We start from the raw sequence: 54,559 nt of genomic DNA, 5'->3' as shown, positions 1-54,559 counted from the left end.
GCCGGCGGCATCGTTCAGCCACAGACGGGTGCGGTGCAGATCTTCGACCGGCTCGTCTCCGAGCGGGATCACGCGGCAGTTGTCGTACCAGCGGTGGTAGGCGGCGGCGAGCTCTTCGAGGTAGCGGGCGACGCGATGCGGTTCGCGCAGCTCCGCGGCACCGGCGACGATGCCCGGGTACTGCTGCAGCTTGCCGAGCAGGTCGGTCTCGGTCGCGTGCGTCAGGAGCTCCGGCGCGAAGGCGCTCCGGTCGATGCCCGCCGCTTCGGCGTTGCGATCGACGGCGCACGTGCGCGCATGGGCGTACTGCACGTAGAACACGGGGTTGTCGTTCGTGCGGCTCCGCACCTTCTCGCCGTCGAGCGACAGTGGCGAATCAGCCGGGTATCGCGCGAGCCAGTAGCGCAGGGCGTCGGAGCCGAGCCACTCGAGCAGGTCGTCGAGCTCGATGATGTTGCCGGCTCGCTTCGAGAGCCGGGCTCCGTCGAGGTTGACCAGCTGGCCGATGAGCACCGAGATGTCGGTCTCGATGTTGTCGCCCGCCGCACCCGCGATCGCGGTCAAGCGACCGATGTACCCGTGGTGATCTGCGCCGAGCAGATAGATCTTCTCGCCGAACCCGCGGTCCATCTTCGACAGGTAGTAGGCGGCGTCGGCGGCGAAGTACGTGTAGATCCCGTTGCCGCGCGTGAAGACTCGGTCCTTGTCATCGCCGAAGGCGGTCGTGCGCACCCAGATCGCATCGTCTTCCTCGAAGACGTACCCCTGCTCGCGCAGCCGGTCGACGGCGGAGGAGATCGGGCTCGGCGATCCGTCAGGCCCGTCCTCGTGCAGCGACCGCTCCGAGAAGAAGACGTCGAAGTGCACGTTGAAGCGCTCGAGCGAATCCTTGATCTCCGTGAGCTGGATCTGGTAGGCGGCCTCCTGCACCTCCTCGAGAGCGCGCGCGCGATCGCTCGTGGCGAGCTCCACGATGTGCGGCAGCTGCTCGCGCACCTTGCGCCCGAGCTCCTGGATGTAGGCGCCGGGGTACGCGTCTTCCGGGGCCGGCTCGCCGAGCACCGCAGCGAAGACGGAACGCCCGAACTTATTCATCTGCGATCCGGCATCGTTGATGTAGTACTCGCTCGTCACCCGTGCACCGGCCGCGCGCAGCACGCGAGCGGTCGAATCGCCGAGTGCCGCCCAGCGGGTATGGCCCATATGGAGGGGGCCGGTCGGATTCGCCGAGACGAACTCGAGATTGATGTTCTGACCCGCGAGGGTATCGGTGCGGCCGTAGTTCTCGCCCTGCTCGACGACGCGGCGAGCCGTCTCGCCCGCGCTCGCCGCGTCCAGCGTGAGGTTGATGAAACCGGGGCCTGCGACCTCGGCCTTCGCGATGCCGTCGATCTCGAGGGCGCGCCCCACGATCTCCTCAGCGAGCTCGCGCGGGTTCGCCCCAACGCGCTTCGCAAACTTCATCGCGACGTTCGACGCCCAGTCTCCGTGGTCCCGATTCTTCGGTCGCTCCACCTGCGTGTCTTGCACCGTGACCGAGATGTCGGAACCGCGAGCGGCGACGAGGTCGGCGAGAATATCAGCGAGAGCTTGGGAGAGTTCTTGAGGCGTCACAGAGATCGATTCTACTCGGCGCACCGAGGTGCCCGGTCCACGGCACTGGTGCGAAGCGGCCCGATAATTGCGCTAGGCTGGTGGGGTTGCACATGCTCGCCTCCGTAGCTCAGGGGATAGAGCGCCGGTTTCCGGTACCGTAGGTCGGGGGTTCGATTCCCTCCGGGGGCACTGCAACACTGGCTTCCATCGCATCAGCGGTGGGAGCCTTTTTCATGCTCCGGAGATGTTCGGGACGACGATCGTCGTCGGTCTCACCGATCAGGTAACCGACTGTCGTATCTCAGGCAGCGGCGACGGCCTTCATGTCATCGAGGCCCTGAAATCTCGGTGTGCAGAACGTCATCATGACGGGCTTCTACACGGACCAGTGCGTGAGCGCTTCCGTGCGAGATCTCACGGATCTCGGCTACCGGGTTAGCTTGGTCGATGACGCGATGGGGGCGATGAGTCCCGAGCGGCATCAGAACGCGCTGCAGAGCATCAGGAAGCTGTACGCGAATTCGGAGAGCACCGAAGAGATCCTCCCCCGCCTCGACCAGATCGCGGCGAAGCTGACGAAGAAGAAGCGCGGCTGGCTTTCTGGCCGGCACGGCAGGTAACCCACCTGCTCTCGTAAAGTTGCATCAACACGCGTTCGATGAAACGTTAAGCGCGTAAAGTTGCATTAACCGGTGCAGCGGGCAACTTTAAGGGGTCACAATGGGCGAATACGTCGAGCGCCAATGGGCGCCGTCCTCAACGTTCGGCCTGTCCCGGCGAGAACAGACCGGCGGCACGTACCTCGCGTTCGTACCCGGCGTCCTGGGAGCACAGGGGCCGCCGATCAGTGCGAGCACGTTCTCGGTTGTCGCCGACGCGCAGAGCACGGTGTCGCGTGCGGACGGCATCATCGGCGAGTCCGGGCTGTACCTCAATCACCTGCTGCTGCGATCTGAGAGCATCGCATCCTCCCTCATCGAGGGTCATGTCATCTCCGCGAAGAAGCTCGCCCTTGCAGACGTGCTCGGCCGTGGGAAAGAGAACGCAGTCGCGGTCCTGCAGAATCTTCGCGCGATGGAATACGCGATTGACGTCGTCGCAGAAAAATGGGACATCGAGCTTGAAGATCTGGTGCAGCTGCAGCAGACGATCACGCCGGATCTTGAGCGTGGCTTCCGTACGCAACAGAACTGGATCGGTGGGGGCTACTCCCCGATCACCGCATCGTTCGTGCCGCCGCCCGAGTCCGAAGTGGTGCCACTGCTGGAAGATCTGCTCACGTATGTGAATCAGAGCGAACATCCTCCACTGCTGAAGGCCGCGATCGCTCATGCTCAGTTCGAGACGATCCACCCGTTCATCGACGGGAACGGACGCACGGGTCGTGCGCTCATCCACGCGATCTTGAAGCGGGACGGTATCACCGATCGCGCCGTGCTCCCGATCAGCACGGTCTTCTCGACAGCGAAGGATCACTACATTGCGGGGCTCACGGCGTTCCGCGAAGAACCACCGAACGTGGACCTCTGGGTGCAGGAGTTCTGCCAGTCGGCCGTGCGCGCTGCGGGAAACGTCGTGCTGCTGAAGGAGCGGGCAGACGAGTTGGACGAGCTACTCCGGGAGCGCCATCATGCGTGGCGTTCCGGGCAGGGTATCCCCGCAGCGCCGCGCGCCGATGCGACAGTGGAACGAGTACGGCGAGATCTTGCATCCCAGCCCGTACTCACAGTGGCCGCGACGGCTGAGCGATACGGGGTGTCCCGGCCCGCCGCGGAGCGGGCGCTGACGGAACTTGCAGACGCCGGGGTGCTGAGCGTCAGCAAGAACCACCGCGGAGTGCGAGCCGCATTCGTCTCCGACGAGCACTTGCACCTGGTGACTCTGGCAGAGCGCAGCAACAAAGCAGGCGGCTGGGACACCGCGGACGAGGCGACCGCTTCACGGCTGGCACTGCCAGAGTCCACACTGCGGTGGCCACCAGGCGACCCGGTGTTTCACACCCAGAGCCGAAGCGGGGACTACGGAAACCCGCAGTCCCCGTCGGGCCTGGGCTACTAGCGCTCAGTAGCCCAGGACAGGCGCACTCGGCAGCACGTCCGGGCCTTGCTGTGCGGGCACGTAGCTTCCCTCAGTTCGAGGTGCAGGGGCGACTCTGAGTGCCGCTGCGGCGATCTGGCGATCGCGTTCCCGATTGCGCGCGTGGGCGTGCTCGCGGCCGAGCGGTTCGTCGGTGTCGACGCCGTACAGGTCACGGAAGCAAGCGACGGTGACGGCGCGCCTGCGCCATTCTGCTTCGGCGCCAGGGAGCCGCTCTCCAAGCGCTTCGAGCCACGGCTCCTGGTCGGCGATCGCGCGGTCGACGACGAGTTCTGCCCGCAGTTGCATCGCGAGTTCACGATCTTTCAGGGCTTGACCGAAGTCGGGATCTCCGAAGTCGGGGGCAGGTTCGATGAGGCCGGCGATGTGGTGCACCGTGTCGACACTGCGGAGATGATCTGGTGACTCGAGCGCGTCGGGGTCGATGCGGTACTCGGTACGCAGCAGGTGGGCGAGCCGTGCGGTGACATCTCGAGTACTCCCCCGGTCCATGCGCTCCAAAGCTCCGCGCACCGCGTCTTCGAGGGTGGTGTCGGCTACGCCCTCCAACGCGGTGAGCATCCGCCCGAGACGGAGGTTCGAGCGGGTCTCTTCTGAGTCGATGCCGAAGGGGGTCAGGAGGGGCGCGAATCGGGCGTAGGCGTCGTGTTCGCGCAGGTCTTCCAGGTGCGTGTTGAGGCGGTAGTGCAGCACCGCGAGCACGTCGCGTGCGCCGTCGAGATCTCGGGTGGCGAGAAGTTCTGTGATCGTGTCGGGCACGTCGTGGCCGCGCGTTTCCAGGCGGCGGAGGTTCGCCAGTACCGGCCCGAGGTACGGGGAGTCTGGCGATTCCGGGTCGACCAGGTGCAGGTTCGCGAGCACGGGGAGGTATTCGCGTTCGAGCTGGTCGGCGGTGAGGGCCTGGTACTCGGCCGCGAGTTGCCGGATCGAGCCGATCCGTTCGGCTTCTTCTCGGAGCGTGTCGTGGGCTGCGATGTCGCCTCCTTGTTTCGTGACGACGTGCTCGAGGGTTTCCCGCCAGGTGCGCGTCATCCCGAGCGCCCCGGGGTCGCCCATGTCGCCGTTCTCGTCGACCACGACATACGCCTTGTTCGAGCGCTTCCCGCGCGTCATCGCGACATAGAACGTCTCCCGGGAGGCGCTGGAATCGACGATGGTGTGGGCGGTATCGACGGTGCGGCCCTGGGATCGGTGCGCGGTAGTCGCGTAGGCGAGCTGCACGTGATCCCGGCAATAATCGGCGGGGAGGGTGACGTATTCTTCTCCCGCGACAGCGACGATGTCGCCCGTGTCCGGGTTGATGCCGGCGACGACCCATTCGTCGTTGTTTTTCACCCACCGGTCGTGATCGGTGCGGAGCGTTCTCGCGTTCTGACGCGTCACGATGCGATCACCCGGGGATGCGACACCGGAGGCGATCGCCGTTTCCTGTGTCGCGTCGACGTCGCCTTGGTCGATGCGCCAGGTGCGGGCGATGGTGTTGAGACGTTCCACCATCTCGTTGGTGGGGGCGATCAGGAGCGACACGAGCCGTTCGCCGGAATCATTCACGGCCGCCTCGTCCGTTCGCCAGGCGTCGACGGCCTGGTCGATGATCGTTTCATCGAGCCCAGCGAAGACGCGGTCGTGTTCGATGTACGCGTCGAGGCCCGCGGTTTTCCCGAGCCGGAGGAGTTTGGAGGCGTCCGCTTCCCAGTCGGCGGTGAAGCGGTGCAGGTTCACGAGCTCGGCGACGTCCTGCCGGTCGGAGGCGAGGAGCCCGAACGCGCCCCCGGCGTCGACGGCGGCGAGTTGCGCCCAGTCCCCCACGAGCAGCAGCTTCGCGCCGGCCGCGTCGACCTGTGCCCGGATCGCGTCGAGCGCGAGCGTGCCCCCGATGGAGGCCTCATCAACGATCATGAGTTCGCCCGGCTGGAGTCGGTAGTCGATGCCGTCTTTGGTGTCGGTGCCGCGTGCGGTTTCGTGGAGCCATTTCGCGGTGTTCTCGGTCTGGATGCCGAGTGATTCTGCGAGCACTTCGGCGGCGCGGGCGGTCGGGGCGAGGCCGCGCACAGTGCCGGCGCCGTGCGTGAGTTCCCAGAGCTCGCGGAGCTTTTCGAGGCTCGTGGTCTTGCCGGCACCTGCGGGCCCGACGAGGACGTCGACCTGGCGGCCGCTGGTGACGATGTTCTCCACGGCGGCCGCCTGGTCGCTGGAAAGAATGCGCCTTTCAGTCCCGGTCGGCAGGGAGATGTGGGTATCGACGATCGCTTGCTCGATGCGTGGGCCTTGCAGGGATCGGCCGGCTTCGAGGAGGCGATCTTCTGCATCCCACACTTCGCGAGTCGTGAAGAGGTCTCGCGCTTCGGGATGGAACATGTCCTGCCCGTCTGCGGTTCGGAACCGATACGGGGTGTGCAGGTGGTTCTTCGGTGTCAGCGGGATGGCTTGGGAGAGGACGAGATCAACGACTCTTTGCACGACCTGGTCGCGGTCTTCGGGAGAGCGAAAACGCCACCCGGCGATCGCACGCAGTGCCGCGGTCTCGGCATTGCGTCTCCCCCACGTCGACCGTGCGCCCGCGAGGGTGTGCAGCACGAACTCGGCCGCGTCTCGCGCTGCGTCGTCGTCGACGTCGTCGTGCCGGAATGACCACAGCGGGAGGTCGTCTTTTCGGGCTGCGGCTGTGTCCCAGAGGCGGTCGGCGAACAGGAACGAGTCTCCGACGTGCGGCCGTGCTCGCTCCCGCCAGTTCTGCGTGAGGTCGCGAAGTGAGCGCACGGCTTTGGCAGTGCGTGTTGCGAAGGTCGCGTGCTGCCGGAGCTTGATGATGGTGCGGTCGGATGGCCGGTGGCCGTGCTTCGCAACGTACTTCGCGATCTGTTGGTCGACGTGCTGATTGAGCTGTTTCGATCGCGACGAGTACTCGTTGACGAGTGACTTCGGTACGCCGTCGATCTGCCACTTCACCGACCCGGGGTTCGTGCCGGCGTCGATCGAAAACTGCTGCCGTGCTGCCGGCGTATCGGGGCGCTGCGATTCGACCAACCACTCCCGGTACTGCTCGGGGCGCTGCAGTACGTCTTCGACGGTCCACTCGATGCCGAAGCGAGAGGAGAGTTCGTCCATGAGGACGCCGTCGTAGTACGCACCGGCCGTGGCCACGGCCGGCATCAGGGACCAGCGGGAGTCGATCGTGCGCCAGCGGCCGTCTTCTCCTTGGACCCGGTTGGAGACGAGCATGTGCGTGTGGAGCTGCGGGTCTCCCTCACGGGAGTCCCAGTGATCGAACAGTGCGGCGGAGATCCCGCGCACGTGCGCCTGCGCGACACCGTCTGCCCCGGTGCGGGTGCGAATGATGTCGGTTTCGAGTTTCTCGATCGTCGCTTGGATCGCGGCCAGGTGGGCTTGCCGGATCTCGTCTTTCAGTGCGGGATCTGCGAGCGCCCACCACGAGCTCACGCTCTTGGGCGGGGAGAACACGAACTCGAACCCGGCCACGGACTGCCTCTCTGGCTTGTCGGTGACTTCACGCCGGATTTGGTCTGCAAGCGCTTCGAATTCGGGCGCACTGAGGTCACGATTCTTCGGGTCGGCGGCTGCCGCCTGGATCTTCTGCTCGATGCGTTTCTCGAGCGGGAGGACGGTGTTGTATTTGCGGCCGAGCTGTTGCCCGGTGGTGGGGTGCACGCCATCCCCGAAAAGTGCGATGAGTTCGCGTTCTTCAACTGCCGCGCCGACGTCGAGGCCGAGTGCGGTGGCTCCGCTTCCGGCCCACGCGCCGGGTGGGGTGCCGTTCGCCATGTAGTACGCAGCTTTGCCCTCGGCGCGGTCGATGGTGTGTTCGTCGGCGACGGTGTTCATGAGGTAGCCCCAGGCGTCTCGCGACGCACCTATGAGGGTGACGGTCATCACGGTTCAGTTCTCGTTTCTTCGGGCGGCTCGTTGGGCGCGTTTACGGCATGTGGCATCGCAGTAGCGTCGGCGCCGGCTCTTCCCTGGTGGGAAGGGCGTCATGCAGAACGCGCAGCGGAGCGGGGAGAGATCGCTCGCGGCCCGGTACCCGCGCTTGCGGCACTTTGGGGAGCAATACATGTGGCGTGGATTGCGTGGGTCCGGGAGGAAGACGTTGGAGCAGTGCGGGGCGGCGCACGAGTACAGCAGAATGCTGGTGAGGACGTCGACGCGACGCGCGCGCTCTTTCTCGGCAAGGTTCTGGCAGGTGTTGCTGCAGTACCGCCGTTGCTTCGTGGGGGTCAGGAACGTGCGCTCGCACCCTGACCGCTCACACCGGGTCTCCCAACCCGTACCTTCTGCTCGAGGAGCAGCCGGGTGGGCGAGCCCGCGTGACTGCCGGATGCGCTTCTCGAAATCGCGTTGGGCTTGCGTCTTTCTCATAGGGTCACCGCGGTCAGATCACACATACATCCACTCCGATCCCCATGCGACGTGGTGACCGTCAGGCACGGGCTGGTGTGCTCGCTTTAGGAGCGCATCGACGTCTTGCACGGGGCCGGCGAGCCGGGTGCTGGGTGACGGAAGGTCGAAGTGCTGTATGAGGTCGCTGACGTCGGCTGAGTCGAATGCAGGGGCGACGATGTAGAACGACTCGATCGCGCCGACGACAATCTTGGGTTGCTGGGTCGGTTCGATCAGGAGCGACAGGAGCGGTGTCCACCCCCGCAGCATGGCTTCGTTGTAGGCGCCCTCAACCTGCGACAGCACGGGTGCGTCGCTTTCGAGGGGCTCCGTGATTTTGAGGGAGAAGTCGGCACGCTTGACGGCTTCGTAGAACCAGGGGTGAGCTGAGATGAGTTGGGCGACCTGCGGGAACGGGAACGAGAAGTCGTTGTGCCAGGTGTGACGGATGATCGGGTTCATCCACTCGGGGACGCTTGGGTTGTCGCCGGACGGGTCTGCGAGCATCGCTGCCTGCCACGCCTCCCATTCCGCGGGCGACCATTTTCTCACGTAGTCGTCATCGAGGCCGGCGACGTTCTTGAGCCAGGCGAGCGAGTGCTGCAGCTTCTTGAGTCGGGAACGGAACATGGGTTCTCCTATGCAGACGGATCGGGAGTGGGGCACGGCAACCAGGCTTCTGAGTGGGAGAGCTCGAGGCTTGCGCCGTCGAGCTGGCTCCGGGCGCGGTCGTGATCATGGCTGGCTAGCGCGAACGTGACTTCAGCGGAACCTGAATCCGCGAACGCAGCGTCGAGGCGGTTCAGGAGGGATCGAATTGCGTCGATACGTGCATCGGTGACGACGATGTCGCTTTCGGTGATCCCTCGCCAAGACCAGGCTTCAAGGGCGTCAGCACGCGACGCGTACTGAGCACTCGTGATGCGTCGGCCGGTGAGTTCGTCGTAGTCGTTGAACAGCACTCGATGGCACTCGACAGGGTGGGCTTCGATCTGAATCACGGTGGTTGGGAAGGGCAAGAGGGGCCTCCGGGATGGGTTCTGATGTGGACGTTCAAGGTGAAGATGTGCGGGGCTGCGCAGTTCGTGTCACGGAACGCGGGACGCGGTTTCCCTCGAATGCCAGTGGTGTATGGGTAAAAGTCCGGCGAAATGCAATGGAGCCGGACAGAGCAGCGCGAGGCGCTGCGGGTACAGGCAGGCCGGAGGGCTGCACGTACAGATGAGGTTCATGTGCGCAGCGAAACGAGCGACGGGGTGCGGGTGTGCTGATGGGTGAATAGCGGGTTGGCCGGTGGGAGCCGGGCGGGGTGGCGTCCTCCCCTTTGGGTGCGCGCGTCGACCTATCTACAGGGCATGAGCGATCACACCACCCCAGCAGTGCCCGCGATCGTGCAGTGCACGTTCTGCCTCTGCCCCAACATCACCACCGCCGACGATCTCGAGGCGCTCTGCAAGAACTGCGGACTCGACCTCTCCCGCCTGGGCGTCTCAAGCACCGCCCCGACGCCTGAAACCGATGGCACGGTCTTCTCGCGGGGGCCGGACGACACCGTCAACGGTGCTCAGGCGATCGCGACGCTCTTCGCTGATGAGACGTCACCCGATTGCGTCGTCGACGCGCCACCCCTCGAGACGACATCGACGGCCGGGGCGTCAGCGAAACCAAAGCCGACACCGACGTCGACGTCGACGCGGAGGTCGCCGATTCATCCGTGGGTCATCGCTGGCGCGTTCGCGGTTCTCATCGTGGGTGCGATCATCGCGACATGGGTGCTGCTCTCGACTCCTCCGAGTGTCGCGTCGGCCGGCGCAGCGCCGAAGCAGGCGACACCGATCACCCTCGAAGGCTGGAACGCGACGCCGGCATGGGCCCTCGACGCGACAGCAGAGGAGACCGCCGAGAGCGCTGACGGGGCGACACTGCTCGTCACGACCCGGGATGACGCGTCGATCGTGGACACGACGACCGGAGATCTGCTCGCGACGCAGGAACTCGGCGGCGACACGTCGGCGCGCGCCTACTGGGCAGGCGACACTGCCCTCGTCGTCGACGGCGACACCCTGCACCTCTGGTCAGCAGAGAACAGTACTGACGCGAATGAATCTGGCGACACCGAAAGCGACCAGGCGGGGTGGGCGACGACGAAGCTCGGCGACGCGACAGTGTCACTTCGCGGCGACGCGATCCTCGCTGTCGCAGAAGTCGGGGCCAAGTACGAACTCATTCACGCCGACACGACACGCGACGCCGTGACCGTGCCGACCGAGGGTGCTGTCCCTGTCGCTGCATCCGGCGACACGATCACCTGGGGCACCAACAAGGGTGTCGCCTACGTCACCGCCCGGGACGGGAGCGACAGTCGCGATACCGTCCTTGCCGCTCCCACAGACGCTGCGTCTGTGTCTCGTTGGATCAGCGGCGACTCGAAGCATGTCTATGTCGTGTGGAGCGACGGCGACACTGACACGGTCGCCGTCCACTCGCTCGAGAGCGGTGATGCCGTTTCGACCCTCCCCCTCACTGCTGACCGAGAAGCGGCAGCGACATCGACCCGGGACGGGGCGCATGTCGCGTACGCCGGTGTGCTGATCGACGCGACGACAGGTGCCATCACCGAAACCAGCCACGACATCGACGGGACCGTCGGCGAGCAGTTCGTGACGACAGACCCGCTCACTCTCGTGAACCCGGCCGGAGAGGCGACGCCCCTCGCAGGCGACAGCGTGACCCTGGTCGCGATGTCGCCAGACGGAGATCTCGTCGTGAGTACCGGCGACACGATCGCCTCCCTCACTCCGGCGTCCGCAGATGCAGGTGCGCGGACCCCGTGATCTGTCTCATGAAGCCGGCCCGGATGCGTGGACCTCCCACGCGGCCGGCAATCGACCACCACCCACATATCTGGAGAAGAACCCCGTGAAAATCAGACCCTTCATCACTGCAGCAATCGCTGCCGGCATCGTCCTCGCCCCGACCGCGGCGATGGCCGACGACACCATCGCAGACACCCCCATGACCACCGAGTTCCAGGAAACGGAAGTCATCGCGAACGCTCAGGACTGCGAAGCGACACCGGCGCCCCCGGCGCCGGTCGCCCAGACCGTGGTGGCCGAAGATGCCGTCCCCGCCGCCGGGGATTTGTCTACCGAGAACACGGTGACGGCAGAGAACGCCGAGGTAGTTCCCGGTGACGTGCCTCCTGAGGCGCCGGCCGATCCGGTCGACTGCGGAACCCCGACCATCCCGTCCCTCCCCGGTGATGGACACATCGACCCGGTTGAACCTGTTGACCCGGTCGACCCCGTCGAGCCGGTCGATCCGGTCGCCCCGGTCGCCCCGGTGGATCCCGTGGTGCCGGTGGCCCCGGCAGATCCGATCGAACCGGTCGCACCCGTGGATCCGGGCGTCGTGCCCGGTGAGTCTGTCACTCCGGTGGGGTGGACCGAGACACCGAATCAGAACCTGCAGCAGATCTCGTACCCTGATGCGTTGGCGACGACCGGTGGGAAGCCAGCCAGCTGGCTCGGAGCCGCTGCAGCAGCGACGCTCGCTGCAGGAGCTGCCCTGTTCGCGTTCGGCCGCCGCAAGCGCGGTGCAGAGGCAGGAGTGTAGCGATGAGCACGGCGACTGCAACGACCAACATCATCGTCACGCACGCGTGCGGTCACGCTCATGCGCGGGATCTTTCCGACACTGCGGCATCGCTGCGTTCGGATAAGGCGAAGTGGTGGGCGACCCAAGAATGCAAGCCGTGTAACGCGGAGACGTTCGCCGCCCGGCAACGAGCAAAACCCGTCTCCGCGGAAGTGAAGGCCGCGCGTGCGGCTCGCCTGCAAACCGCCCTCGATGATGCGCAGCGAATGAACCTGCCGCCACTGCAGGGCTCTGAGAAGCAGATCCCGTACGGGACCGAGCTGCGCTACGACGCGCTGCGGCTCTTGTACGAGGAGCTCGTGCAGTCGGAACGGATGACTGAGGACGAGTACGACGAGAAGGTCACGACGCTCGCGCGCAGGATCAATCGGGCGAAGTTCTGGATCGAGCACAAGGAATCGTCCGTCGACGACTTCCTCCTGGACCTCGCTGATCCAGGTGATCAGAACATCGGCACGGAGAACCCGTACTAGCGGGAACTGGGCCACTCTCGTAACAGCAGAGCGCCCTGCCGCGGTGAATACCGTGGCAGGGCGCTCTGCTGTTTGGCAGGTGCGTTTCTAGTCGATGCGCTGCCAGCTCAGGAGCATCGCGTCTGCTGGAATCGGGCACGCGATCTTCGCGGCTTCCCAGGTGGATGCTTGGGCTCCCTCGATGAGTTCGCTCACATAGTCGTCAGACTTTCGGAGGTGCCGTTGGTCCTCAGCGATGGTGGAGGCGTTCGGGTAGATGAGAGCTGCAGCACGCATACGCTCAGGATAGATGCCTGCCTATAGATCAGAGCACCCTCGCGCGGTGTGAACCGCGCCAAGGTGCTCTGTGACGTTGACGAGCGCTGAACTCAGTACATCGGACCCGCCGATGGTGCCTGCCGCTGGTGCTGCGATGCCTGCGCGGTAGGGCCATGAAGGGCATCGTGTGTGGACTGCTCACGAGCGCGGTGGTTCACCCAGTCGGCCGTGAACTCGATGAGCGCTTCGACTTCGTCCGTTTCGTATGTGCGCGTCCCCCGCAGCTTCCACTCGGCACCGGTATGAGCGCGGGTGTACCGGTCGACCTCCCACGAATTCGGTATGCGGTCCGGGTCTGAAGAATCGGTGCCGATGTACTGCTCAGTGAAGGCGAGGCGGTGATCGTCGGCGGTGTTCTCGATCACATAGTGTCCGATGCCGAAGCTGTCCGGGTCTCCTTCGTACATGGAGACGGCTTTCTCGTGCTGCGCGGTGATGACCTGAAGCTCTTGAGCGAGCAGCAACATCGCGGCCTCGCGCGTTTGCCGTTGGCTGCTGGTTTCCACGGCGAGTTCGACGTCCTGGTGCTCGTCGACGCGGAGGATGTAACCGGCCTCGGTCTTCTGCACCCATCCGGTGAAGACCGTCTCACCGAATTCGTTGGTGAAATCGACCTTGCCGAAGTCGTCCGAGGCGGTACCGGCACCGGTCGACCAGGGCTTGGGTTCGAGCCGGTAACCGGAGTCATAGGCATTCACGTTCTCGGGCATCTGCGTCTCCTTGCTGGTGGTACTCCCCCGGTGATGATCCGCTGCACGGGATCTCGGGGCTCACCACCTAGACGCAGCACTCAGCGCACTTCCCCCTCACGATCCGCCTCAAGCTATTCAGCACAGCTCGCAACGTTCACATGCCAGTTCCGCCGCTCTGCCTGCTCAGTTCGTGGGCGTACACGCTCCCCAGAGCCCCGCTTCAGCATCGCGGGCGCTGCTTTCCGCACCGCGAAACTCGGCCTGGCCGATGTACGGCTTGGAGTACGTGTACTCGTGTCCCGCGCCCTGCTCTATGAGCTGTTCGGCCACGTTGCCGGCGTCGGTGTGGAGGTGGCGCAGGAGACGCCCGTACCGGTCGACGTCGCCCTGGGACGGGTCACTGATGAGGTCGACGTCCCGGCCGTCGAGCAGCGAGGCGAGTGCAGTGCGAGCATCCTGCGCCCAGCATTCGTCTGCGGCACCACCTCGGCCGATTTCTGGGGTATCGATGCCGATGATGCGGACGCGGTTCACGGTACCCTCGGCGTCGACGGTCTTGATCGTGTCTCCGTCGATCACTGCAACCACCTGCTGCGTCGATGAGTCCATCGCCGTATCGGGGCTCGCGCCCGGAGCGTCGACGTCGATGTTCTGCGTGGCGATGACGGTTGCGATCGTGACGGCCCCGAGTATGACGGCGAGCTTCGTGACGCGGGTGACCGTGCGCTTATTCAAGCATCCTCCTGAGCTGGGAACGGCGAGGTACCGCACTGAGGGCACTCATCGACAATGGCGATGTACGAGACTGATGCGTGGCGACCGCAGTTGGTGCAGATCATCATGATTCTCCTAGGCGGTGAGGCCGGCGATTTTGTCGGGTCGAAACCCACTCCAGTTGTCGTCGTCGGTAACCACGACGGGGGCTTGCATGTATCCCAGTTCCTTGACGGTCTGGAGTGCGGCTTCGTCGGTCGAGAGATCCACGATGTCGTAGACGATCCCTTTGCTGTCGAGAGCGCGATAGGTCGCGGTGCACTGCACGCAGCTGGGCTTGGTGTACACAGTGATGGTGTTCATGGTGTGCCTCCTGTGACCTAGATGCGGTACCCCGCGCTGTTCGTGATTTCTTCCCTCACGTTTTTTGCCGTGAAGGCACGTATGTGCCTGCGGAGGCGCGCAGCGTGGAGCCTGACCGGAGGGGCACCCCTGCGTGGCGCAGACACGCGAGGGTGTACCGTCAAGCAACGCCGCGTAGCCGGGGGTGCGACCGGTTGGGCGGAACGCGAAGTGGCCGTATGCTGCCGAAGGCTTCACTGCATAAAACGGGGCGTAGCCCGAGAAGAAAAGAGCCGACCTCCGTGCTGGCTCCTCCAGGCGCACGACTGCGCACGATCCGATGACGGGTGAATGTGAAGAGGTTACTTAGCGTGCTGATCGCGATCGGCATGGTCGTCGCGGCTGCCTACGTGGCCCTCGTCATCCACATGGACACTACGTGCCACCTCCCTGACAAATTCTGCGTCAAGGAAGTTTCCTGGCTCAATTAGGCCCTCGGCCTGGCAAGAACCAGTAGCTCTCGGCTTCTTGACTTTAGAGATACCCAGATAAAAGTGCTAGCGTGCACGGCAGTCCGAGATGAGATTGAGTACCGTGAACCCCATTCCGCAGCAACGCGCAGGCCACCGGCCTCATGCGTATCTCTGGTTCGCGGCGGCTGGTCTCATCGTTTTGGTGATTGCCGGTCTCCTAGGGATGCACACACTGAGTGTCAGCTCCACGGAAAACGGCAGAGGCACGGGTGCTCAACCTTCGGCCGTGACTTTATCTGACGTCGTGGGGAATCATGGTGTTGACGTTCTAACTCCTGCTGCGGGCATCGGTGACCCAAGCTTGGTGAGTGGTACGGCGCACACCGATTCATCGCCTTGTGGTGTTGAATGTGATCCAGTCGGACATTCCGATGAACACGGGATGCTGGCTATGGCGTGTGTTCTAGCTCTGATGATCGGGTTGCTCATACTCAGGCGGCCTCTCTTCAGACGCCTAACGCACCTTCACAGGGCAATATTTCTGCCCTTTTCTTACCTTTTTGTGGCGCGCTATGTCAGGCCGCCCTCCCTCATCTCGCTGTCGATCAGTCGAACCTGAATCGACCCCGGCGACCGCACGTGTGCTCTGAGTGACCTGTCTCGGTACGGCCAGTATTGGCCAATTCTTCTCGAGTTGAAATTGGGCATAGCCATCGTTCCGTGTTGACTCTGAAACAAGAACGAGTCGAGCGCACCGGTCCAAATTTTGCTTTGGACACTGCATGTGTATCCGAGCGCTTATTCATGCCCAGACGCGGAACTGAGCTTCTTGCAGCTCTGGGCTCAGACAGAATTAGGGCGTTTTACGCCTCAGTAGAAATTCGGAGAACATAGTGAAGAGATCTTTCGCTGCCTTCATCCTCACCATTGGAGCTTTTACTGTCGTGGGGTGTGCATCTCCAGGCAATCCCCCTGCTGATACGTCTCCGCCGCGTATCGAGCATGTGCACTCCATCGCGGGCGACCCCAGAAGTGAGGGCGTTCTCCTCGGCACACACAACGGCATCTTCACCGTCACCCTCGGTGGCAAAGTAGATGGTCCTGTGGGAGGCAACGACTTTGACGCGATGGGATTCACCCTTCTAGGGGACGCTTTCATAGCGTCGGGTCATCCCGGCCCAGAGACCCCAGAACAACTCGGTTCCCCAAACCTGGGCATCATTCGAAGCGATGATCAGGGCAAGAATTGGGAATCAGTGTCAATGAATGGTGTCGAAGATTTTCACGTGCTTACAGCTAGCTCAGACGGCACTCTCTACGGCGTTGGCTCGTCGGAGCAAGTCCTGCTCCGAAGTTCGGATGCTGGGCTCACCTGGGAGAAAGGCGCCCAGATCGAAGCCGTTGACGTCACGAAGGCAAACAAATCGGTGTACGCATTGACCAAGGATGGGCTTCAACTGAGCGCGGACGATGGAGACACCTTTGTCCCGGTTGCTGAGGCTCCGCTCTTCTACGCAATTGAGGCGAAAAGCAATGGAGCGCTCGTCGGGGTCGATGTTGAAGGGACTCTCTGGCAAAACGACGCGCAAGGGAACTGGGTTCAGATTGCGCAGGCCGAGGGGACCGTACAAGCCCTAGGTATCGCACTCAGTGACGCTCCGGTCTGGGTTGATGATCGTGGCGTGGTCGAACTCGCGACGGATGAAGTCAGAGTCATTGCCGGAAAAGGCTAACGAGCGGAGTTACGCGCATGAACCCCAATCAGAACCCCTTCAAAAATTCCACTGCGTTTATCATCGCAATCCTTGTGCTGACGGCAGCTATTGCAGTCATAGGATATGCAGCGATCGGAGCATTGTTCTCGTGAATTTCTCATTTCCCGCTGAGGCACAGCAGACACCCAAGAGCGCGGCATCCGCCTCAAGTAGTCGGACGGGTAGCGGCCGTGGCGCTGTGCGACCACAGCAGTTGACTCCTCACGGCCGTCTGATCACGTCACCTCCCCGAGCGTCTGGCAGGCAGCGCGGTCGCACCAGACTAGGACCCTCAGGAGAGTCCTACATGACACCGCTCCCTGCCTGGAATATCAGCACCAAAGACACCCCATTCACCGGTTTTTCGACCGTTGCTGATGAAACCTCCCATTCGGGGTTACTGACGAAACGCTCCTGGAAACGTATCGTCTCTGCGGCCTCCTCATTTGTTTGTGTGGGAGCGCTGCTCACTGCCACCCTCTTCCCGTTGAACAGCTCAGCCGCCGAGCCCCTCACCAACCGGGCATCGGTACAACCACAGAAATTATTCAGTGAAGAAGACGCTGGACCCGTAGCGGATGCCTTGCAAGCAGTCTCCATCAAGACCATCCCCCTGCCGCCGGATGTAACCGCCGAGAAAGGACTGGTCGACGCGAGTTCGCTCTCTGGCTCATCCGTGCGATACCCCTTCGACGAGCAGTGGCCAAATACCGATAGCTTCGGCTATCGCACCGAGCCCGTCGCGCAATTCCATGACGCCCAGGACATTGGAGCGCCAGGAGGCACATCAATTCGGGCGATTGCAGGTGGTGTCGTCTTGGAGGCTGGGTTTGCAACTGACGGTTGCGGATTCGGCCTCAAGCTGCAGCACAACATCAATGGGCAAGACCTCACGAGCCGGTACTGCCACATGGAAGCCAACTCGCATTCCTATCAGGTGGGCGACACGGTCAAGATAGGTGATGAAGCCGGTCGAGTTGGAAACACCGGTATGTCCTTCGGACCTCATTTGCACCTTGCCCTGCGGTTGAACGGTGAACCCATCGATCCGCTCCCGTACATCCAAGCGAACGAAAAGTGAGATGAACGCTCTCTTTCGACGACGCTCTGGTTCAAACCCCGAGAGGACCACATTGGATCCAGGGCGACAGTAGTCTCGTAGCCGTTTGCGAGGCGCGGACGTGACCTCCGGGCGAGCACGAGCATTCCGGTAGCTGAGCGGGAGGCTCACGAGCGGTCGGCGGCATGGGCGTCCAGCATCACCTATTGCAATTTATACCCCCTGGGGGTATCGTGCATCACGTGAACGGTTACGAACAGAACAAGGACGACTTGCAGAAGCGATTGCGTCGTGTCGAAGGCCAAGTACGCGGAATCGCGCGGATGGTTGACGACGACAAATACTGCATAGACATTCTGACGCAGGTCTCAGCCGCGACGAAAGCGCTTGAAACCGTCGCCCTATCGCTCCTCGGCGACCACCTCAGCCACTGCGTTGCTGAGGCAAGCGCAGAAGGCGGCCAAGTAGCTGCCGACAAGATCCGTGAAGCTCAGGACGCAATCGCACGATTGGTCCGTTCCTAAACCCAACCCGCTCGACTCGGAGGAGAACATCATGATTGACAGTTTCGATGCCCCGCAGGTGGACATCATTTCGGGCTCCTCTTGTTGCGCGAAGCCCGTCACCTCCGATACCACTCGTGCAACGAAGACCGAAGTGACCAACGAGATCCTCGTATCCGGCATGACTTGTTCCCACTGCGTTGCAAGCGTGACCGCAGGACTCACGAGTATCAGCAATGTCGAGAGCGTTTCTGTCGAGCTCAACGCCAGCGGTATTTCGCAGATAACTCTCAAAGCCACGGCCCCGGTCGACGCTGCCGCGATTCAAGGCGCTATCGAGAACATTGGATATTTCGTGGAAACTCGCTTGATCTAGCAGTCGGGTGTTCCGACAATGAGAACGCCTGAAGCGTTCGACGCATGATTTGTCACCGAAAAGGTGCATGATCGAAGGAGACGTCAATGAGCCAGCTCGACCCTGTACAAAGCGAACCAGCAGACCACGGCATTCTTCCAAGTGACGCTTCCACGTCAGGGAATACCCATGGTCACATGACGCACGAGCATGTTAGCCACCGGGGTCAGGCTCCTGCAGCCGGTCACTCCGAGCACGGACACTCGGATCACGGAGGCCACGCAGGTCACGGAGATCACGTGGCAGGGTTTCGGAAACTGTTCTGGCTCATGCTCATCCTCGCCGTGCCCGTCGTGGGATTTTCCACGATGTTCTCAATGCTGCTGGGCTATTCGCTGCCGGAGGCTCAGTGGGTGAGCTGGGTATCCCCTCTCCTTGGCACCGTCATGTATGTATGGGGCGGCGCCCCATTCCTCACGGGCGCTGTCAGCGAGCTTCGCGCCCGCAAACCGGGCATGATGCTCCTCATCGCCCTGGCGATCACTGTCGCTTTCCTCGCTTCCTGGGGTGCGAGCCTCGGGATATTGCACCACGAGCTGGACTTCTGGTGGGAGCTGGCGCTACTGATCGTCATCATGCTTCTAGGCCACTGGATTGAGATGCGATCTCTCGCTCAGACCACTTCTGCGCTCGATTCGCTGGCCGCGCTTCTTCCTGACGAAGCGGAGAGGGTCGAGGGGCAGAGCACCATCACCATCGCTCCCGAGGATCTCGAAGTTGGCGATGTCGTCGTGGTCCGCCCGGGAGGGCGTGTACCTGCCGATGGGCGGGTCATTCAAGGTTCCGCCAGCATGAACGAGTCGATGATCACTGGCGAATCTCACCCAGTTCGTCGCAGCGTCGGGGATCAGGTCGTTGCCAGCACTGTTGCGACCGATTCAGGCATTCGTGTTGAAATTACGGCGGTAGGACAAGACACCGCGCTTGCCGGTATCCAGAAACTTGTTTCTGAAGCGCAAAACTCGTCGTCCCGGGCGCAGCGACTAGCCGACCGCGCCTCTGCGTGGTTGTTCTGGTTCGCTCTCATCGCAGCAGCAATTACCGCACTCGTGTGGACGGTGGTTGGTTTGCCTGATGCTGCGGTGATTCGCACGATCACTGTCTTGGTGATCGCGTGCCCTCACGCCCTTGGCCTCGCAATTCCTTTGGTGGTTTCCATTGCCACTGAGCGAGCTGCACGAGGAGGGGTCCTCGTGAAAGACAGGCTCGCATTGGAAAGCATGCGGACGATCGATACGGTGCTGTTTGATAAGACGGGAACCCTTACCGAGGGCGCGCCTGCTGTAACGGCTGTGCACCCGGCGGGGCAGCTCGGCCCAGATGCACTGCTGGCCCTCGCGGCGGCAGCAGAAAACGATTCTGAGCACCCTCTCGCTCGCGCAATCGTGAACGCAGCGAAAGAACAACAGTTCGCCATCCCGAACGCCACGGACTTTGAGTCATCGCCGGCTGTCGGCGTCCGAGCTCGAGTCGATGGTCGCATCGTGCAGGTCGGCGGTCCCTACCTGTTGCAGCAGGAACATGTAGAGGAACTTCCCATTGCTGAGCTGTGGCGAAAAGAAGGGGCGATCATCCTGCATGTTCTCATCGAGGGAAAGGTGGCCGGCGCTCTGCGGCTTGCCGATCAAATTCGGCCTGAGTCTCTTGCCGCCGTCACCGCTCTGAGAGAACGCGGCGTTGACGTCGTGATGATCACTGGCGACGCTGAAGCCGTCGCCGCGACTGTATCAACGGATATCGGTATTGATCGTTACTTCGCAGGCGTACGGCCCGAAGACAAGGCCTCCAAGGTTAAAGAACTGCAAAACGAAGGACGCAGAGTTGCCATGGTCGGAGATGGCGTAAATGACGCACCAGCTCTCGCCCAAGCCGACGTCGGAATCGCTATCGGTGCTGGCACCGATGTAGCGATTGCATCAGCCGGAGTGATTCTCGCAAGCGATGACCCCCGGTCGGTGGTGTCGGTCATCGAGTTGTCGCGAGCAAGCTATCGCAAAATGAAACAAAACCTGTGGTGGGCGGCCGGATATAACCTCATTTCTGTTCCACTGGCTGCCGGCATACTCGCCCCTATCGGGTTCGTGCTTCCGATGTCGATAGGCGCGATCCTCATGTCGCTTTCCACGATTGTTGTGGCCCTGAACGCCCAACTACTGCGCCGCCTGGACCTCCGCCCAGAAGCAGTTGTCAGAAGGTAACTCGCGAGCTAGCAGTACGTACGCTGGAATGGATGGAGGTGCACATGACTGTGGTCGCCACGATGGGACCTGTACGTGATTCGCGTTCGCGAGTTCGTGCACTCTTCACGATGCTCGCCATCACGGTCGGAGTTATCGCGGGACTTCTCGCAATGCACTCTCTCAATTCGCACCTGGTGCCGGCTCGGCACAATGCCACCGTGGAAACGCAGAACATGGTCGGGTTCGCTCACCCTGGTGCCGATGAAGCGGCGTCGGACAGTGACCCTGCAGGTACTCCTTCACACGGATGCATGAATTGCACGGGCAGCGTTACTTGGATGGAATGTGCTCTCGCGCTCCTCCTCACTGTCGCACTCTTCATTGGTATCCGTTTGAGCTGGCGCACCGGTGTGTTCCGAGAAGGAAATAGCGCGCGCGTCTCGCGATGGAAAGCACACATCCGACCCCTTCCGCCGCCTTCGTTGGTGGCGCTCGGAATCAGTCGAACTTGAACAGGGATGAGCCGGCATTAGCGCTGGCATTTCCCACTTCTACTCACTCGTATTGAGCATCCTCAGCGAATTGGAGAATCCACTCATGAAAACTCGTACCGCGGCGACCGCCGCGATCACACTTACGGCAATCCTCACCCTCGCTGGCTGTGCCGGAAACACCGACACAAGTAGTGACATGACCGGGATGGACCACGGGAGCACCAGTAGTTCAGAAGCTGCAACTGCTGAAGCAAACGAAGCAGACACCATGTTTGCCAGCATGATGATCGAACACCACAGCCAGGCGATCGACATGTCCGACACCATCCTCAGCAAGGGGGGTATTGATGAGCGGGTCGTGTCGCTCGCAGGCGAGATCAAAGATGCCCAGGCACCGGAAATCCAGCAGCTGGAAAGCTGGCTTGAAGATTGGGGTGCCGACACCTCGGATATGGGAAGCATGGATCATGGTGCCGGCATGATGTCCGAGACGGACATGCAGGCCCTCGACGAGGCGACTGGCGTGGAAGCCTCACGGCTATTCCTTGAGCAGATGATCGAGCATCACCGTGGCGCTATCGATATGGCTCAGGATGAAGTTGACAATGGCTCAAACCCGGATGCGGTTGCGTTGGGGCAGAAAATCATGGACGACCAAACAGGTGAGATTCAAAAGATGGAAGAGATTCTGGCGTCTCTATAGTCAACAGGGTGGGACGGCCATTTCTAGTCGCCCCACTCACCCCTGCGGGGACCGTACAAGAGCTGCGGTCCTTCCGGCCTATAGGGTCAGCTGATCCTGCGACCGTGGCCGGGCGGCAAGTAGATTGCTTGTTGCAGCCGCGAGTTTAGTTAACCGAAGCCGTGTCTCCAAGAAATGCAGTCCCCTCTGGAGCTGCATCGCGATTGGAACACCCTCTGGCCTCCCACGCCTCGTCCCATTCCCCCGCTTGTGATCATCGGAGAAATCTTGGAGAAATCGACTCTCCCATCTTCTTGCGGACGGCTCAGTACGTCGACCAAGGCTGCGATCATTTCCGTGCCAGCAGTGTTGCTTGTTGCAGCCATCGCAATTCTCTGGACCATATTCAGTCGCCCCGAACCCGTTGCGTTGCCGACCGGAGACAAAGCGGCTCGAACGCTCGCCGAAGATTCCCACTATTTGGACTCAGCGGGTCCGGATGCGCCCACGGTCGTCGAGTTCCTTGATTTCGAGTGCGAGGCCTGCGGTGCTCTCTACCCATACATTGAGCAAATACGTGAGGCGTACGACGGCCGGATTAACTACGTCGTCCGGTACTTCCCCCTCGATGGTCACTTCAACTCCATGAACGCCGCCATCGCGGTTGAAGCTGCAGCCGAGCAAGGCAAGTACGAGGACATGTTCCATCTCATGTTCAAAACACAGAAGCAATGGGGGGAAGGCCGTGATTCCGAGGCCGAACTTTTCCGAGGGTACGCCGAGCAGATCGGCCTCGATATGGAACGGTTTGATAATGCGATTGCGGACCCTGATACGCAGGCTCGAGTCCAAGAAGACTTCGACGCAGGTGAAGCCCTCGGTGTGACAGGCACCCCGACCTTCTTCCTCGACGGGGAAATGATCGAGCTCACAGGTCCAGAAGACCTACCCAACGCGCTCGATGCTGCGCTCTCGGCGGAGTAGCGCCATGCCAACTTGCGCTTAAGCCGTTCCCCCAACGGGCTTGTCGGTTGTGAGCGTCGGGTTCCCACTTTCGAAGGAACAACAGAGGCTAGTTTCATGCATCCTTGCGGCGAATGATTCTCGGCTCCGAGAAAACAGTCCTTTTGCGTGCGCATCAGGCGGTCAAGGGGTGTCGCCGCCAAATACTTCCCGTGGCTTAGCCCTGCACCTAAAATTAGCTATACCTGTCAAAGAGGACAGCGCGTATAAAGGAGTTCCCAATGACGTACCACTCGATCAACCCCTCGGACCCAGATGTTTGGCATGACAACGAAGGTTGCCCTTCAGGGAAGCAGATCCCACCGCAAAACAGACGATCCGGCAAAGGCCCATACACCCGCAAGTGCGAGCGCTGCTAAGCGCGTCCTTGTCCGAAGATAGGCGGGGGCCCATACGTTCTTGACGGGCTCCCGCTTTCGGCACAGCGGCTAACTCGCTGCCCCTTTGCCGACCTTCGGCAAGCTCTGAGCGTCGGCCGCGGTCACCTACTTTGGAATAGACGACGAGGTTGGACGGCATAACTTTTTCCGCCCATAGAGACAAAGAAGAGACAAAGGGTCACGTGAGCGAAAAAGACGGCAACGATTCTGCACTTCAGAACATGATCATTTCAGGATCGGGTGCGCTCGGAATCGCAACGGGCGCAGCGGTTGGCACCCTTGTTGCAGGCCCAGCCGGAACTCTCATTGGCGCGGCGACGGGTGCTCTCCTGCAGGACGGCATGAAGTCGGTGGCAGGAGACATAGCATCGCGGTTCACCGCCGAAACCGAGCGAGAGCGAATGGGTGCAGTCTACATTTTGGCTCAATCCCAAGTCGTGCAGCGCCTGAATGATGGCAAGAAACCGAGGTCGGCTTCTTTTTTCAGGCCACGCGAGCGTAAGAAAGGGAAGATACTTCGCGCAGAGGCCGAAGAACTGCTCGAAGGCACTTTCTTGGCAGCACAAAACGCCTTTGAAGAACGGAAAATTGAACTGCTGGCGAACTTCTACACCAACGTTGTTTTTCGGGACGATCTCGACTCGAGTCACGCAGCTTACATACTTTCACTCCTCGAATCACTCACGTACCGACAGTTGATAAGCGTCGTTGTCATCGGTAACGGCACTCTGATGAACGCCATTCGCACGAGGGATTTCCGAGGCGGTGGAGGACTTGAACCGCTTCAAGTGGGTGTGCTGTTCGAGCTTTATCAGTTAGTCAAGCTCGACTTAGTTACGGATGCAGATGCGAGCTACATTCTTGGGGTCGCTGATATCAATCCGTCCAGGTTGCGGTTGCAGGGCACGGGAACAGAGCTCTTCAAGTTGATGGCGCCGCTGGCTCTGGATTTCGATGACTACGGTTACTTCGTCAACGCGTTCCAGCCTATTCATTGAACTCACGCTGAGTTGTCACCGATCTTAGACGTCGCATGAAACATCATCCCGTTCGGACCACGTCACATGCCCGTGCAACGGCTAAGGGCGGCATAGTTCTCACTGATACTCCGTGCCCGTAAGGCGGTCGCTCACCGGGCGCTCATTCCGCAAGAACCCCGCTGCGGGAACATAAGGGATCCAGGTGCTCGTATACCCCGCCCGATTAAATGCCCGCTGACGGGGCCATAAATGCGACACTAAGTACATGAGCGGGTTAAAAATTGGGTACGCACGTGTTTCGACTAGCGGGCAAGACCTCACCGCGCAGCGTGAAGGACTCATCGCTCTCGGCGTCGACCCGGAGAACATTCACGTCGACCACGGCCTCACCGGCACCAACCGCAGTCGCCCCGGACTGCGCGAGGCGCTGGTCGCGGTGCGTGCCGGCGATACGCTCGTTGTCACCAAGCTCGACCGACTTGCACGGTCACTACCCGATGCCCGAGATATCGCCGACGAACTCACTCGTAAGGGTGTCGCACTCAGCCTGGGCGGATCAATTTACGACCCTGCCGACCCGGTAGGCCGGCTCCTATTCAATGTGCTCGGGATGGTCGCGGAATTCGAGGCAGATCTTATTCGAGCCCGCACTCGTGAAGGAATGGCGATCGCGAAAGCTGCCGGGAAGCTCCGCGGGAAGCAGCCCAAGCTCACGGCTACAAAGCGCCGCCATCTGCTCGCCACTCACGCGGCTGGCACCCATACGCAGACGGAGCTCGCCGAACTGTTCGATATCTCTCGCGCCACGGTGTACCGCGAGCTCCAACGGGCCCTACCCCCCAAGACTGCTATCTAGCGCCGCGAAGAAGGTACCTCTTATCCTGAGGTGCGCGGTGACAACCTACGTTGCACCTCACAAACGGTCGCTTCTAGGGCTTGTGAGCTACACCAATTCGCTCACAAGCTGACTGATGCGTGTACGGATCTCGTCACGGATGGGTCGTACTGAGTCAAGATCCTGCCCGGCCGGATCATCAAGCTTCCAGTCTTCGTAGCGTTTCCCGGGGAAGAACGGGCAGGCGTCTCCACAGCCCATTGTGATGACAACGTCAGAGGCCTGTACCGCTTCTGTGGTGAGTACTTTGGGCTGCTCCGAAGTGATGTCGATACCGAGTTCCGCCATCGCGGCGATGGCCATTGGGTTGATTTGATCGGCTGGGATCGAGCCCGCCGATCGAACCTCGATGCGGTCTCCGGCGATGTCGCGCAGAAATCCTGCGGCCATCTGGGACCGGCCAGCGTTATGCACACAGACGAACAGTACGGAGGGCTTATTGGTGTCAGTCATGAATGAGTCGCTCCAGATAGTTGGTTAGTGGGTGAGGCCGTCGACGAGGGTGCGGACTCGGGCGGCAATGTCATCCCGGATGGCTTGCACGCCCGCGTCGGACGCGAGAGCGGGATCGCCCACGGCCCAGTCCTCGTAGCGGACGCCCGGGATGATGGGGCATACGTCTCTGCACCCCATCGTGATCACCACGTCTGCAGCACGAATCGCATCGTCGGTGAGTGGTTTCGGGAACCGATCAGCCGCGGCACTTTCCCCTTCGATGTCCGCAATCAGTGACCGCACGTGAGGGTGGATCACATCGGCCGGTTGGGACCCTGCCGAGCGAGCGATAACGCGTCCGTCCGAGATCTGATTCACGAGCGCTGCGGCGAGCTGGGAACGACCGGCGTTTGCGACGCAGACAAACAGCACTTGAGGTGCGGATGTGTCGTGATGTTTCGTGAAGTCGCTGATGCGTTGGCGGGCGAACCGTTCGGTGAGTGGGATGAGCGCAGTGGTCACTCGTGCGGTGCTGGCGAGCGCAGTGTAGGACTCACGCACGATGGAGCGAACGATCTGCGCGTCAAGCTCGGGTACTTCTGCGGCGAGCTCGTCAGCGAGTCGGGTCACACGGGCATCAAAGTCCGGACGCACCACGTCTGACTGAGTATCTAGCGGCCCTGTCAGTGCGGCCGGGGCGAACGATTCGAGTAGCGCCGTGACTGCTTGCTGCCGGCCGGGTGTGATCCGGTACCAAACCCACGTACCACGCCGCTGCGCCGTGAGGACGTCAACTTCTTTGAGTACTTTCAGATGGTGGGACACGGTGGGCTGGGAGACGGGTGCGGTGTCACGGGACCGTTTGATGAGCGCACCGGCGATCAGAAAAGTACTACCGGCGAGTGGCTGGGCGAGGATCCAGAAGATGCCGCTGAACTCGAACGGGTAGACAGGGTTCCAGATCACGGCGATCGCGACGAAGACGGGCACCCACCACCAGTGACGGGCCTGTACCGCGAACCAGACGACGATGAGCGCGAGGATCGCGATGACAAAACGAAAGACGGTGAACCATTCGGTGCCAACGAAAGCGACGCCGACGACGAGCGTGGCGAGGGCAATAAATCCTGGGAGCAGCGCGTTGCGCTGATAGGACGGGGTCTGCTGTTTCTGACTCATGGATGCGTCGTCTCTGTTCGCGTCGCCACGGAATTGGGGGTCGGTGGGTCGGCTTCGTGATTCTCGACAGGATCGACGGTGTCTCGTGTGCGGGAGACCGCGTGGAGACGCAAGGCGCCGATGCCGTAAAGCACGACGCCGGCACCGATCGCGACATCGGCGATGTTGCCGATAAATAGCTGCCCATAGGTGAGGAAATCAGTGACCGCGCCGCTGCCGAATCCCGGCGGGGCGAAGATGCGGTCAGTGAGATTACCGAAAGCCCCACCGAGGATCAACCCGATCGAGGCGGCATAGATGCGGTGCTCCGTGCGGAGTGCGGCCCGGACAAGGAGCACGGAGGCGACGATCCCGAGCAACGTGATGAACGGGGTGAGCTGGGAACCGATCGAGAACGCGGCCCCGGTGTTGAAGGCGAGCTGCAGCCCAAAATGATCACCGAGCAGGGGGATGCGATTCTCTGTGTCGAGGAAGTGCAGGGCGAGCTGCTTGCTGATCACGTCGAACGCGATCGTGAGAGCGGCAATGGCGCAGCTGTAGACGAACAGCAGTCGGCGGGAGGGGCGACGGTTCCTAGGCTGCATCGGAGGGTCGGTACGCTCATCGGCGGGCGGGTGGTGTTGTGGTTTGTGGGTCATGATGCTTTCGTTGGGGGTTTGGCCGATGCGCCGCTCTCGGTCAATTCGGGCGCGGTCGGGTGGGGCGTCGTGCGGCTCCGTCGCCCCTTGAGCAGGCCCAGTGTGAGGAGCCCGCTTAGCGCGGCGATGGGGATGAGTAGGGTGAGGGTCGAGCCGACGAGGACGGCCGGGGTGAGCCCGGTGCGCAGCGGCACGGTGGTGATGGCGGCGTCCGGTGTATCGGCGGGGGCGCCGTCGATAAAGGTGCCGTCAGGGGTGATGACCTGGCTGGTGCCCACGGTCGAGACGTTCACGACGGCACGACCGGTTTCGATGGCGCGCATGCGTGCGAACTCGAGCTGCTGCAGGTTCTCATCGGTGCCTCGAAAGTCGGCGTTGTTGGTTTGAAAGACGTAAAACTTCGCCCCGCCACGCGCCCCGTCCCAGATCACCGTGTCGTAGATGACGTCAAAGCAGATCGCGAGACCAACCTGAATGCCGTCGACGGAGACGAGCGGTGGGTTCGTGCCCGGGGTATATTCGCGTTGGATGAGGCCGACGAGGTCTGGCACGATGCGTTCGTAGAACCACCGGTCGGGCACATATTCGCCGAACGGCACGGGGTTCACCTTGTCGTGCAGCTGCTCAGCATCACCGCCTTCCCAGAGCATCGAGGTGTTGTAGGTGTCCTCGCCTCGCACGGTGGCCGCGTTCATGAGGAGCGGGGCCCCGGCTTCGGCGACGACAGCGTCGAGGGTGCGGGCGGTGGCCGGGGTGTTCAGCGGATCGGAGTCGACGCCGCCCTCGGGCCAGACGAGCAGATCCATCGCTTCGCCGAGGATGGCGTCGCTCGCTGCGCGTTGGGCGGCGAGCACATCGCCGGGGCTGCGCGGGTCGAAGTAGCCGGCGGGCCCGTCGCCCTGCACCCAGCCGACGCGGAGGCTGCCCGCCTCGCTCGTGGGGAAGGCCGGCATGAGCAGGAGAGCGAGGATCACCGCTGCGGGGAGCAGCCTGGTGCGCGTCCGGGGCCGGATGGCCCAGTCGACGACGGTGGCGCAGAGCCAGACGATGAGGAAGGTGAGGCCGGTGACGCCGACCCAGGAGGCGGCTTCGGCGAAGGGGCCGCCCGCCTGGGACATGCCGATTCTGCCCCAGGGGAATCCGCTGTAGGGCCAGGTGCCGAGGAGGAGTTCGCGTGCGGCCCAGAGCGCCGCGATGAGCGCCGGGAGGAGCAGCGTGCGGGCGAGGCGATGCCGGAGGGCCGCGCCCCAGCGGTAGGCGAGCGCGATCGGGATCGCGCCAAGGGCGAAGAGCAGCGACTCGAGTCCGGCGAGCGCGACCCAGGGGATCGGGCCGAGGAACTGCACGACCCACATGAGGTGCGTGAAGTAGAACGCGGCACCGTAGGCGAGGCCCACGAGGAACGCACCCCCGACGCTGCGGCCCACGAGAGCCCAGAGGCCGCCGGCGATGCTCAGGAAGGCGAGCGGCCACCAGCCGACGCTCGGGAACGCGACGTCGAGCAGCAGGCCCGAGAGGGCGGCGACCGGGATCGCCGCGCCCCACGGCAGGCCGTGCGCGGCCGGAGTGCTGCGCGACGACGGCGCCGCGTGCGGTGCCGCTGCGTGGGGCGCATTGGGGTCGTCTTGTGCCGGTCGTGTCTCCGTGGTCGTCACCGCATCCTCCTTCCTGGTGCTCGTATCTCGGGCGTGGTCGTGGGGCGGCTCAGCTGACGCCGGAGTAGGCGTGCAGGCCCTGGAAGTAGAGGTTGACGATGGTGAAGTTGAAGATCACCGTGGCGAAGCCGATGAGCGACAGCCAGGCCGACTTCGTCCCTCGCCAGCCTCGGGTGGCGCGGGCGTGGATGTAGCCCGCGTAGATCACCCAGATCACGAACGTCCAGACCTCTTTCACGTCGAAGCCCCAGTAGCGGCCCCAGGACTCGTTCGCCCAGATCGCCCCGGCGATGAGGGTGAACGTCCAGAAGATGAAGCCGAGGATCGCGAAGCGGTAGGCGAGCGTCTCGAGCACGTCGGCCTTCGGGAGCGTGCGCAGGTAGCCGCGGTCGGGGGCCACCTCGTCGCCGCCGGCGGTCTTGATCCGTTCGCGGCGTGCCTGCAGCAGTTGCATCACGGAGAGGCCTGCCGCGATCGCGAGCAGCGCGGTGGCGAGTGAGGCGACGAAGACGTGGATGATGAGCCAGATGCTCTTGAGCGGATCCATCAGCGGGGTCACTTCGACGTAGAAGGAGATCGTCGAGCCGCCGAGGAAGAACACCACCATGCCGACGATGAAGACGCCGAGGAATCGGAGGTCGTACCAGCGCAGGGCGACGAGGTAGACGGCGACGATCAGCAGGGTGCCGATGAGGGCGAACTCGTACATGTTCGCCCACGGCACCCGTTCGGCCGCGATCCCGCGCGTGACGGTGGCGGCCAGATGGAGGGCGAAGCCGAGCGCGGTGAACGCGATGCCCAGTCGTGCGAAGTAGCGCCGTGACCGCTCGGCGCCGGGCACGCGGAGGCTCCCCTCCCCTGCCCCGTTCTCCGCTGCGGGCGTGGGGCCGCCGGCGGCTCCGACGAGCACGGCCTCTCGTTGCTTGACCGGTGCGGCTGAGGCGCGCTGCGAGAGGTCGTAGGCGAAGGCGAGGAACGCGAGGACGTAGATTGTGATCGCCGACCAGACGGCGAGCACGGAGAACTCGTCGAGTGCGGCCTGCAGTTGCAGATCCATGGCTACTCCTTGCTCTCCGCGATCGCCGCGTCGAGGGCGTCGGTGATGTCGGTGACGGACTGCGGCTGCAGCAGCTCGCCGTTCAGGAAGAACGTCGGGGTGCCGCGCACGCCGAGTGCCATGCCCGCGTTGTGATCCTCTTCGACCCTCGCCTGGGTCGCAGGATCGGCGACGGCCGCATCGAAGGCGGCCATGTCGAGCCCGAGCTCCTCGGCGTAGTTGCGGATCTTGTCGGCCTGGGAGGTCTGCTGCTCCGCCCATTCGGGCTGCGATTCGAAGAGCTTCTGGTACATCTCCTCGAACTTGCCCTGCTGTGACGCGGCCTCGACCGCGATGGCGGCGTTCATCGAGTTCGCGTGGTTGGTGATGAAGTAGCGGGGGACGTAGGTGATCTGGCCGTCGTACTGCTTACGGATTTCCTCGATCACCGGGTAGACGGCGCCGCAGGCTTCGCATTCGAAGTCGAGGAACTCGACGAGCACCGGCGCGCCCTCGCCGGCGTCGTCGAGGACGTGCGAGTTCTCCTGCACGAGCGGCACGTCGCTCTGCGTGGGGGTTCCGCCGCCCGTCCCGCTACCGTTCGACGACTCGCCGGGTGCCTGGACTTCGGGACGGTTGAGCACCGAGATGAGGATCAGGATGAGCGCGATGAGCAGCACGGCGGGGATCGCGATGAGCGCCGCTTTCTGCGAGGTGCTCAGTTTCTTGGTCGGTTTCTGCACGGTGTGCGGGGGCCGGTTCATGGGGTTCCCTTCTTGAAGTGTGGTGACGGTAGTTGCTCGGCGATGGCCGAGAGGTGGCTGGTGCGGAACTGCTCGATGGAGCGTTCGAGGGCGGGATCCTCGCCACGGGCGAGGCCTGCGTACTCGATCTTGACCTTGCGTTCGCCGACGACCGGGTCGGTGAGGGTGGCCTTCACCCAGAGTCGGCGGCGCGGTATGAGCAGGCCGGTGATGAGGCCGACGGTGGCGAGGATGGAGAAGATGAGCACCCAGGTGGCGCCGGTGTCGCGTTGGATCTGCAGGGAGACGAAGCGCTTGATCGGCTCCTCAGCGCCTTCGGTGACGGTGAGATCCTCGAAGGTGATGGTGCCCATCCCGTTCGGGAGGTCAGCGGTGTCGCCCGGGGTGAGCTCGATCGAGTCGACGCCGGTGTCGCCGCCGGTGATCTGGGTCATCGACTCGGTGTCGAGCTGGTACACCGAGCGCGGGGTGCCGTCGTCGATGCCGAGGTCGCCCGTGAACACGTTGAACGTCATCATCGGGTTGTAGAGATCGGGGAATACCGAGTAGTAGGCGCCGGTGTCCAGCGTGCTCTGCGTCGGGTACAGGAAGCCTATGAGCCCCACCTGCTCGGGGAGCCCGTCGGGGACTTTGATGACGCCGAGCGAGGTCATTGCGGAGTCCTGCGGGAGGAACGGCTGGGGCTCCTGGTAGACGACGTCGCCGGCGGCGTTGCGGATCGTGATCATCGGCGCGTAGCCGTTGCCGAGGAGGTAGATGCGGTCGCCGTTCACCTCGATCGGTGAGTTCACCCGCACTGTCTCGGCCCGGCTGTCGTCGTCGCCGGGCTCGCGGATGGAGAGGTGTGCGGCGAAGTTGCCCGCCTGCCCCGCGCCGGGCAGCCCCGGATCGACGTACTCGACGTCGAATCCGTCGAGGCTCAGCGCGTAGGGGGTGAGCGAGCTCCGGTCGAAGTTTCGGCCTGGCGAGAATGAGGAGTAGGCGCTCTCGCTGTTCACGAAGGTGGTGCCTTGCACGATGACCCGGTCGCCGGTGTAGTTGAGGCCGGTGCTCAGGAGCACGGTGACGAGGATCCCGACGAGTGCGGAGTGGAAGACGAGGTTGCCGGTTTCGCGCAGGTAGCCGCGTTCAGCGGAGACCGACCAGGAGCTCGGGGTGTCGTAGCGTGCGGTGCGGTATCCGCGATGGCGCAGCTCGCTCTCGGCGATCGCGACGGCTTGGGCGACGTCGGCCTCGGAGGTGCGGCCTGCGACGATCTGCAGTTCGCTCGAGGAATAGCCGACCATGCGCTGCAGCCGCGCCGGGGTCTTCGGCGCCGGCGCACGGAGCGCTTTCGCATGATGCTTGATCCTCGGGATGATGCAGCCGATGAGGGAGACGAACAGCAGCAGGTAGATGGCCGAGAACCAGGCCGAGCTGTAGACGTCGAACAGCTGCAGCGTGTCGATGGTGGGGGCGAGCTCGGGGTTGTCGTCGAAGTACTTGACGACGCCGTTGGGGTCGGCCTGGCGCTGTGGGAAGAGCGAACCGGGGATCGCGGCGATCGCCATGAGCAGGAGCAGGATGAGGGCGGTGCGCATGCTCGTGAGCTGCCGCCATGCCCAGCGCAGCCAGCCCCGCCAGCCGAGCCCGACCTCGCCTCCGCCGCGTTCGGTGGAGTCGACGTGATCGCTCGGGCGTGCGGGGAGGGTGTCGTTGTCAGAGCGGGAGTTGGACATTCGCCATCACCCCCTGCAGGGAGGACATGAGACGTGTCCAGAGCCCGCTCACCATGAGCAGGCCGAGCAGGACGAGCACGACGCCGCCGGCGATGTTGATGGTGCGGATGTGGCGGCGCAGGAACGACATCGAGCGGGTCGCCCAGCCGAGCCCGAGGGCGAGCAGCAGGAACGGGATGCCGAGGCCGAGCGAGTAGGCGACGCCGAGCAGCCCCGCACGGATGGGATCGCCGAGGTTCCACGAGACGGAGATGATCGCGGCGAGGGTCGGCCCGATGCACGGCGTCCAGCCGATGCCGAGGGCGAGGCCGAGTAGCGGGGCTCCGGCGAGTCCCAGGCGTGCTCGGAAGCGGGGGCGGACGGTGCGCTGCATCTTGCGGAAGACGCCGACGAAGGCGAGGCCCATGACGATCACCACGACGCCGAGGATGCGGGTGGCGATGTCGGCGTAGGAGAGGAAGACTTGGCCGAAGACGCCGCCGAGCACGGTGACGGTGACGAACACGACGGAGAACCCGACGATGAACAGGAGCACGCCGAGGAGCAGGCGCCGGCGCTGTGCCGTGGTGCTGCCTGCGGGTGCGGTGCTCTGTTCGACGGGGGCGACGGCGGAGCCGAGGTAGCCGAAGTAGCCGGGCACGAGTGGGAGCACGCACGGGGAGGCGAAGGAGACGAAGCCGGCGAGAGCGGCGATGAGCACCCCGGCCCAGAGTGCGCCGTCGAAGACGAGATCGCTCGGGCTCATGAGGTCTCCGCGAGTGCGTCGGCGACGAGCGTGTCGAGGATGGAGGCCGATTCGAGTTGCCCGATGATGCGGGCCGTGACCCGCCCCTCACGGTCGAGCACGAGCGTGGTGGGGGTGGCTTGGATCGGGGTGACGCCGGCGAAGGCCTGCTTGACGCGGCCGTCGTTCACGTCGATCACGCTGGGGTAGGTGATGCCGTTCTCTTCGGCGAAGGCGACGGCGGTTGCGGGCTGGTCGTAGATGTTGATGCCGAGGAATCCGACGCCCTCGTCCTGGTAGTTCTGCCAGACCTCTTCGAGCATGGGGGCTTCGATGATGCAGGGGCCGCAGGCGGCGTACCAGAAGTTGACGACGTACACCTGCCCGGCGTAGTCGTCGCTTGACACGGGGTCACCGTATTCGGTGGTGCCGCTGAAGCTCACGGCGGCGCCGCGCTCGTCGACGGGGATCTCGACGATGCGGCCGTCGGAGGTGCCGCTTCGTTCGCTGCCCTGCTGGTACTGTTCCGACATCGGCTCGGCGGCGGTGCAGCCGATCAGCCCGGTGCTGATCGCGGCGGTCGCCACGAGTGCGGTCATCAGCAGGTACGTCGTTCTGGACGTCCTCAAGTTCTCGGTTCTCCTCAATCCTCAACGCGCGGTCGCGGGCACGGCGGACGTGCCGGCCCGTTCCTGCCCCAAGGGGCAGCGTGAGGAGCGCTTAGATGCGCAGGAGACTGAGGTGGTGCAGGCCGAAGCGATGCCGGCCGCGATGGTCGAAGGCGGCAGCTGCGGCGATCGGGGCGAGCTGGGGTCGCTGGCGCTGGAAGCGCAGCTGTCGGCAGCGGAGCAGGAACACGATCAGCGTCGCCAAGGCGAAGCCGCAGAGGATCCCGAGCAGGCAGGTGACGACGCCGATCACGATGCCGTCGCTGGCGGCGGCCTCCCCCGCTGTGTCGACGAGGTGCCCGACGGCGACGTCGACGGAGGCGGCAGCGACCGTGCTCGAGGCGGCCGCCGGCGTGGACAGGCCGACGTCATCGGCATGGGAGACACCCCACAGGCCCACGACGGTGACGATTGCGGCGAGGAGCAGCGTTGCGGCTCTCATCGTGAATCGTCGCCGCGTTGTGCGGGCGCTGCGGGAAACTGGGAACACACCCCGATTGTAACGAGCGGGTGCTCGCTGATCATGGGAATGGACTGACTCGCACGCCATGCTGCGGCCTATTGGAGGGCGATGAGCAGGCTGAGCACACCCATCGCGAACGTGTAGGGGGCGAGCGTCATTTTCTCGTACTTGCTCTTGGAGAGCAGGCTGAGGATCACGCTGAACCCGAGGTGGGCGACGATGAGCCACATCACCCAGAAGCTGAACTCCTCGGGGAGCACAGCGATGGTGCCGCTGCGATCGAGGGCGATGAAGACGATGAAGGCGTAGCGGAGCACGGCGGAGATCGCGCCGAAGCGGAGGTTGAGCGGGAGGGTGGTGTGTTCTCCGCCCCAGGCGAACTTGCCGAGCGGCGCGCCGGCGGCCAGAGCGATCTGGAAGATGGCGAGCAGGCCGAGCATCCCGGTGAGCGCGAAGGTGAGGACGGTCGCCATCACTGCTCCTTTCCGAACTTAGAAGCGAGGTAGGCGTTGTAGGCGTCCAGCTCGGCATCCTCCTGCGCTTCGCGGCGTTTCGCTTGCCGCAGATCGCTGGTGCGCCATTTGGAGATGGTGACGATGAGCACGATGATCAGCGGCAGCTCTCCGTACGACCAGATCAGGCCGCCGGCGATGGCCTGGTCGAGGGCGCGGCTGATCCCCCAGGCGTCAGGGTCGGCGGCGTACCAGCGGAACATGGGCTCGGTGCTGCGCAGCAGTATGAGTCCAAAGGTCGCGTGGATCTGGATTTCGAGGAGCACGTCGACGATGCGCACGACGAATGAGGGGGCGCGCGGCAGTGGGTCGAGTGACCACAGCGGGGCGGCACCGATCATACCGAAGGCAAGGAACAGGGTGAGCAGGATGAGATGCCCGGACGGGAGCTCGAGGAACCAGCTCACCGTGTCGGTGAAGTAAAGGGTGGGGAAGGCGAGAACGGCGATGATGATCACGGTGGCCGGGTGCAAGAGCACCCGGGCGGTGCGCGAGCGGTAGGCGCAGAGGGCCAGGCGCAGCACGGGGCGCCCGACCCCGCGGCGCGGGGTGGAGCGCAGCAACAGCCGGCCCGGGGATCCCATGAGCAGGAACGGGGGCACGACGACCATAAGCGTAATCTGCTGAAAGAGCAGCACCGCGACGAGTTCCTCGGCGTAGGCGTTCGCGGTCAGGCCGGTTGCCGCAAACCATATGACGCATCCGAACGTGAACAGAAGCGTCGAACTGATACCCCATCGTTTGCGGCGCATCCATAGGGAGATCGCTCCCGCGAGGTATAGGGCGAGGCAGACGATGGCGAGCCAGGCGAGCGGCGACACGCTGAGCAGATCGAACTGGAAGAGGTCGCCGAGCTCGAGGCTGGCCTTCGCGGGATACACGGGCAGGGGATGTCCTTACTGAGGCCGGCGATCGCTCGCCGGGGAGGGGCTACTTCGAGTTCGCGGCGATGAACGGCAGCGGATCGACAGGTTCGTCTTCGACGCGCATCACCAGGTGCAGGTGGTTCCCGAAGGACATGCCAGTGGTGCCCACGAGCCCGGCTTGGTCTCCGCCCTTAACGGGTTGCCCAACCTGCCAGGAGTGAGAGTTCGCCTGCATGTGGCAGTACCGGCTAAACACGTTCTGCCCAGCGACCTGGTGCTGGACTTGCAGCGAGAAGCCGCACCCGTCGGAGGCCCAACCAGCCTCGGTAATCACACCGTCTCCGACGATGCGGATCGGGGTGCCGCCGGCGGCGCCCATATCCTGCGCGTCGTGGAAGCCTGCAACCGGCGCGGGGCGGTACCCGAAGCCATCGGTAAGGGGCACTTCCTGGGCGAAGGGGTATTCCAGCTTCGTGTCGGCGAGACCGCTGACAGTGAGCGACCCGCCGTTCAATCCGAGGTCAGGAGCGGCGATGGTGACCGGGGAGATCTGGATCTCGTCGATGAGCGATGGGGTGTCGATGGTGTCCCCAGTGACGAAGGCCTGTTGTCGGTTTGCGAGCACGGGGCTGTCGGCGAGTGCGGCGGTGGTCGCCGGGAAGACGGCGCCTGCGACGAGTACGGCGACGCTGGCGAGCGCCGAGCTGCCGACGATGAAGCTGCGCAGCCTCGGACGACGCCGCTCCGGGCTCTCCTGGGCGACTGCCCCGCCACCTGGGGCAGTCGCCCCTCCGGTAAGGGGGTTAGCGATGGGCGGCATCGGAATCAGGGGACGCAGCGCCGATGGCGAAGCAGCGGCTGCATGCTTGGATCGGCGGGGCTGTGCCGAGGCTTCGGCCGGCCGGTCGTCGAAGACGACGGGTTCGACCCAAGTGCTCCGCTTAGGCTCCGCGGACTGCTCTGGGTACCGGCGGCGCTTCAAAAGACGACTCCGAGGACGAAGAACGAGGCGATGGCGCAGACGATGCTCGCGCCCAGGGTGCCAAGGGTGAAGAGGAAGTGCTTGGCTTCGATCGGTGAATCTGTGGAGTTCAAAGTGCTTTCTCCTGATCGGGGGCGCTCCTGCGCCCGCGTGAGGTTCGAGGATCCGCGGTGCCGGACGGCGTCACGCCGAGGGCAGCGCTCACACGGGGCCAGGGAAGCTCTCAGCGAGAATGCGGCACCTCGTCGAGGCGCGCGGAGCTTCGCGGGTTACCCGTGCGTGGGGTTCCCGGTACCGATCAGGTGCGAGAGATCGAGTGAAGTAGCAGCAGTGGCTGCGGGCGCGCGGGGGCGCGGGGCAGAGCGACCGCCCAGTCGCGGATCCTGCCGAGTCGCTGCTGCAGCCAGGGTCGCCGGGTGAAGAGGACGAACAGCATGAGGGTGGCGAGCATGCTGAGCATGCAGACCGTGAGGAGATCGAGGTGCCAGCTTTGCACACTGCCGTGGGCGGCGAGCTCGCCCCCTTCGACGATCGTGTCGCCTGGGGCTGCCGAGGCGGTGGTGCTGCTTGCTGCACCCTCGGCCACGACGGGGACGCTGGCGAGTTCGGTGCTGTGCGCCCGCAGCCCGGCCAGGCCGAGGACGACGAATGCACCGACCCAGACGAGGGTGAGGAGCGCACGCCGAGACAGCGGTCGTCGCGCCGCCGAGCGTGCACCCATCACTTCGTCACCTCCATAGTTATGTAACAATTTAGCATCGAAACCCTAAGGGGAGATAGGACTGCTACTTTGCGAGCGTGTTCTCAGGCGTGTCGACCGGCGTCGGCGTAGCGGTCGGCGACAGGGCCTGGGGCCTCGCACCTGTTGGCCGGCGCGCGGCCCGGATGCCGTTGAGGATGACGAGCACCTCGGCCAGCTCGTGCACGAGTACGACCCCGGCTAGGCCGAGCACGCCGAAGAGCGCCAGGGGGAAGAGCACGATGATGATGGCCAGGGCGAGTCCGATGTTCCACGTCATGATGCGTCGGCCGCGGCGTGCATGTGCGAGAGCTTGCGGGATGAAGCGCAGATCGTGACCGGTGAAGGCGACGTCGGCGGATTCGATGGCGGCGGCGGAGCCCTTAACCCCCATCGCGATGCCGACGGTTGCCGTCGCGAGCGCGGGGGCATCGTTGATGCCGTCGCCGACCATCGCCGTCGGCGACGCAGCCGCGAGTGCGCCGATGGCGCCGGCCTTGTCTGCGGGGAGCTGCTCGGCACGGACGTCTTGGATGCCGGCCTCGGCCGCCAGTGCGCGGGCGGTGCGTTCGTTGTCGCCGGTGAGCATGATGGGGGTGATGCCCATGTCGCGCATCATGCGGATCGTCTCGGCCGACTCCGCGCGAAGCTCATCGCGGATCCCGATGAGCCCAGCGAGTTGCCCATCGACCTCGACCACCACGACCGTCATGCCTCGTTCGGCCAGCTGCGAGGCGGCCTCCCGGTGCGCGCCCGGGTCGAGCCAGCGGGTGTTGCCGACGCGGATGCGGCGGCCGTCGACGACACCGGTGATGCCGTGGCCGGCTTCCTCTGCGACGTCTTGCCCTGGCTTCGCGTTCGGAGCTGCGGCGACGATGGCGGCAGCGAGCGGGTGGGTGCTTGAGACTTCGAGCGCGGCGGCGAAGTCGAGCACCTCATGTTCGGCGTAACCGTAGCTGGCAACCTCGACGACCTGCGGCTCATTGCGGGTGAGGGTACCGGTCTTGTCGAGGGCGACGGTGCGGATCGTGCCGAGCTGTTCGAAGGCCTGCCCGGACTTGATGACGACGCCGTACTTCGACGCGGAGCCGATCGCACTGATCACCGTCACCGGGACGGCGATCGCGAGTGCGCACGGGGAGGCTGCGACGAGCACGACGAGGGCCCGCTCGATCCAGGTGGTCGGATCTCCCACAATGAAACCGAAGACGACCACGAGCGCGGCGACGATAAGCACGGTCGGTACAAGCGGCCTGGCGATCCGATCGGCGAGTCTGGCACGCTCCCCCTTCCGGGCGTGCGCCTGCTCGACGAGAGCGACGATCTGGGTGAGCGAGTTGTCGCGGCCGTCGGCGGTTGCCTCGATCCGCAGGGTGCCGGAACCGTTGATCGCTCCGGCCGGAACTGCGTCGCCCGGGCGCACCGCGACGGAGATGGACTCGCCGGTGACGGCGGAGGTGTCGATGCTCGAGGTGCCGTCGACGACGATCCCATCGGTAGCGACCCGCTCCCCCGCCCCGATGATGAGGATGTCGAGCTCGCGCAGTTCCGCGACGGGGATCGTTTCTTCGCCGTGCAGTCGGGAGATGCGCGCGATGTCGGGGATGAGCGAGAGTAGGGCGCGCAGGCCTTCCTTGGCGCGATCCATGGCCCGGTCTTCGAGCGCCTCGGCAAGGGAGAAGAGGAAAGCGAGCGCCGCAGCTTCACCGACGTGCCCGAGGGCGACGGCGCCGATTGCGGCGATCGTCATGAGCAGGCCCACGCCAACGCGCCCACGGATCAGGCGTCGCACGGTGCTGGGGACGAAGGTGTAGGCGCCGAAGAGCAGCGCGACCCATTGCAGCACGAGCGCGGGGATCTCTACGCCGCTCGACTCGAGGAGGTAGCCGATCACGAGGGCGGTGCCGGAGAAGGCGGAGGGCAGCAGTGCCGGGTCGCGCCACGAGGGGGGCCGCGTCGCATGCTCGCCTTCTTCCTCCTGAGACTTCGCGAATACCGGGGGCAGTTTGGGGCCGCAGCACGCATCGCCGTCGAGCACTGGAGCGGCGGGCTTGGGTCTGATCGTTTTGGACTCGTCGGGACCGCAGCACTCCTCGCTCATCGGCCCATCCCCTCGGTGATGGGCATGGCTTCGGCCTTGACGCCGCAGCCGGAGGTGGTGCAGTCGCCACGATCGACGAACAGCTTCTCGCACCCGGACGAGCTCAACACATCAGTCTGACCTTCAGGGTTCTGCTCGCGAGTAGAGACACGGGCGTAACCGATCAGTGCCATATGCTCGGTGTATTACAGACGTACGTTGCGATACATGGGTTTACGACACGGTTTCTGTGTGACTTTTGCAGGTATGTGGCGAAATTCTTGCTGAGATAAATGGCGGCACAGGGCGTCCGCTCAGAAGTGAAGCTGTCCGCAACTTGGGGCCGGTGCCGATCACCAGGACGTCGGCATCGGCCATGGTCGGAGACCTCCTTGTGGTCGAGGCTGCCGATCTGCGTCACCGGCGCCGCGTGCGGGGCCGGTGACGCAGTTAGAAGCCGAAGGCCCCGCCGCTGACCAGAATGAAGGCACCCAGACCGATCAGCACGATGGGGAACAGGATGTGTTCCCAGCGCTCCAGGACCTCGGCGATCGGCCGGCGGGTGGCGACGAACTTGGCCAGGGCGACCAGCACCGCCACCAGCGCCAGGAACACGATGCAGTAAGCCACCACGGCGCCCGGGCCCACGCTGAGGAAGACCGGGACGTAGACCCCGATGTTGTCCCCGCCGTTGGCGAAGGTCACCCCGGCCACGGTCCACACCGCCACGTTCTTGCCTTCGACCTTGGCCTCGTCGTCATCGTCGTCGCCGTCCCCACGCCAGGCCTGCCAGGCGGCCCACAGGCCCAGGCCCAGGGGGATGAGTCCGAAGTACGGGATGACCTCCGGGGGCAGGAACGCCCCGGCCCCCAGGGAGACCAGCACGGCCGCGCCCAGGATGCCCACGAAGCCCAGATACTGGCCGACCAGGATGCGGGCGGTGGTCTCGCGCTGGCCCGCGCCGCGGGCGAAGAACAGCGAGAGCACGATGATGTCGTCGATATTCGTGGCGATGAACAGGCCGATTGCCTGCAAGATCGAGGACAGGATCATGCCTCCACCCCCGTGCTGCAGCATCCCGGCGCCGAGCAGGCCGGGTCCAGGCACGGCGCGTTCTCGTTGACCGCGAGGGTCACTTCGACCAGGGCGGTCAGCGCCCGGCTCAGATGCGGATCCGCGATCTCATACCGGGTCTGGCGGCCCTGGGGCACGGCGACCGCGAGCCCACAGTCCCGCAGGCACGCCAGGTGGTTCGACACGTTCGGCCGCGTCAGCTCCAGGTATCGGGCCAGCTCGGCCGGGTAGGCCGGGCGCTGAAGCAGGGTCAGCAGTATACGCGACCGGGTGGGGTCGGCCATCGCCCGCCCCAGCCGGTTCATCACATCCAAACGAGAATCTATAGTCAGCATACGCTGAACTATACAGCAATGACTGAACTGATCTGGAAGTCCACCGCAGTTGACCTGCGCGACGCCGTGCAAGTGAACGGAAATCCTTGATCCCCTCCTCCCATGGGTCAAATGTCGCTCCGCGTGTCTTATTAATGGACTACTTTTTGAGGCGCGCACCAATCCTCCACTTCTGGAGCGTGGGTGAGGATGGTCAATCAGTCTGAACGACCGATAGCCCCGTCGCGGCCGCGGCGTCTGCGAGCGAGCCGAGGTTGCGTACCTGGGTGAATCCCGCTTCTTCCATCAGCTCGACGGCGGCGGCGGCGCGTTGACCTGAACGGCAGTAGACGACGTAGTCGGCATGGGGGTCCAGGTCAGGGATTGCCGCCTGCAGCTCGCCGGCGGTGACGTCGAGCAGGAGTGCCCCATCGAGATGCCCTTTGGCGTGTTCGGCGGGTGTGCGGACGTCGATGACGATCGCATCCGAGCTGACCGCAGGTTGGGCGGTGGTTGGCGCGGTGCAACTCGTGAGCGCGAAGGCGGCGACGAGTGCGGTGACTGTAACGAGGGCGAAGCGACGCATGGGGTCCTTTCGGGGGTTTGGGGTTAGAGGTTGCAGGAGCGGTCGGCGCAGTGATGTGTGGGGTGTCGGCTGAGACGGCGGTGGAGGTGGCAGCCCGCGCACCAGCCGAAGATCGCTTCGAGAGCCAGGAGGGTGAAGCAGACACCGCATAGGGCGAGTGCCCCTTGGAGAGGGATGGCGCCGGAGCCCAGTGCGATGCACGAGGTGGTGGCGATGCCGACGGCCAGCCACCACGCGAAGGCCTTTTGTGGGGCGCCGACCCAGCGCGGGGAGTGGGAGCGACTCGCGAGTCGTCCCAACGCCAGGGTGATCGACAACCGATCACTGACGAGGAGGCGAGTCAGCACGTCGAGCAAGAAGAACATCCCGAACATTTGCAGCGGGCGAGCGGTCCCGAACGCGAGTGCGGCGGTGGCGGCAACAAGTCCCAGCGTCAGCAGAAGACCGGCCGCGACCCGGACCGCACGTTCGTCGATGACAGGCCCCTGGTAGCCCTCGATGAGGGCGCCGACCCGCGGGGGGACGGCAGCGGGGGTGACGGCCATGAGTGATTCCTGGAGGGTCAAAGAAGAGGTGCGAGGCGCAGGATCGTCGTTGTGAGCATGACGACGCCCACGGCGAGGACGAAGAAGCCGAAGCTTTTGCGGAGCACTGGGGCGGACAACTTCCTGGCGAGCAGCATCCCGGCGACGGAGCCGGCGACGGCGAAGGCTGTGAAAGGAAGAACGGTTTCCCACGGGATCGCGGTGGTGAACACCTGTGCGGCGAGTCCTGCGGTGGAGTTCAATGCGATGACGAGGAGTGATGTGCTGGTGGCCGCGGCGATGGGGAGGCCGAAGATCAGCAGCGCAGGGACGATGAGGAAACCTCCACCCGCCCCGAGCAGCCCGGTGAGGAACCCCACCGACACCCCGATGATCACGACGCGTAGGACATGAGAGCTGCGCGTTCGGGGTCGCTCGGATGAGGCGGGCGTACGACGACCGCGGATCATCGCGAGTGCCGTGACGATCATGACGCCGCCGAAAAGGACGGAGAGGAGAACGTCGGGAACGAACCGCCCCACGGATGCACCGGCGAGTCCGCCGAGCATCCCTGTCACCCCGAACGCGGCACCGACTCCCCATTTCACGGTTCTCGTACTCGTGCGCATCAGGACGGCGATGGTGCTGGTCACCGCGACGACGAAGAGGGAAGACGCGATCGCCTCTCGCGTTTCCATCCCTAACACCAGGGTGAAGACGGGGACGGCGAGGATGGATCCGCCTCCGCCGAGGAGCCCGAGTGAGACGCCGACCACCGTTGCGAGAATCATCGCGGTGATCACGGGCAGAGTCATTCGGGCTCCTCGAGGGGTCAGGCGGCGTTCGCGGCGGGCTGCGCCGTTGTGGCGGCGAGCCAGGCGCGGTAGCTGCCTTCGATCTCAACGACATCGTGACCGGCTCGGCGAAGCGCGCTGGCGATGACGCTGTTACGGACGCCGCTCTGGCAGTAGGTGAGGATGACACCCGAGGCGGGGAGCTCGTCGGTGTGCCAGAGGGCACGACCGCCGGAGAGTTGGGCGGCACCGGGGATGTGTCCGGCGTTGTATTCGGTGCGGTTGCGCACATCGAGCAGGAGGGCGTGCTTCACCTGGTCGATGTCCGTGGGCGCGATGGTCTTCGGCTGCATGAGCTGCAGTCCGTCGAGGGTTGCGATGGAGCCGTGGACGGTGTCGATCCCCACCCGCAGCAAGTGGTCGCGGAACCGCCCGGCCGCATCGGTCGAGTCTGCCAAAACGACGAGGGGGCGTGTCTCGGTTTCAGGGTCGTAGACCCAGGCGGCGTAGCTGGCGGCTTTCGCTTCGCCGGGAACGTTGAGCGCGCCGGGCACGGTGCCCTGGTGTACCTGTGAGTGGTGGCGGGTGTCGATGAGGATGACGCTGTCTTCCTCCAGCGCGGCGGACAGGTCGGAGGCGTCGATCTGCGGCAGCGGTGCGAGCTCGCCCAGCAGAGCGGGACCGGTGCGGTTCTGCCGCTTCATCCGGGCGAAGTAGGCGTGCGCGTCAGGCTGATCACCCAGGAGAGAGTCGATGAAGCCCTGCTCGTCACCGGCGGACAGGTACGGCGCCCACCAGGCGAAGCGTCGCTCGTATCCCACCGTGGAGGTGGGGACGGCGCCGAGGGCCTTGCCGCACGCCGAGCCGGACCCGTGTGCGGGGAGGACCTGTACGTAGTCCGGGAGGGTGAGGAAGCGGTCGCGGATGCTGGCGAACAGGTCGCGTGCGCCCTGGAAGCGGGTGTCGGTGCCGCCGGCGGCTTCATCAAGCAGGTCGGGGCGGCCGATGTCGCCGACGAAGACGAAGTCGCCGCTGAGGAAGTAGCCCGGGTCGGAGGTGGCGGCTCCATCGGTGACGAGGAAAGAGAGGTGCTCGGGGGTGTGGCCGGGGGTGTGCACTGCTTCGAGGGTGATGTTGCCGAGGGTGATGCGCTGACCGTGCGTCATCCGGGTGGCGTCATCGAATCCGGGACCGTACTGCCAGTCGGGCCCGCCTTCGGCGGAGACGTACATCGTCGCTTCGGTGCGTGCGGCGAGTTCGCGGGTGCCGGAGAGGTAGTCGGCGTGGATGTGGGTTTCGGTGACGGCGGTGATGGTCATGCCGTGCTTCGCGGCGAGGTCGAGGTAGACCTGCACGTCGCGGCGGGGATCGACCACAATCGCTTCACCGTTCCGCTGGCAGCCGATCAGGTAGCTGGCGTGCGCGAGGTCGTCGTCATACAAGCGTTCGAGGAGCATGGGGATCTGCTTTCGCGGGGGTCAGTGCGCGCAGGTGCAGCGCTGGTCTTCGGGGACGTCGGCGAGGGCATCGTCGATGTGCTGGCCGCAGCCGGCCCACGTGGGCTTGCCGCAGAAGGGGCAGGTGATTTGAGCGCACACGATCAGGCAGCCGTCTTGGAGGCGGCGATCTGGCGGCGGACGTCATCCATGTCCAGCTCGCGGGCCTTGGTGATCAGCAGCTCGAGCTGCGGGGCAGGCAAAGCACCAGGCTGCTTGAACACCAGCACGCCGTCGCGGATCACCATCAGCGTCGGGATCGAGGTGATGCGGTGAGCGGAGGACACCTCCGGTTCAGCTTCGGTGTCCACTTTCGCGAACACGATGTCGGAGTGCTTCTCCGACGCCGCCTCGAACACCGGAGCGAACGAGCGGCACGGGCCGCACCAGGCCGCCCAGAAGTCGACGAGAACAATCCCGTCTCCCTGTGTCGCCGTGGCGAAGGTGTCGCTCGTGAGTTCAGTGGTCGCCATCGTCGGTCACCGCCCGAACAGGCGCGAGAAGAACCCGCCCTGCTTCGACTGTGCAGCCTGCACCTCACCGCGCGTGTGGTTGCCATTGCACCACTGCGACGCGGGCACCGACGCGCGTACCGAGGACACATGCTGGCCGCAGCCGGCCCAGGTCGTCTTTCCACAGGTTCGGCACTTCGTAGCTCGACACATGTTTTCTCCCTTTCCGGCAATACCCCCGGGGGTATCTTTAAAACCTTATGGACACCATACCCCGGGGGGTATAGTTGTTGTCAACTCGACGGAAGGAAACACTGATGAGCAGTGCATCTGAAAGCCCCGATTCGCTGGTGCACGATCAGGAGGCGAAGCGGAAGGTGCTCAACCGTCTGAAGCGTGCGCAAGGACAGCTCACCGCGGTGATCGGCGCCGTTGAAGACGACGCTCACTGCCGCGACGTCGTGCAGCAGCTCTCCGCAGTCTCTAAAGCTCTGGATCGGGCCGGTTTCCTCGTCATTTCCACCGCTCTTCGCGACTGCATGACCACCCCGGACGCAGACAACGCCACCAATCCCGACGAGCTGGAGAAGCTCTTCCTTTCCCTGGCCTGATGACCACTCGGAACGGACTCGTCATCCACGTCCTCGCCGAGGACGCTGGAGTCCTCACCGTCGCGTTACGCGTTGCACGAAACGCAGTCCACGATCTGGATCCCGATGCGATGGTCCAAGTCGTCGTCCAGGGCGGTGCAGTGCGCGGCCTCATTGCAGGCGGTGCCTACCGAGACGATCTCGTCGCGACAATCCACAGTGCTGGCGTACAGGTGCTGGCGTGTCAGAACAGCATGAGCCGAGAAGGCGTCGACGACGATTCGTTGCTCGACGGGGTGTCAACCGTGGCTGCGGCCGTGGGCTACCTCGCGCGACAACAATGGGCAGGCGCTGCCTACGTGCGACTGTGATGAGTCCAGCACCTGTCGCGTCATCCGCACGCGCCGGTATCGAAGCCTCCCCTGGCCATGCCTGACAGTCCGAAAGCGAAATGTCCCGCGCGAGACTTTTAGGAGTGCCCGCCGATGCGCATCCGTGCAGCAAGTCCGCCCGGCACCGACCTGAGCCTGGCGAGAACCAAGCTGCGAAGACACGTCACATAGCGACGTCAGAACGCCGCCACGGAGCGCTGTCATTCACACCCGAGACATCGCCGACGAACTCACTCGCAAGGGTGTCGCACTCAGCCTGGGTGGATCAATCTATGACCCCGCCGACCCGGTAGGCCGACTCCTGTTCAATGTGCTCGGGATGGTCGCGGAATTCGAGGCAGATCTTATTCGAGCCCGCACTCGTGAAGGAATGGCGATCGCGAAAGCTGCCGGGAAGCTCCGCGGGAAGCAGCCCAAGCTCACGGCTACAAAGCGCCGCCATCTGCTCGCCACTCACGCGGCTGGCACCCATACGCAGACGGAGCTCGCCGAACTGTTCGATATCTCTCGCGCCACGGTGTACCGCGAGCTCCAACGGGCCTTACCACCCAAGCCGGCGATCTAGCGTCGCGAAGAAGGTACCTCTTATCCTGCGGTGCGCCGTGACAACCTATGCTGCTCCTCACGAACGGTCGTTTCTAGGGTTTGTGAGCTACACCAATTCACTCACAAGCTGACTGATACGTGTACGGATCTCGTCACGGATGGGTCGTACTGCGTCAAGATCCTGCCCGGCCGGATCATCAAGCTTCCAGTCCTCGTAGCGTTTTCCGGGGAAGAATGGGCAGGCGTCTCCGCAGCCCATTGTGATGACGACGTCAGAGTCCTGGACGGCTTCTGTGGTGAGTACTTTGGGCTGCTCAGATGTGATGTCGATACCGAGTTCCGCCATCGCGGCTGCGGCCATTGGGTTGATTTGATTGGCTGGCATCGAGCCGGCTGATCGAACCTCGATGCGGTCTCCGGCGATGTCGCGCAGGAATCCTGCGGCCATCTGGGACCGGCCAGCGTTATGGACACAGACGAATAGTACGGAGGGCTTATTGGTGTCAGTCATGAATGAGTCGCTCCAGATAGTTGGTTAGTGGGTGAGGTCGTCGACGAGGGTGCGGACTCGAGCGGCAATGTCATCCCGAATGGCTTGCACGCCCGCGTCGGATGCGAGAGCGGGATCGCCCACGGCCCAGTCCTCGTAGCGGACGCCCGGGATGATGGGGCATACGTCTCCGCACCCCATCGTGATCACTACGTCTGCCGCACGAATCGCATCGTCGGTGAGGGGTTTTGGGAACCGGTCAGCTGCGGCACTTTCCCCTTCGATGTCAGCGATCAGTGATCGCACGTGTGGGTGGATTACATGGGCCGGTTGTGACCCTGCCGAGCGAGCGATGACGCGTCCGTCCGAGATCTGATTCACGAGTGCTGCGGCGAGCTGGGAACGACCGGCGTTTGCGACGCAGACAAACAGCACTTGAGGTGCGGATGTGTCGTGTTGTTTCGTGAGGTCGCTGATGCGTTGGCGGGCGAACCGTTCGGTGAGTGGGATGAGCGCAGTGGTCACTCGTGCGGTGCTGGCGAGCGCTGTGTAGGACTCACGCACGATGGAGCGAACGATCTGTGCGTCGAGCTCTGGTATCTCTGCGGCGAGTTCGTCAGCGAGTCGGGTCACTCGGGCGTCAAAGTCCGGGCGCACCACGTCAGCTGACTGAGTATCCAGCGGCCTTGCCAGTGCGGCCGGGGCGAAAGATTCGAGTAGCGCCGTGACTGCTTGTTGCCGGCCGGGTGTGATCCGGTACCAAACCCATGTACCGCGCCGCTCTGCCGTGAGGACGTCAACCTCTTTGAGTACTTTCAAGTGGTGGGACACGGTGGGCTGGGAGACGTTGGCGAGTTCGGCGAGATCGCATACGCACGATTCGCCGCGCGGGTCTGCCGCGATCGCGGACAGCATACGGAGCCTGAGCGGGTCAGCAAGTGCTTTCAGTATGGCTGCGACCGTCGAGGCCGCTTCCTGCCCGATCGCGTGCGCGGCGATGGGGCCGCAGTCTTCGGTCGCGGTGAGGGTGGCGCTCATGCTGTCGTCCTTTCCGACGTATACGGGTCAGTGTTGAACCAAGCTCTCGCGGCCCACAGGGAAACATATACAAGCCCGACGAGCACAGGGACTTCGATCAGTGGCCCGACAACGCCGGCCAATGCTTGACCGGAGGTCGCGCCGAACGTGCCGATGGCGACAGCGATGGCGAGTTCGAAGTTGTTCCCGGCCGCGGTGAACGCCAACGTCGATGATCGGGCGTAACCCAGCCCCAAGGCTTTGCCGGCAAGAAGGCCCACGAACCACATTGCTGCGAAATAGACCAGCAGCGGCAGCGCGATGCGGGCAACATCTAGCGGCCGAGAGATGACCTGATCGCCTTGGAGAGCGAACAGCAGCACGATCGTGAACAGCAATCCGTACAGGGCCCAGGGGCCGATTTTGGGGATGAACGTTTCCTCGTACCATTGGCGGCTCTTGCGCTTTTCCCCGATGAACCGGGAAGCGAACCCAGCAATCAGTGGCACTCCCAGGAATATGAGCACGTTCAGTGCGATCTGTCCGATCGAGATGTCGAGCCCTTGCGAATCAAGTCCCAGCCACGCCGGGAGGATGGTGAGGTAGAACCATCCCAAGAGGGAGAACGCGACAACTTGGAAGATTGAGTTGATCGCTACGAGGACCGCGGCAGCTTCACGGTCACCGCAGGCGAGATCATTCCAGATAACGACCATCGCGATGCAGCGGGCGAGACCCACGATAATCAGCCCGGTACGGTATTCGGGGAGATCGGGAAGAAACATCCATGCCAGAGCGAACATCAGGGCTGGTCCGATGACCCAGTTCAGTGCGAGCGAAGAGATTAGGAGTTTTCTGTCCCCGGCGACGGCTGCGACCTTGTCGTAGCGCACTTTCGCGAGAACGGGGTACATCATGATCAGCAGCCCCAAAGCGATGGGGACCGAGATCCCACCAACTTCGAGGTGCGCGAGCACCGTGGAGACGCCAGGGATGAACCGTCCCAGTAGGAGGCCGGCGACCATGGCTAGCCCGATCCAGAGCGGTAGCCAACGGTCGAGCGTTGACAGCTTGCGTGTCGCAGATGGTGCGGTGGGGGTCGTTAGGGCGCTCATGCGAGAAGCGCCTCCATTTTTTCGACGATGACAGGCTTCGGGTGAGCGCCGATGAGCATGTCCCTGCGGGCGCCGTCCTTGTAGAAGCCGAGCGTTGGGATCGACGTCACACCAATAGCGGTGACGGCTTCGGGGTTTTGGTCGGCGTCAATCTTCACGATCTTGATGCGACCTGCGTAGTCCGTGGCGAGCTGGTCGAGAATTGGCGCGATCTGCTTGCACGGCCCGCACCATGCTGCCCAAATATCGACAACAACAGGAACCTTTGCGCACAGCACTTCAGCGTCGAACGTGGCATCGGTGACGGTAATGGTGGCTGCGAGAGTCACGCGAAAACCTCCTGGGACAGCGGATGGGTCTCCGCAATGTGATCGAGAGCGCTGAGGAAGTGTTGGGCGTCCTGGGCGGCAGCGCAACCCGTTCCAGCAGCGGTGATGGCTTGACGATAGGTATGGTCGACCAGGTCGCCTGCAGCGAACACCCCTGCAATGTTGGTGCGGGTTGATGGGTGTGCAACCTGCACGTACCCATCGGCGTCCGTATCAATAGTGCCCATTACGAGCTCCGAACGCGGGTCGTGGCCGATTGCGACGAATACGCCGGTGACGTCGATTGTTCGCAGTTCACCAGTTTGCCTGTCGCGCAGAGAGACCGCTCGCACCAATTTCTCCCCGATGAGCTCCGCGATCTCGCTGTTCCAGGCGACATCAATTTTGGGATGGTCGAGGACTCGCTGCGCCATGATCTTGGATGCGCGGAACTCGCTGCGCCGGTGCACAACAGTGACCTTCGACGCGAAGCGAGTAAGAAAAAGTGCTTCTTCCATCGCTGAGTCACCTCCACCAACAACCACGATCTCCTGATCTCGGAAGAAGAACCCATCGCACGTAGCACACCACGACACCCCGTGGCCCGTAAGCCGCTCCTCGTCAGGAAGATGCAACTTCCGGTACGCCGACCCCATAGCGAGAATGACGGCACGGGCCTGATACGTGTCTCCCCCACCGGTCACTGCCGTCTTGAGTGAACCGGTGAGGCCGAGACTGACCGCGTCATCGACAATGATGCGGGCACCGAATCGTTCGGCCTGGGCGCGCATCGATTCCATGAGGTCCGGCCCCTGAATACCTTCAACAAACCCGGGGAAATTCTCAACTTCGGTCGTGGTCATCAGAGCTCCCCCGGCGCTAATGGATCCGGCGAGAACCACGGGTGCGAGTCCCGCGCGAGCGGCGTACACCGCTGCGGTATAGCCAGCCGGGCCAGACCCCACGATCAACACATCAACTTCTTGATTAGACATGTTTCTATATTGACAGAACTCAATACAGATCGCCACCGTCCAAGATGAACTCTGTGTGCTGCCCGTGCGAACGCGCCGATTGCAACTGTGCGTGCGGCGTAGAGACCGCTATGCACCATGGGAATGTGAGGTAGACGCGCGTCCTTCACTGCTGCTCCCTCACGAGCCCCGACCGGTGAGAGGCTTCTGGCGTACTCCGCTAACTCTTCTGGTGGGCGAATAGATCGTTGTGGCCGTGCAGTGTGCCTGTCGCGAATCCGATGGTCACGGGTTCGGGTGCGCCACAGCATGAAGCGGCGGGTGTTTCTGTCACTGAGGTGGCGCAGTCGGGCGCAGAATCGTCAGTCGTAGGCAAGTCGCATGATCCGCCGAGGTCGGTGGAACACACCCCGGTTTCGGGGAGCTCTAGCCGTACGAGGTCTGCGGCTGCGCGGTCTCCGGCGAGTGCGGCCGCGATGGATCGGACCTGCTCGTAGCCGGTGGCCATGAGGAATGTCGGTGCGCGGCCGTAGCTCTTCATTCCCACGATGTAGAAGTTCGGGTCGGGATGGGCCAGGACTCGTTCACCATGGGCTGTGACGGTGCCGCAACTGTGAAACTCCGGGTCGATGAGTGGGCCGAGCTCCTTAGGCGCCTCGACGATGTGGTCCATGTCTAAGCGAAGCTCTGAAAGGAAGGACAGGTCGGGCCGGAATCCCGTAGCTGGCACCACCAGATCGACAGTGAGGCTGTCCCCGTAAGCGAGTTCCACCGTGAGGCGGGTGTCTGCTTCCAAGGATGTGACGGCGACGTTTTCGAGGATCGTGATGTCGCCGTTTTCAACGAAGCGGCGCAGGCTGGTGCCGAGTTGTCCACGCGCGGGAAGTTCATCGGCTGCCCCTCCTCCGTAGAGGCGGATTGGGTTCGCGGTTCCGCGGAGTCCCCACAACACGGTCGTGCCTGGATGCTGTTGGCGGAGCTTTCCGAGACTGATCAACGTGTTCGCAGCGGAGTGTCCGGCGCCCAACACGAGAACAGTTTTCCCAGCGAAACGCTCAAGCTCACTCCCCAACGGATCAGGCAGCGGTGACGTGATGAACCCTGCCTCACGAGCCCGGACTTCACCGATCGCCTCGATCCCCGAGCGGCCCACCGGATTCGGCCCGCTCCACGTACCCGATGCGTCGATGACTGCGCGGGCGAAAAGATCCTTCGTGCCTGCCGCGGTTTCCGTGCGGACAAGAAAGAGCGTCTGGTCACGCCCTGCAGAGCGCGTCTTGTCGACACCCGCACCGTCGGGGGCTACCCGAGTGACCCCGACGACGCGGTGCCCGAAACTGATCCGTGGTGCCAGTGCTGGATGGGCGGCAAGTGGTTCCAGATAGTCGCTGATCATGTCAGCACCAGTGGGGAGACGCGTTTCTCGGGGCGTTTCCCAACCGCCTGAATACCCATCCGAATTGGCTTCCAGAAGCCTGCGAGCCGCTGCGTCGATGTTGTAGCGCCACGTGGAGAACAATTTTATGTGCCCCCACTGGGCCATTGCGGCTCCTACCGTTGCTCCTGCCTCCAAGACGCGCACGTCTTGGTCTCGCTCGAGGAGATGTGCCGCCGCAGCCAGCCCGATAGGTCCGGCACCAATGACAATGACGGGATGCGTTTCGCTCATGGTCTTTTCTCCTGCGATTCGAGAGGCTATTTTTCGGGGGAGGATTTCGACGATCGTCGTTGCGCGCACCCGAATTCAAGGCTGCAGAAAACGGTCGAGCGCGGACAGCGCGACCGTGATCGGGCCGGTGGATGCAGTAGTTGCCCCTGCGCACGTTTCCTTCACGCCAAACATCGACGGACATCGATGTGTCGAGTATGGTTGAATATATCGACACTTGTCAATCTCTTAAGGCTGTGCTCACAGAACGCGAGGATGAGCGATGTCCACACTGGTTGCTGCGAACACACGTACGGAGGACCTTGCCGCCGCGGGCGTTCTGCCCAGCGCTCCGTGCTGTGTGCCCCCGCGAGGAGAGGAAGCTCTTCCGGCTGAGGAGGCGGAGATGCTTGCTGTTCGATTCAAAGCGCTCGCGGATCCGAACCGGTTGCGCATCCTCTCCATCGTTTCTTCGAGCCCCGAGGCAGAAACGTGCGTCTGTGACTTGTCTGAGCCGCTCAAGCTGGGGCAACCGACAGTTTCCCACCACCTGAAAATCCTGGTCGAGGCCGGACTTCTTAATCGCGAAAAGCGCGGTGTGTGGGCCTACTACTCACTCGTCCCTGGCGCTTTGGATTCTCTCGCTGCGACCCTCGTTTCGAAAGGCTGATCAATGACCGTTCTCCCCCAGGAAGCACCACAGCCGGCCGTCCTATTCGTGTGTGCGAAAAACGGCGGCAAATCACAGATGGCGGCGGGACTCATGAAGCACGAAGCGGGCGACAAGATCACGGTCACGTCCGCGGGTACCAAACCAGCGGCAGCGATCAATGCTCGCTCCGCTGAAGTGCTTCTCGAGATGGGCATCGACATCAGCGTAGAAGTGCCGAAGCCGTTGACCGAGGAGAACATGCGCGCCGCAGGCCTCGTTATTGTTCTCGGCACAGAAGCTCAGGTCCCAGCTGTCGACGGTGTGGAGATCGAGATATGGGAAACCGACGAGCCCTCACTGCGAGGTATTGAGGGCCGCGAACGCATGACACTGATCCGCGACGACATCCACGCACGCGTCCAAAAGCTCAAGGCCCGCCTACTCTCAACGCAGTAACCGCTTCGGACACTCATCCCGGATGCATTCATGAGCGACGCCCAGGCCGCAATACCTACACGCTTGAGGTCAAAGCAGCGAGGCCAGGCAATCGCGGGTTTAGGTGTGGGGCAGATCCTCTCATGGGGGTCCACCTTCTACCTCCTGGCAGTACTTGCTGACCCCATCACGACCGACACTGGCTGGCCGAAGTCGATAGTCGTAGCGGGTGTCTCCGTGGGGTTAGTAGTGGCAGGGCTCGCGTCCCCTCGCATCGGCGCCCTCGTGGCCGGCAATCACGGACGTGCCGTATTGATATTCAGCGCCCTACTGCTGGCCGCGGGTCTCGTAGTCCTCGGGTGCGCTCAGAGCCAATGGTGGTATCTGGGCGCGTGGGTGATTCTCGGGCTGGGGATGAGCGGTGGACTGTACAACGGGGCATTCGCGATTCTCGGCCACACCTATGGGGCTTCAGCAAGGTCAGCCATCACGTTCGTCACCCTCTTTGGCGGATTCGCGAGCAGCGTCTGCTGGCCGCTGAGCACTCTGCTCGTCAACGAATTCGGTTGGCGCTGGACCGCTTTCGTTTACGCCGGCGCACACCTACTTATCACCGCACCCCTCTATGCGCTCACGATCCCTACTCGCCCGGACGCGTCACCAACACCGAATAGGCCCACGTCACAGAATTTGGAGGAGCACCTCAGCAGGGCACCCCGTTGGCCGTTGATTGTTCTGGTCGCCATGGTCATCACTCTGGGAACGTCCATTGCCGCGTTGATGTCGATGCACATGTTCTCGTTGCTGGCTGGCGTCGGTATTGCCGGCGCTACTGCCGTTGCTCTTGCCGCGCTCATTGGCCCGTCCCAAGTGGGAGCCCGGTTGATCGAGCTCATCGTTGGGCGCAAACATCATCCACTGTGGACGCTACTCATCGCGACCTTTGCGACAGCGGCAGCAATTCTTCTCCTCGGGGTCGGAGCCCTCACTCCTCTCCTCCTGGTAATTATCTACGGGGTCGGGATCGGGTTGAGTTCCATTGCGAGCGGGACCGTACCCTTGGCGCTTTTCGGACAACACGCCTACGCCAAGATTATGGGCCGCATCGCGCTTCCATCCCTACTCGCGCAAGCGGCAGCACCGATCATCGGAACCGCGCAAATCGAGCACGTCGGTCACATATACACACTGATATGGGTCGGGGCAGCCGCGTTGATCGCGTTCTTGCTGACGGTCTTACTGATGCTACTTGAGCAACGCAGACGGCAACCCCTCATGGTTCACAAAGGCCATCCGATGTGAAACCTGCTCGAACCGGTGCGTCTCGCAAACATTGCTCGCGATGCATAGTTTGGGGACACGGATTACGAGACGCAATTCGCCCCGAAATCGAGGAGCCTAGACACCGTCTAATAAACGACCGTCTTCGAGGCACCACGCGATAGAGGCGATATTGAGCCCCGAAAACGTGCATTAGAACCTGGTTTCGGTGGGCGTTTCGACGACAAGGAGTCGGGCGATCGTAAGGTAAACCTCCTTGACATGTGGCCTTTAGGGGCGTTGTGTA

General features: G+C 63.5%; 59 protein-coding genes, 1 tRNA gene and 1 pseudogene (1 of these 61 running past the window's edge). 23 read left to right on the top strand and 38 right to left on the bottom strand.

The window, feature by feature from the left end; all coding sequences use genetic code 11:
* Positions 1-1,614, bottom strand: partial view of an arginine--tRNA ligase gene (argS, locus tag ABFX18_RS02555; protein WP_346057270.1) — the 5' portion only. Its footprint begins 57 nt before the window's first position; the window shows 1,614 of its 1,671 coding nt (coding positions 1-1,614); its start codon is at positions 1,612-1,614; its stop codon lies off the left edge, out of view.
* Positions 1,615-1,712: 98 nt separating this feature from the next.
* On the opposite strand from argS, the gene ABFX18_RS02550 reads away from it, so the two are divergent.
* From ABFX18_RS02550 to ABFX18_RS02540, 3 genes are all read left to right on the top strand, one after another.
* Positions 1,713-1,785: transfer RNA gene (locus ABFX18_RS02550), tRNA-Arg, on the top strand.
* Between the two features lie 161 nt (positions 1,786-1,946).
* Positions 1,947-2,216, top strand: coding sequence for a cysteine hydrolase family protein (locus ABFX18_RS02545; RefSeq protein WP_346057269.1), 270 nt, complete (start codon positions 1,947-1,949; stop codon positions 2,214-2,216).
* A gap of 100 nt (positions 2,217-2,316) precedes the next feature.
* Entirely contained in the window at positions 2,317-3,654 is a 1,338-nt protein-coding gene (locus ABFX18_RS02540) for a Fic family protein (protein WP_346057268.1), read from the top strand.
* Between the two features lie 3 nt (positions 3,655-3,657).
* Here ABFX18_RS02540 and mobF read toward each other — a convergent pair whose 3' ends face one another.
* The 4 genes from mobF to ABFX18_RS02525 are packed head-to-tail and all read right to left on the bottom strand — an operon-like array spanning position 3,658 to position 9,110.
* The gene (mobF, locus tag ABFX18_RS02535; protein WP_346057267.1) at positions 3,658-7,584 is read right to left on the bottom strand and encodes a MobF family relaxase; all 3,927 of its coding nucleotides are present in this window, start codon (positions 7,582-7,584) and stop codon (positions 3,658-3,660) included.
* A gap of 6 nt (positions 7,585-7,590) precedes the next feature.
* Positions 7,591-8,070, bottom strand: coding sequence for a CGNR zinc finger domain-containing protein (locus ABFX18_RS14230; protein WP_428833625.1), 480 nt, complete (start codon positions 8,068-8,070; stop codon positions 7,591-7,593).
* A gap of 18 nt (positions 8,071-8,088) precedes the next feature.
* Positions 8,089-8,721: a hypothetical protein gene (locus tag ABFX18_RS02530; protein ID WP_346057266.1), complete on the bottom strand. Its 633-nt coding sequence runs from the start codon at positions 8,719-8,721 to the stop codon at positions 8,089-8,091.
* An 8-nt stretch (positions 8,722-8,729) separates the two neighbouring features.
* Positions 8,730-9,110 (bottom strand): hypothetical protein, encoded by a 381-nt coding sequence (locus ABFX18_RS02525; RefSeq protein WP_346057265.1) that lies wholly within the window; start codon positions 9,108-9,110, stop codon positions 8,730-8,732.
* A 336-nt stretch (positions 9,111-9,446) separates the two neighbouring features.
* Here ABFX18_RS02525 and ABFX18_RS02520 point away from each other — a divergent pair, with 336 nt between their 5' ends.
* From ABFX18_RS02520 to ABFX18_RS02510, 3 genes are all read left to right on the top strand, one after another.
* Complete coding sequence (locus ABFX18_RS02520) at positions 9,447-10,925, top strand: hypothetical protein (RefSeq protein WP_346057264.1); 1,479 nt, start codon at positions 9,447-9,449, stop codon at positions 10,923-10,925.
* 85 nt (positions 10,926-11,010) lie between these two features.
* On the top strand, positions 11,011-11,706 hold the full coding sequence (locus ABFX18_RS02515) for an LPXTG cell wall anchor domain-containing protein (protein WP_346057263.1): 696 nt from the start codon (positions 11,011-11,013) through the stop codon (positions 11,704-11,706).
* 2 nt (positions 11,707-11,708) lie between these two features.
* Complete coding sequence (locus ABFX18_RS02510; RefSeq protein ID WP_346057262.1) at positions 11,709-12,221, top strand: hypothetical protein; 513 nt, start codon at positions 11,709-11,711, stop codon at positions 12,219-12,221.
* Between the two features lie 87 nt (positions 12,222-12,308).
* Here ABFX18_RS02510 and ABFX18_RS02505 read toward each other — a convergent pair whose 3' ends face one another.
* The 4 genes from ABFX18_RS02505 to nrdH form a co-directional block, all read right to left on the bottom strand.
* Positions 12,309-12,497, bottom strand: coding sequence for a hypothetical protein (locus tag ABFX18_RS02505; RefSeq protein ID WP_010155294.1), 189 nt, complete (start codon positions 12,495-12,497; stop codon positions 12,309-12,311).
* A 92-nt stretch (positions 12,498-12,589) separates the two neighbouring features.
* Entirely contained in the window at positions 12,590-13,249 is a 660-nt protein-coding gene (locus tag ABFX18_RS02500) for a hypothetical protein (protein WP_346057261.1), read from the bottom strand.
* Between the two features lie 165 nt (positions 13,250-13,414).
* A complete protein-coding gene (locus tag ABFX18_RS02495; protein ID WP_346057260.1) occupies positions 13,415-13,966 on the bottom strand; it encodes a thermonuclease family protein in 552 nt (183 codons plus the stop codon).
* Positions 13,967-14,080: 114 nt separating this feature from the next.
* On the bottom strand, positions 14,081-14,308 hold the full coding sequence (nrdH, locus tag ABFX18_RS02490) for a glutaredoxin-like protein NrdH (protein ID WP_346057259.1): 228 nt from the start codon (positions 14,306-14,308) through the stop codon (positions 14,081-14,083).
* A gap of 558 nt (positions 14,309-14,866) precedes the next feature.
* Here nrdH and ABFX18_RS14225 point away from each other — a divergent pair.
* The 11 genes from ABFX18_RS14225 to ABFX18_RS02445 all read left to right on the top strand — a co-directional run bounded on the left by ABFX18_RS14225 (position 14,867) and on the right by ABFX18_RS02445 (position 25,087).
* Positions 14,867-15,379, top strand: coding sequence for a DUF6153 family protein (locus tag ABFX18_RS14225; protein WP_428833624.1), 513 nt, complete (start codon positions 14,867-14,869; stop codon positions 15,377-15,379).
* Positions 15,380-15,653: 274 nt separating this feature from the next.
* Positions 15,654-16,493 carry a F510_1955 family glycosylhydrolase gene (locus tag ABFX18_RS02485; protein WP_346057258.1) on the top strand — a complete coding sequence of 280 codons (840 nt, stop codon included), beginning with the start codon at positions 15,654-15,656 and terminating at the stop codon, positions 16,491-16,493.
* Between the two features lie 328 nt (positions 16,494-16,821).
* Positions 16,822-17,595, top strand: coding sequence for a M23 family metallopeptidase (locus ABFX18_RS02480; protein ID WP_346057257.1), 774 nt, complete (start codon positions 16,822-16,824; stop codon positions 17,593-17,595).
* A gap of 221 nt (positions 17,596-17,816) precedes the next feature.
* Complete coding sequence (locus ABFX18_RS02475) at positions 17,817-18,098, top strand: metal-sensitive transcriptional regulator (protein ID WP_010155301.1); 282 nt, start codon at positions 17,817-17,819, stop codon at positions 18,096-18,098.
* A 31-nt stretch (positions 18,099-18,129) separates the two neighbouring features.
* Positions 18,130-18,453 carry a heavy-metal-associated domain-containing protein gene (locus tag ABFX18_RS02470; RefSeq protein WP_346057256.1) on the top strand — a complete coding sequence of 108 codons (324 nt, stop codon included), beginning with the start codon at positions 18,130-18,132 and terminating at the stop codon, positions 18,451-18,453.
* 176 nt (positions 18,454-18,629) lie between these two features.
* The gene (locus tag ABFX18_RS02465; protein WP_346057398.1) at positions 18,630-20,690 is read left to right on the top strand and encodes a heavy metal translocating P-type ATPase; all 2,061 of its coding nucleotides are present in this window, start codon (positions 18,630-18,632) and stop codon (positions 20,688-20,690) included.
* Positions 20,691-20,722: 32 nt separating this feature from the next.
* On the top strand, positions 20,723-21,184 hold the full coding sequence (locus tag ABFX18_RS14220; RefSeq protein ID WP_428833623.1) for a DUF6153 family protein: 462 nt from the start codon (positions 20,723-20,725) through the stop codon (positions 21,182-21,184).
* 85 nt (positions 21,185-21,269) lie between these two features.
* The gene (locus ABFX18_RS02460) at positions 21,270-21,869 is read left to right on the top strand and encodes a DUF305 domain-containing protein (RefSeq protein ID WP_346057255.1); all 600 of its coding nucleotides are present in this window, start codon (positions 21,270-21,272) and stop codon (positions 21,867-21,869) included.
* A 267-nt stretch (positions 21,870-22,136) separates the two neighbouring features.
* Positions 22,137-22,832 (top strand): DsbA family protein, encoded by a 696-nt coding sequence (locus ABFX18_RS02455; protein ID WP_346057254.1) that lies wholly within the window; start codon positions 22,137-22,139, stop codon positions 22,830-22,832.
* A 601-nt stretch (positions 22,833-23,433) separates the two neighbouring features.
* Positions 23,434-24,249 (top strand): glycine zipper family protein, encoded by an 816-nt coding sequence (locus tag ABFX18_RS02450; RefSeq protein WP_346057253.1) that lies wholly within the window; start codon positions 23,434-23,436, stop codon positions 24,247-24,249.
* A 247-nt stretch (positions 24,250-24,496) separates the two neighbouring features.
* A complete protein-coding gene (locus tag ABFX18_RS02445) occupies positions 24,497-25,087 on the top strand; it encodes a recombinase family protein (protein WP_346057252.1) in 591 nt (196 codons plus the stop codon).
* An 87-nt stretch (positions 25,088-25,174) separates the two neighbouring features.
* On the opposite strand, the gene ABFX18_RS02440 is transcribed toward ABFX18_RS02445, so the two are convergent.
* From ABFX18_RS02440 to trxA (ABFX18_RS02330), 23 genes are all read right to left on the bottom strand, one after another.
* Positions 25,175-25,579 carry an arsenate reductase ArsC gene (locus ABFX18_RS02440; protein WP_346057251.1) on the bottom strand — a complete coding sequence of 135 codons (405 nt, stop codon included), beginning with the start codon at positions 25,577-25,579 and terminating at the stop codon, positions 25,175-25,177.
* Between the two features lie 24 nt (positions 25,580-25,603).
* Complete coding sequence (locus ABFX18_RS02435) at positions 25,604-26,740, bottom strand: DUF6804 family protein (protein ID WP_346057250.1); 1,137 nt, start codon at positions 26,738-26,740, stop codon at positions 25,604-25,606.
* Positions 26,737-27,378, bottom strand: a complete 642-nt coding sequence (locus ABFX18_RS02430; protein WP_143025971.1) for a signal peptidase II — start codon at positions 27,376-27,378, stop codon at positions 26,737-26,739. The genes ABFX18_RS02435 and ABFX18_RS02430 overlap by 4 nt, the downstream gene beginning before the upstream one ends.
* Positions 27,375-29,033, bottom strand: a complete 1,659-nt coding sequence (gene lnt, locus ABFX18_RS02425; protein WP_010155338.1) for an apolipoprotein N-acyltransferase — start codon at positions 29,031-29,033, stop codon at positions 27,375-27,377. The genes ABFX18_RS02430 and lnt overlap by 4 nt, the downstream gene beginning before the upstream one ends.
* A gap of 49 nt (positions 29,034-29,082) precedes the next feature.
* Positions 29,083-30,090 carry a c-type cytochrome biogenesis protein CcsB gene (gene ccsB / locus ABFX18_RS02420; protein ID WP_010155339.1) on the bottom strand — a complete coding sequence of 336 codons (1,008 nt, stop codon included), beginning with the start codon at positions 30,088-30,090 and terminating at the stop codon, positions 29,083-29,085.
* 2 nt (positions 30,091-30,092) lie between these two features.
* Complete coding sequence (locus tag ABFX18_RS02415; protein ID WP_010155340.1) at positions 30,093-30,833, bottom strand: DsbA family protein; 741 nt, start codon at positions 30,831-30,833, stop codon at positions 30,093-30,095.
* Positions 30,830-32,551: a cytochrome c biogenesis protein ResB gene (gene resB, locus ABFX18_RS02410; protein ID WP_346057249.1), complete on the bottom strand. Its 1,722-nt coding sequence runs from the start codon at positions 32,549-32,551 to the stop codon at positions 30,830-30,832. The genes ABFX18_RS02415 and resB overlap by 4 nt, the downstream gene beginning before the upstream one ends.
* Positions 32,532-33,296 (bottom strand): cytochrome c biogenesis CcdA family protein, encoded by a 765-nt coding sequence (locus ABFX18_RS02405; protein ID WP_010155343.1) that lies wholly within the window; start codon positions 33,294-33,296, stop codon positions 32,532-32,534. Before ABFX18_RS02405 ends, resB begins: the two co-directional genes overlap by 20 nt.
* Positions 33,293-33,874, bottom strand: a complete 582-nt coding sequence (locus tag ABFX18_RS02400; RefSeq protein ID WP_158053169.1) for a TlpA family protein disulfide reductase — start codon at positions 33,872-33,874, stop codon at positions 33,293-33,295. The genes ABFX18_RS02405 and ABFX18_RS02400 overlap by 4 nt, the downstream gene beginning before the upstream one ends.
* A 121-nt stretch (positions 33,875-33,995) precedes the next feature.
* Positions 33,996-34,385, bottom strand: a complete 390-nt coding sequence (locus tag ABFX18_RS02395; protein WP_010155345.1) for a hypothetical protein — start codon at positions 34,383-34,385, stop codon at positions 33,996-33,998.
* A gap of 116 nt (positions 34,386-34,501) precedes the next feature.
* Complete coding sequence (locus ABFX18_RS02390; protein ID WP_010155346.1) at positions 34,502-34,879, bottom strand: hypothetical protein; 378 nt, start codon at positions 34,877-34,879, stop codon at positions 34,502-34,504.
* Positions 34,879-35,799 carry a cytochrome c oxidase assembly protein gene (locus tag ABFX18_RS02385; RefSeq protein ID WP_346057248.1) on the bottom strand — a complete coding sequence of 307 codons (921 nt, stop codon included), beginning with the start codon at positions 35,797-35,799 and terminating at the stop codon, positions 34,879-34,881. Before ABFX18_RS02385 ends, ABFX18_RS02390 begins: the two co-directional genes overlap by 1 nt.
* Positions 35,800-35,848: 49 nt before the next feature.
* Positions 35,849-36,604: a M23 family metallopeptidase gene (locus ABFX18_RS02380; RefSeq protein WP_346057247.1), complete on the bottom strand. Its 756-nt coding sequence runs from the start codon at positions 36,602-36,604 to the stop codon at positions 35,849-35,851.
* 460 nt (positions 36,605-37,064) lie between these two features.
* A complete protein-coding gene (locus ABFX18_RS02375) occupies positions 37,065-37,487 on the bottom strand; it encodes a hypothetical protein (protein WP_010155349.1) in 423 nt (140 codons plus the stop codon).
* A 64-nt stretch (positions 37,488-37,551) separates the two neighbouring features.
* Positions 37,552-39,606: a heavy metal translocating P-type ATPase gene (locus ABFX18_RS02370; protein ID WP_346057246.1), complete on the bottom strand. Its 2,055-nt coding sequence runs from the start codon at positions 39,604-39,606 to the stop codon at positions 37,552-37,554.
* Positions 39,603-39,779: a recombinase family protein gene (locus ABFX18_RS14215; protein ID WP_010155352.1), complete on the bottom strand. Its 177-nt coding sequence runs from the start codon at positions 39,777-39,779 to the stop codon at positions 39,603-39,605. Before ABFX18_RS14215 ends, ABFX18_RS02370 begins: the two co-directional genes overlap by 4 nt.
* Positions 39,780-40,035: 256 nt before the next feature.
* Entirely contained in the window at positions 40,036-40,638 is a 603-nt protein-coding gene (locus tag ABFX18_RS02360) for a cadmium resistance transporter (protein WP_053547801.1), read from the bottom strand.
* The gene (gene cmtR, locus ABFX18_RS02355) at positions 40,635-40,994 is read right to left on the bottom strand and encodes a Cd(II)/Pb(II)-sensing metalloregulatory transcriptional regulator CmtR (RefSeq protein ID WP_010155354.1); all 360 of its coding nucleotides are present in this window, start codon (positions 40,992-40,994) and stop codon (positions 40,635-40,637) included. The genes ABFX18_RS02360 and cmtR overlap by 4 nt, the downstream gene beginning before the upstream one ends.
* Positions 40,995-41,187: 193 nt before the next feature.
* Complete coding sequence (locus ABFX18_RS02350; RefSeq protein ID WP_010155355.1) at positions 41,188-41,559, bottom strand: rhodanese-like domain-containing protein; 372 nt, start codon at positions 41,557-41,559, stop codon at positions 41,188-41,190.
* 23 nt (positions 41,560-41,582) lie between these two features.
* Entirely contained in the window at positions 41,583-42,104 is a 522-nt protein-coding gene (locus tag ABFX18_RS02345; protein ID WP_010155356.1) for a DUF4395 family protein, read from the bottom strand.
* A 17-nt stretch (positions 42,105-42,121) separates the two neighbouring features.
* Positions 42,122-42,898: a sulfite exporter TauE/SafE family protein gene (locus tag ABFX18_RS02340; RefSeq protein ID WP_010155357.1), complete on the bottom strand. Its 777-nt coding sequence runs from the start codon at positions 42,896-42,898 to the stop codon at positions 42,122-42,124.
* A gap of 17 nt (positions 42,899-42,915) precedes the next feature.
* Positions 42,916-44,334, bottom strand: a complete 1,419-nt coding sequence (locus ABFX18_RS02335) for an MBL fold metallo-hydrolase (RefSeq protein ID WP_010155358.1) — start codon at positions 44,332-44,334, stop codon at positions 42,916-42,918.
* Between the two features lie 143 nt (positions 44,335-44,477).
* The gene (trxA, locus tag ABFX18_RS02330) at positions 44,478-44,846 is read right to left on the bottom strand and encodes a thioredoxin (protein ID WP_010155359.1); all 369 of its coding nucleotides are present in this window, start codon (positions 44,844-44,846) and stop codon (positions 44,478-44,480) included.
* 296 nt (positions 44,847-45,142) lie between these two features.
* On the opposite strand from trxA (ABFX18_RS02330), the gene ABFX18_RS02325 reads away from it, so the two are divergent.
* From ABFX18_RS02325 to ABFX18_RS02315, 3 genes and pseudogenes are all read left to right on the top strand, one after another.
* Positions 45,143-45,436, top strand: coding sequence for a metal-sensitive transcriptional regulator (locus ABFX18_RS02325; RefSeq protein ID WP_010155360.1), 294 nt, complete (start codon positions 45,143-45,145; stop codon positions 45,434-45,436).
* A complete protein-coding gene (locus ABFX18_RS02320) occupies positions 45,436-45,786 on the top strand; it encodes a DsrE family protein (protein WP_010155362.1) in 351 nt (116 codons plus the stop codon). Before ABFX18_RS02325 ends, ABFX18_RS02320 begins: the two co-directional genes overlap by 1 nt.
* Before the next feature lie 232 nt (positions 45,787-46,018).
* Positions 46,019-46,372 (top strand): annotated as a pseudogene (locus ABFX18_RS02315) (recombinase family protein); the annotation flags it as partial.
* Positions 46,373-46,459: 87 nt separating this feature from the next.
* On the opposite strand, the gene ABFX18_RS02310 reads toward ABFX18_RS02315, so the two are convergent.
* The 6 genes from ABFX18_RS02310 to ABFX18_RS02285 all read right to left on the bottom strand — a co-directional run bounded on the left by ABFX18_RS02310 (position 46,460) and on the right by ABFX18_RS02285 (position 51,926).
* A complete protein-coding gene (locus ABFX18_RS02310) occupies positions 46,460-46,864 on the bottom strand; it encodes an arsenate reductase ArsC (protein ID WP_346057245.1) in 405 nt (134 codons plus the stop codon).
* 24 nt (positions 46,865-46,888) lie between these two features.
* On the bottom strand, positions 46,889-47,881 hold the full coding sequence (locus ABFX18_RS02305; RefSeq protein WP_346057244.1) for a metalloregulator ArsR/SmtB family transcription factor: 993 nt from the start codon (positions 47,879-47,881) through the stop codon (positions 46,889-46,891).
* Positions 47,878-48,975, bottom strand: a complete 1,098-nt coding sequence (gene arsB, locus ABFX18_RS02300; RefSeq protein WP_346057243.1) for an ACR3 family arsenite efflux transporter — start codon at positions 48,973-48,975, stop codon at positions 47,878-47,880. The genes ABFX18_RS02305 and arsB overlap by 4 nt, the downstream gene beginning before the upstream one ends.
* Complete coding sequence (trxA, locus tag ABFX18_RS02295) at positions 48,972-49,304, bottom strand: thioredoxin (protein ID WP_346057242.1); 333 nt, start codon at positions 49,302-49,304, stop codon at positions 48,972-48,974. The genes arsB and trxA (ABFX18_RS02295) overlap by 4 nt, the downstream gene beginning before the upstream one ends.
* A complete protein-coding gene (gene trxB, locus ABFX18_RS02290) occupies positions 49,301-50,278 on the bottom strand; it encodes a thioredoxin-disulfide reductase (RefSeq protein WP_346057241.1) in 978 nt (325 codons plus the stop codon). Before trxB ends, trxA (ABFX18_RS02295) begins: the two co-directional genes overlap by 4 nt.
* 199 nt (positions 50,279-50,477) lie before the next feature.
* A complete protein-coding gene (locus ABFX18_RS02285) occupies positions 50,478-51,926 on the bottom strand; it encodes an NAD(P)-binding domain-containing protein (protein ID WP_346057240.1) in 1,449 nt (482 codons plus the stop codon).
* Between the two features lie 262 nt (positions 51,927-52,188).
* Here ABFX18_RS02285 and ABFX18_RS02280 point away from each other — a divergent pair, with 262 nt between their 5' ends.
* From ABFX18_RS02280 to ABFX18_RS02270, 3 genes are read left to right on the top strand one after another with little or no spacing between them, the layout of a single operon-like run.
* Complete coding sequence (locus ABFX18_RS02280) at positions 52,189-52,575, top strand: ArsR/SmtB family transcription factor (RefSeq protein ID WP_346057239.1); 387 nt, start codon at positions 52,189-52,191, stop codon at positions 52,573-52,575.
* A 3-nt stretch (positions 52,576-52,578) separates the two neighbouring features.
* On the top strand, positions 52,579-53,013 hold the full coding sequence (locus ABFX18_RS02275; protein WP_346057238.1) for an arsenate-mycothiol transferase ArsC: 435 nt from the start codon (positions 52,579-52,581) through the stop codon (positions 53,011-53,013).
* A gap of 30 nt (positions 53,014-53,043) precedes the next feature.
* Positions 53,044-54,294 carry an MFS transporter gene (locus ABFX18_RS02270; protein WP_346057237.1) on the top strand — a complete coding sequence of 417 codons (1,251 nt, stop codon included), beginning with the start codon at positions 53,044-53,046 and terminating at the stop codon, positions 54,292-54,294.
* Positions 54,295-54,559 lie beyond the last annotated feature (265 nt).

The sequence above is a fragment of the Leucobacter alluvii genome, from assembly GCF_039530485.1.
Taxonomy (GTDB): domain Bacteria; phylum Actinomycetota; class Actinomycetes; order Actinomycetales; family Microbacteriaceae; genus Leucobacter; species Leucobacter alluvii.
The sequence above is the reverse complement of the archived record's forward strand: the minus strand, read 5'-3'. Positions and strand labels throughout refer to the sequence as shown.

What these genes read in the sequence shown, in the direction of transcription:
- ABFX18_RS02540 (WP_346057268.1), top strand. Translation starts at nt 2,317, where the DNA reads ATGGGCGAATACGTCGAGCGCCAATGGGCGCCGTCCTCAACGTTCGGC.
- mobF (WP_346057267.1), bottom strand. Translation starts at nt 7,584, where the DNA reads ATGACCGTCACCCTCATAGGTGCGTCGCGAGACGCCTGGGGCTACCTC.
- ABFX18_RS14230 (WP_428833625.1), bottom strand. Translation starts at nt 8,070, where the DNA reads ATGAGAAAGACGCAAGCCCAACGCGATTTCGAGAAGCGCATCCGGCAG.
- ABFX18_RS02530 (WP_346057266.1), bottom strand. Translation starts at nt 8,721, where the DNA reads ATGTTCCGTTCCCGACTCAAGAAGCTGCAGCACTCGCTCGCCTGGCTC.
- ABFX18_RS02520 (WP_346057264.1), top strand. Translation starts at nt 9,447, where the DNA reads ATGAGCGATCACACCACCCCAGCAGTGCCCGCGATCGTGCAGTGCACG.
- ABFX18_RS02510 (WP_346057262.1), top strand. Translation starts at nt 11,709, where the DNA reads ATGAGCACGGCGACTGCAACGACCAACATCATCGTCACGCACGCGTGC.
- ABFX18_RS02505 (WP_010155294.1), bottom strand. Translation starts at nt 12,497, where the DNA reads ATGCGTGCTGCAGCTCTCATCTACCCGAACGCCTCCACCATCGCTGAG.
- ABFX18_RS02500 (WP_346057261.1), bottom strand. Translation starts at nt 13,249, where the DNA reads ATGCCCGAGAACGTGAATGCCTATGACTCCGGTTACCGGCTCGAACCC.
- nrdH (WP_346057259.1), bottom strand. Translation starts at nt 14,308, where the DNA reads ATGAACACCATCACTGTGTACACCAAGCCCAGCTGCGTGCAGTGCACC.
- ABFX18_RS14225 (WP_428833624.1), top strand. Translation starts at nt 14,867, where the DNA reads ATGAGATTGAGTACCGTGAACCCCATTCCGCAGCAACGCGCAGGCCAC.
- ABFX18_RS02480 (WP_346057257.1), top strand. Translation starts at nt 16,822, where the DNA reads ATGACACCGCTCCCTGCCTGGAATATCAGCACCAAAGACACCCCATTC.
- ABFX18_RS02470 (WP_346057256.1), top strand. Translation starts at nt 18,130, where the DNA reads ATGATTGACAGTTTCGATGCCCCGCAGGTGGACATCATTTCGGGCTCC.
- ABFX18_RS02465 (WP_346057398.1), top strand. Translation starts at nt 18,630, where the DNA reads ATGACGCACGAGCATGTTAGCCACCGGGGTCAGGCTCCTGCAGCCGGT.
- ABFX18_RS14220 (WP_428833623.1), top strand. Translation starts at nt 20,723, where the DNA reads ATGGAGGTGCACATGACTGTGGTCGCCACGATGGGACCTGTACGTGAT.
- ABFX18_RS02460 (WP_346057255.1), top strand. Translation starts at nt 21,270, where the DNA reads ATGAAAACTCGTACCGCGGCGACCGCCGCGATCACACTTACGGCAATC.
- ABFX18_RS02445 (WP_346057252.1), top strand. Translation starts at nt 24,497, where the DNA reads ATGAGCGGGTTAAAAATTGGGTACGCACGTGTTTCGACTAGCGGGCAA.
- ABFX18_RS02440 (WP_346057251.1), bottom strand. Translation starts at nt 25,579, where the DNA reads ATGACTGACACCAATAAGCCCTCCGTACTGTTCGTCTGTGTGCATAAC.
- ABFX18_RS02435 (WP_346057250.1), bottom strand. Translation starts at nt 26,740, where the DNA reads ATGAGTCAGAAACAGCAGACCCCGTCCTATCAGCGCAACGCGCTGCTC.
- ABFX18_RS02430 (WP_143025971.1), bottom strand. Translation starts at nt 27,378, where the DNA reads ATGACCCACAAACCACAACACCACCCGCCCGCCGATGAGCGTACCGAC.
- ccsB (WP_010155339.1), bottom strand. Translation starts at nt 30,090, where the DNA reads ATGGATCTGCAACTGCAGGCCGCACTCGACGAGTTCTCCGTGCTCGCC.
- ABFX18_RS02415 (WP_010155340.1), bottom strand. Translation starts at nt 30,833, where the DNA reads ATGAACCGGCCCCCGCACACCGTGCAGAAACCGACCAAGAAACTGAGC.
- resB (WP_346057249.1), bottom strand. Translation starts at nt 32,551, where the DNA reads ATGTCCAACTCCCGCTCTGACAACGACACCCTCCCCGCACGCCCGAGC.
- ABFX18_RS02405 (WP_010155343.1), bottom strand. Translation starts at nt 33,296, where the DNA reads ATGAGCCCGAGCGATCTCGTCTTCGACGGCGCACTCTGGGCCGGGGTG.
- ABFX18_RS02400 (WP_158053169.1), bottom strand. Translation starts at nt 33,874, where the DNA reads ATGACCGCACTCGTGGCGACCGCCGCGATCAGCACCGGGCTGATCGGC.
- ABFX18_RS02395 (WP_010155345.1), bottom strand. Translation starts at nt 34,385, where the DNA reads ATGAGAGCCGCAACGCTGCTCCTCGCCGCAATCGTCACCGTCGTGGGC.
- ABFX18_RS02390 (WP_010155346.1), bottom strand. Translation starts at nt 34,879, where the DNA reads ATGGCGACCGTCCTCACCTTCGCGCTCACCGGGATGCTCGGCCTGCTC.
- ABFX18_RS02380 (WP_346057247.1), bottom strand. Translation starts at nt 36,604, where the DNA reads ATGCCGCCCATCGCTAACCCCCTTACCGGAGGGGCGACTGCCCCAGGT.
- ABFX18_RS02375 (WP_010155349.1), bottom strand. Translation starts at nt 37,487, where the DNA reads ATGGGTGCACGCTCGGCGGCGCGACGACCGCTGTCTCGGCGTGCGCTC.
- ABFX18_RS02370 (WP_346057246.1), bottom strand. Translation starts at nt 39,606, where the DNA reads ATGAGCGAGGAGTGCTGCGGTCCCGACGAGTCCAAAACGATCAGACCC.
- ABFX18_RS14215 (WP_010155352.1), bottom strand. Translation starts at nt 39,779, where the DNA reads ATGGCACTGATCGGTTACGCCCGTGTCTCTACTCGCGAGCAGAACCCT.
- ABFX18_RS02360 (WP_053547801.1), bottom strand. Translation starts at nt 40,638, where the DNA reads ATGATCCTGTCCTCGATCTTGCAGGCAATCGGCCTGTTCATCGCCACG.
- cmtR (WP_010155354.1), bottom strand. Translation starts at nt 40,994, where the DNA reads ATGCTGACTATAGATTCTCGTTTGGATGTGATGAACCGGCTGGGGCGG.
- ABFX18_RS02350 (WP_010155355.1), bottom strand. Translation starts at nt 41,559, where the DNA reads ATGCGTCGCTTCGCCCTCGTTACAGTCACCGCACTCGTCGCCGCCTTC.
- ABFX18_RS02345 (WP_010155356.1), bottom strand. Translation starts at nt 42,104, where the DNA reads ATGGCCGTCACCCCCGCTGCCGTCCCCCCGCGGGTCGGCGCCCTCATC.
- ABFX18_RS02340 (WP_010155357.1), bottom strand. Translation starts at nt 42,898, where the DNA reads ATGACTCTGCCCGTGATCACCGCGATGATTCTCGCAACGGTGGTCGGC.
- ABFX18_RS02335 (WP_010155358.1), bottom strand. Translation starts at nt 44,334, where the DNA reads ATGCTCCTCGAACGCTTGTATGACGACGACCTCGCGCACGCCAGCTAC.
- trxA (WP_010155359.1), bottom strand. Translation starts at nt 44,846, where the DNA reads ATGGCGACCACTGAACTCACGAGCGACACCTTCGCCACGGCGACACAG.
- ABFX18_RS02325 (WP_010155360.1), top strand. Translation starts at nt 45,143, where the DNA reads ATGAGCAGTGCATCTGAAAGCCCCGATTCGCTGGTGCACGATCAGGAG.
- ABFX18_RS02320 (WP_010155362.1), top strand. Translation starts at nt 45,436, where the DNA reads ATGACCACTCGGAACGGACTCGTCATCCACGTCCTCGCCGAGGACGCT.
- ABFX18_RS02310 (WP_346057245.1), bottom strand. Translation starts at nt 46,864, where the DNA reads ATGACTGACACCAATAAGCCCTCCGTACTATTCGTCTGTGTCCATAAC.
- ABFX18_RS02305 (WP_346057244.1), bottom strand. Translation starts at nt 47,881, where the DNA reads ATGAGCGCCACCCTCACCGCGACCGAAGACTGCGGCCCCATCGCCGCG.
- arsB (WP_346057243.1), bottom strand. Translation starts at nt 48,975, where the DNA reads ATGAGCGCCCTAACGACCCCCACCGCACCATCTGCGACACGCAAGCTG.
- trxB (WP_346057241.1), bottom strand. Translation starts at nt 50,278, where the DNA reads ATGTCTAATCAAGAAGTTGATGTGTTGATCGTGGGGTCTGGCCCGGCT.
- ABFX18_RS02285 (WP_346057240.1), bottom strand. Translation starts at nt 51,926, where the DNA reads ATGAGCGAAACGCATCCCGTCATTGTCATTGGTGCCGGACCTATCGGG.
- ABFX18_RS02280 (WP_346057239.1), top strand. Translation starts at nt 52,189, where the DNA reads ATGTCCACACTGGTTGCTGCGAACACACGTACGGAGGACCTTGCCGCC.
- ABFX18_RS02275 (WP_346057238.1), top strand. Translation starts at nt 52,579, where the DNA reads ATGACCGTTCTCCCCCAGGAAGCACCACAGCCGGCCGTCCTATTCGTG.
- ABFX18_RS02270 (WP_346057237.1), top strand. Translation starts at nt 53,044, where the DNA reads ATGAGCGACGCCCAGGCCGCAATACCTACACGCTTGAGGTCAAAGCAG.